General features: G+C 57.9%; 47 protein-coding genes and 1 pseudogene (1 of these 48 running past the window's edge). 28 read left to right on the top strand and 20 right to left on the bottom strand.

Annotation, left to right across the window (positions count from 1 at the left end):
- Nucleotides 1–109 precede the first annotated feature (109 nt).
- Both clpA and clpS read right to left on the bottom strand, forming a co-directional pair.
- Entirely contained in the window at nucleotides 110–2380 is a 2271-nt protein-coding gene (gene clpA, locus FGO67_RS09950) for an ATP-dependent Clp protease ATP-binding subunit ClpA (protein WP_203300553.1), read from the bottom strand.
- Nucleotides 2381–2398: 18 nt separating this feature from the next.
- On the bottom strand, nucleotides 2399–2758 hold the full coding sequence (gene clpS / locus FGO67_RS09945; protein ID WP_138441831.1) for an ATP-dependent Clp protease adapter ClpS: 360 nt from the start codon (nucleotides 2756–2758) through the stop codon (nucleotides 2399–2401).
- A 344-nt stretch (nucleotides 2759–3102) separates the two neighbouring features.
- Here clpS and FGO67_RS17220 point away from each other — a divergent pair, with 344 nt between their 5' ends.
- The 8 genes from FGO67_RS17220 (at nucleotide 3103) to FGO67_RS09905 (ending at nucleotide 10256) form a co-directional block, all read left to right on the top strand.
- Nucleotides 3103–3414, top strand: coding sequence for a cold shock domain-containing protein (locus FGO67_RS17220; protein WP_203300552.1), 312 nt, complete (start codon nucleotides 3103–3105; stop codon nucleotides 3412–3414).
- A 268-nt stretch (nucleotides 3415–3682) separates the two neighbouring features.
- The gene (locus tag FGO67_RS09935; RefSeq protein ID WP_203300551.1) at nucleotides 3683–4327 is read left to right on the top strand and encodes a pseudouridine synthase; all 645 of its coding nucleotides are present in this window, start codon (nucleotides 3683–3685) and stop codon (nucleotides 4325–4327) included.
- Complete coding sequence (locus FGO67_RS09930) at nucleotides 4324–4773, top strand: NUDIX hydrolase (protein ID WP_041338148.1); 450 nt, start codon at nucleotides 4324–4326, stop codon at nucleotides 4771–4773. Before FGO67_RS09935 ends, FGO67_RS09930 begins: the two co-directional genes overlap by 4 nt.
- A 50-nt stretch (nucleotides 4774–4823) precedes the next feature.
- The gene (gene mnmA / locus FGO67_RS09925; RefSeq protein WP_203300550.1) at nucleotides 4824–6002 is read left to right on the top strand and encodes a tRNA 2-thiouridine(34) synthase MnmA; all 1179 of its coding nucleotides are present in this window, start codon (nucleotides 4824–4826) and stop codon (nucleotides 6000–6002) included.
- Nucleotides 5999–6637, top strand: coding sequence for a high frequency lysogenization protein HflD (gene hflD / locus FGO67_RS09920; RefSeq protein WP_203300549.1), 639 nt, complete (start codon nucleotides 5999–6001; stop codon nucleotides 6635–6637). The genes mnmA and hflD overlap by 4 nt, the downstream gene beginning before the upstream one ends.
- 108 nt (nucleotides 6638–6745) lie before the next feature.
- Complete coding sequence (gene purB / locus FGO67_RS09915) at nucleotides 6746–8113, top strand: adenylosuccinate lyase (RefSeq protein ID WP_203300548.1); 1368 nt, start codon at nucleotides 6746–6748, stop codon at nucleotides 8111–8113.
- A 16-nt stretch (nucleotides 8114–8129) separates the two neighbouring features.
- Nucleotides 8130–9281, top strand: a complete 1152-nt coding sequence (locus tag FGO67_RS09910; RefSeq protein ID WP_203300547.1) for a cupin domain-containing protein — start codon at nucleotides 8130–8132, stop codon at nucleotides 9279–9281.
- Between the two features lie 9 nt (nucleotides 9282–9290).
- Nucleotides 9291–10256, top strand: coding sequence for a GNAT family N-acetyltransferase (locus FGO67_RS09905; RefSeq protein ID WP_203300546.1), 966 nt, complete (start codon nucleotides 9291–9293; stop codon nucleotides 10254–10256).
- Here FGO67_RS09905 and FGO67_RS09900 read toward each other — a convergent pair.
- Nucleotides 10245–11255, bottom strand: coding sequence for a LysR family transcriptional regulator (locus tag FGO67_RS09900; RefSeq protein ID WP_203300545.1), 1011 nt, complete (start codon nucleotides 11253–11255; stop codon nucleotides 10245–10247). The genes FGO67_RS09905 and FGO67_RS09900 overlap by 12 nt on opposite strands.
- A 249-nt stretch (nucleotides 11256–11504) precedes the next feature.
- On the opposite strand from FGO67_RS09900, the gene FGO67_RS09895 reads away from it, so the two are divergent.
- Nucleotides 11505–12278 carry a hypothetical protein gene (locus FGO67_RS09895; protein WP_203300544.1) on the top strand — a complete coding sequence of 258 codons (774 nt, stop codon included), beginning with the start codon at nucleotides 11505–11507 and terminating at the stop codon, nucleotides 12276–12278.
- Between the two features lie 55 nt (nucleotides 12279–12333).
- Nucleotides 12334–14670 carry an ATP-binding protein gene (locus tag FGO67_RS09890; protein WP_203300543.1) on the top strand — a complete coding sequence of 779 codons (2337 nt, stop codon included), beginning with the start codon at nucleotides 12334–12336 and terminating at the stop codon, nucleotides 14668–14670.
- Here the strand turns inward: FGO67_RS09890 and FGO67_RS09885 are convergent.
- A complete protein-coding gene (locus tag FGO67_RS09885) occupies nucleotides 14633–15100 on the bottom strand; it encodes a MarR family winged helix-turn-helix transcriptional regulator (RefSeq protein WP_203300542.1) in 468 nt (155 codons plus the stop codon). The genes FGO67_RS09890 and FGO67_RS09885 overlap by 38 nt on opposite strands.
- Nucleotides 15101–15102: 2 nt before the next feature.
- Entirely contained in the window at nucleotides 15103–15588 is a 486-nt protein-coding gene (locus FGO67_RS09880; protein ID WP_420844504.1) for a glutathione peroxidase, read from the bottom strand.
- Nucleotides 15589–15846: 258 nt separating this feature from the next.
- Between FGO67_RS09880 and FGO67_RS09875 the strand changes: the two genes are divergently transcribed.
- The 3 genes from FGO67_RS09875 to htpX all read left to right on the top strand — a co-directional run bounded on the left by FGO67_RS09875 (nucleotide 15847) and on the right by htpX (nucleotide 18514).
- Complete coding sequence (locus FGO67_RS09875) at nucleotides 15847–17061, top strand: pyridoxal phosphate-dependent aminotransferase (RefSeq protein ID WP_041338138.1); 1215 nt, start codon at nucleotides 15847–15849, stop codon at nucleotides 17059–17061.
- Between the two features lie 8 nt (nucleotides 17062–17069).
- Entirely contained in the window at nucleotides 17070–17537 is a 468-nt protein-coding gene (locus tag FGO67_RS09870) for a hypothetical protein (RefSeq protein ID WP_203300540.1), read from the top strand.
- Nucleotides 17538–17632: 95 nt separating this feature from the next.
- Nucleotides 17633–18514, top strand: coding sequence for a protease HtpX (gene htpX / locus FGO67_RS09865; protein ID WP_203300539.1), 882 nt, complete (start codon nucleotides 17633–17635; stop codon nucleotides 18512–18514).
- A gap of 50 nt (nucleotides 18515–18564) precedes the next feature.
- Here the strand turns inward: htpX and pdxB are convergent, their stop codons facing one another.
- The 3 genes from pdxB to FGO67_RS09850 are packed head-to-tail and all read right to left on the bottom strand — an operon-like array spanning nucleotide 18565 to nucleotide 21580.
- Nucleotides 18565–19719, bottom strand: a complete 1155-nt coding sequence (gene pdxB / locus FGO67_RS09860; protein ID WP_203300538.1) for a 4-phosphoerythronate dehydrogenase PdxB — start codon at nucleotides 19717–19719, stop codon at nucleotides 18565–18567.
- A gap of 17 nt (nucleotides 19720–19736) precedes the next feature.
- Nucleotides 19737–21020, bottom strand: a complete 1284-nt coding sequence (locus FGO67_RS09855; protein ID WP_203300537.1) for a DEAD/DEAH box helicase — start codon at nucleotides 21018–21020, stop codon at nucleotides 19737–19739.
- Entirely contained in the window at nucleotides 21017–21580 is a 564-nt protein-coding gene (locus tag FGO67_RS09850) for an elongation factor P hydroxylase (RefSeq protein ID WP_275297935.1), read from the bottom strand. Before FGO67_RS09850 ends, FGO67_RS09855 begins: the two co-directional genes overlap by 4 nt.
- Nucleotides 21581–21788: 208 nt before the next feature.
- Here FGO67_RS09850 and dsbD point away from each other — a divergent pair, with 208 nt between their 5' ends.
- Nucleotides 21789–23717 (top strand): protein-disulfide reductase DsbD, encoded by a 1929-nt coding sequence (gene dsbD / locus FGO67_RS09845; protein WP_203300535.1) that lies wholly within the window; start codon nucleotides 21789–21791, stop codon nucleotides 23715–23717.
- Between the two features lie 5 nt (nucleotides 23718–23722).
- Here the strand turns inward: dsbD and tusA are convergent, their stop codons facing one another.
- Nucleotides 23723–23965 carry a sulfurtransferase TusA gene (gene tusA / locus FGO67_RS09840; protein WP_203300534.1) on the bottom strand — a complete coding sequence of 81 codons (243 nt, stop codon included), beginning with the start codon at nucleotides 23963–23965 and terminating at the stop codon, nucleotides 23723–23725.
- A gap of 85 nt (nucleotides 23966–24050) precedes the next feature.
- On the opposite strand from tusA, the gene FGO67_RS09835 reads away from it, so the two are divergent.
- Complete coding sequence (locus FGO67_RS09835; protein WP_203300533.1) at nucleotides 24051–24341, top strand: antibiotic biosynthesis monooxygenase family protein; 291 nt, start codon at nucleotides 24051–24053, stop codon at nucleotides 24339–24341.
- A 14-nt stretch (nucleotides 24342–24355) separates the two neighbouring features.
- On the opposite strand, the gene rlmM is transcribed toward FGO67_RS09835, so the two are convergent.
- Entirely contained in the window at nucleotides 24356–25432 is a 1077-nt protein-coding gene (gene rlmM / locus FGO67_RS09830; RefSeq protein WP_203300532.1) for a 23S rRNA (cytidine(2498)-2'-O)-methyltransferase RlmM, read from the bottom strand.
- Between rlmM and FGO67_RS09825 the strand changes: the two genes are divergently transcribed.
- Complete coding sequence (locus tag FGO67_RS09825) at nucleotides 25431–25613, top strand: hypothetical protein (RefSeq protein WP_203300531.1); 183 nt, start codon at nucleotides 25431–25433, stop codon at nucleotides 25611–25613. The genes rlmM and FGO67_RS09825 overlap by 2 nt on opposite strands.
- Nucleotides 25614–25805 (top strand): annotated as a pseudogene (locus tag FGO67_RS17095) (7TM-DISM domain-containing protein); the annotation flags it as partial.
- A gap of 187 nt (nucleotides 25806–25992) precedes the next feature.
- On the opposite strand, the gene FGO67_RS09820 reads toward FGO67_RS17095, so the two are convergent.
- Nucleotides 25993–26631, bottom strand: coding sequence for an alpha/beta family hydrolase (locus FGO67_RS09820; RefSeq protein ID WP_203300530.1), 639 nt, complete (start codon nucleotides 26629–26631; stop codon nucleotides 25993–25995).
- A 229-nt stretch (nucleotides 26632–26860) separates the two neighbouring features.
- Between FGO67_RS09820 and ccoN the strand changes: the two genes are divergently transcribed.
- The 9 genes from ccoN (at nucleotide 26861) to FGO67_RS09775 (ending at nucleotide 35585) form a co-directional block, all read left to right on the top strand.
- Nucleotides 26861–28291, top strand: a complete 1431-nt coding sequence (gene ccoN, locus FGO67_RS09815; protein ID WP_203300529.1) for a cytochrome-c oxidase, cbb3-type subunit I — start codon at nucleotides 26861–26863, stop codon at nucleotides 28289–28291.
- Nucleotides 28292–28308: 17 nt separating this feature from the next.
- Complete coding sequence (ccoO, locus tag FGO67_RS09810; protein WP_041338121.1) at nucleotides 28309–28917, top strand: cytochrome-c oxidase, cbb3-type subunit II; 609 nt, start codon at nucleotides 28309–28311, stop codon at nucleotides 28915–28917.
- Between the two features lie 5 nt (nucleotides 28918–28922).
- Entirely contained in the window at nucleotides 28923–29108 is a 186-nt protein-coding gene (locus FGO67_RS09805) for a CcoQ/FixQ family Cbb3-type cytochrome c oxidase assembly chaperone (protein ID WP_041338120.1), read from the top strand.
- Nucleotides 29105–29995 carry a cytochrome-c oxidase, cbb3-type subunit III gene (ccoP, locus tag FGO67_RS09800; RefSeq protein ID WP_203300528.1) on the top strand — a complete coding sequence of 297 codons (891 nt, stop codon included), beginning with the start codon at nucleotides 29105–29107 and terminating at the stop codon, nucleotides 29993–29995. Before FGO67_RS09805 ends, ccoP begins: the two co-directional genes overlap by 4 nt.
- Nucleotides 29996–30128: 133 nt before the next feature.
- On the top strand, nucleotides 30129–31559 hold the full coding sequence (gene ccoG, locus FGO67_RS09795) for a cytochrome c oxidase accessory protein CcoG (protein ID WP_203300527.1): 1431 nt from the start codon (nucleotides 30129–30131) through the stop codon (nucleotides 31557–31559).
- A 49-nt stretch (nucleotides 31560–31608) separates the two neighbouring features.
- On the top strand, nucleotides 31609–32124 hold the full coding sequence (locus tag FGO67_RS09790) for a FixH family protein (protein WP_203300526.1): 516 nt from the start codon (nucleotides 31609–31611) through the stop codon (nucleotides 32122–32124).
- Between the two features lie 7 nt (nucleotides 32125–32131).
- A complete protein-coding gene (locus FGO67_RS09785) occupies nucleotides 32132–34579 on the top strand; it encodes a heavy metal translocating P-type ATPase metal-binding domain-containing protein (protein WP_203300525.1) in 2448 nt (815 codons plus the stop codon).
- A 47-nt stretch (nucleotides 34580–34626) separates the two neighbouring features.
- A complete protein-coding gene (gene ccoS, locus FGO67_RS09780) occupies nucleotides 34627–34899 on the top strand; it encodes a cbb3-type cytochrome oxidase assembly protein CcoS (RefSeq protein WP_238942400.1) in 273 nt (90 codons plus the stop codon).
- Entirely contained in the window at nucleotides 34896–35585 is a 690-nt protein-coding gene (locus tag FGO67_RS09775) for a sulfite exporter TauE/SafE family protein (protein ID WP_203300523.1), read from the top strand. The genes ccoS and FGO67_RS09775 overlap by 4 nt, the downstream gene beginning before the upstream one ends.
- Nucleotides 35586–35646: 61 nt before the next feature.
- Here the strand turns inward: FGO67_RS09775 and ttcA are convergent, their stop codons facing one another.
- A complete protein-coding gene (gene ttcA, locus FGO67_RS09770; RefSeq protein ID WP_203300522.1) occupies nucleotides 35647–36591 on the bottom strand; it encodes a tRNA 2-thiocytidine(32) synthetase TtcA in 945 nt (314 codons plus the stop codon).
- A 122-nt stretch (nucleotides 36592–36713) separates the two neighbouring features.
- On the opposite strand from ttcA, the gene FGO67_RS09765 reads away from it, so the two are divergent.
- Nucleotides 36714–37364, top strand: a complete 651-nt coding sequence (locus tag FGO67_RS09765) for a DNA-J related domain-containing protein (protein ID WP_238942322.1) — start codon at nucleotides 36714–36716, stop codon at nucleotides 37362–37364.
- Nucleotides 37365–37463: 99 nt separating this feature from the next.
- Nucleotides 37464–38486, top strand: a complete 1023-nt coding sequence (locus FGO67_RS09760; protein WP_203300520.1) for a polysaccharide deacetylase family protein — start codon at nucleotides 37464–37466, stop codon at nucleotides 38484–38486.
- 10 nt (nucleotides 38487–38496) lie between these two features.
- Here FGO67_RS09760 and FGO67_RS09755 read toward each other — a convergent pair whose 3' ends face one another.
- From FGO67_RS09755 to FGO67_RS09720, 8 genes are all read right to left on the bottom strand, one after another.
- Nucleotides 38497–39447, bottom strand: coding sequence for a MalM family protein (locus FGO67_RS09755; protein ID WP_203300519.1), 951 nt, complete (start codon nucleotides 39445–39447; stop codon nucleotides 38497–38499).
- A 65-nt stretch (nucleotides 39448–39512) separates the two neighbouring features.
- On the bottom strand, nucleotides 39513–41138 hold the full coding sequence (locus tag FGO67_RS09750; RefSeq protein WP_203300518.1) for an OmpP1/FadL family transporter: 1626 nt from the start codon (nucleotides 41136–41138) through the stop codon (nucleotides 39513–39515).
- Between the two features lie 38 nt (nucleotides 41139–41176).
- Complete coding sequence (locus FGO67_RS09745; RefSeq protein WP_203300517.1) at nucleotides 41177–42187, bottom strand: transporter; 1011 nt, start codon at nucleotides 42185–42187, stop codon at nucleotides 41177–41179.
- Between the two features lie 53 nt (nucleotides 42188–42240).
- A complete protein-coding gene (locus tag FGO67_RS09740; protein ID WP_203300516.1) occupies nucleotides 42241–43041 on the bottom strand; it encodes a C39 family peptidase in 801 nt (266 codons plus the stop codon).
- 250 nt (nucleotides 43042–43291) lie between these two features.
- Nucleotides 43292–43906: a DUF2238 domain-containing protein gene (locus FGO67_RS09735; protein ID WP_203300515.1), complete on the bottom strand. Its 615-nt coding sequence runs from the start codon at nucleotides 43904–43906 to the stop codon at nucleotides 43292–43294.
- 63 nt (nucleotides 43907–43969) lie between these two features.
- A complete protein-coding gene (locus FGO67_RS09730; RefSeq protein WP_203300514.1) occupies nucleotides 43970–45715 on the bottom strand; it encodes an N-acyl-D-amino-acid deacylase family protein in 1746 nt (581 codons plus the stop codon).
- Nucleotides 45716–45815: 100 nt separating this feature from the next.
- Nucleotides 45816–47021, bottom strand: coding sequence for an efflux RND transporter periplasmic adaptor subunit (locus FGO67_RS09725; RefSeq protein WP_203300513.1), 1206 nt, complete (start codon nucleotides 47019–47021; stop codon nucleotides 45816–45818).
- A 38-nt stretch (nucleotides 47022–47059) separates the two neighbouring features.
- A protein-coding gene (locus tag FGO67_RS09720) for an ABC transporter permease (protein ID WP_203300512.1) crosses the window boundary here: on the bottom strand, nucleotides 47060–49260 show its 3' portion. Its footprint extends 175 nt past the window's final position; the window shows 2201 of its 2376 coding nt (coding positions 176–2376); its start codon lies beyond the right edge, outside the window; its stop codon occupies nucleotides 47060–47062.

Below are 49260 nucleotides of genomic sequence, written 5' to 3'. Positions count from 1 at the left end.
CACCAGATCATGGCCCGCACGGCTCTGGTCTTTGCTCTGCTGCACCCGTTTCTTTACCAGGGCACGCCCTCAGGTGGTCTTTTTTTGTTGCTGACACAGGGCCGGTGTCTTACACCGCCTCGGCGGGCTCGTCCTCATAATCGAAGACCAGCTCATCATTGCGCAGATGGATGAACACATCCCCGCCCTTCTCGGAAAGGCGCCCAAATAGGATCTGCTCGGCCAGCGGTCGCTTGATCTTGTCCTGAATCAAGCGGGACATCGGCCGTGCCCCCATGGTGACATCATACCCCTTCTCTGCCAGCCACACCTTGGCGTCCTCATCCACATGCAGGACAACATGCTTCTCATCCAACTGCGCCTGCAGCTCGGTGAGGAACTTGTCGACCACGTGAGTGATGGTCTCCTTCTGCAGATCGGCAAACTGGATGATGCCATCCAAACGGTTGCGGAACTCCGGCGTGAAGGTCTTGCTGATAATCTCCATGCCGTCAGTGCTGTGATCCTGCTCGCTGAAGCCGATGGAACGGCGAGCCATACTTTCTGCCCCCGCGTTCGTTGTCATCACCAGGATCACATGACGGAAGTCCGCCTTGCGGCCGTTGTTGTCAGTCAGGGTGCCGTGGTCCATCACCTGCAACAGCAGGTTGAACACTTCCGGATGGGCCTTTTCGATCTCATCCAGCAGCAGCACGCAGTGCGGATGCTTGTTGACCGATTCGGTCAGCAGACCACCCTGGTCGTAACCTACGTACCCCGGAGGTGCACCAATCAGGCGTGACACTGTATGCCGCTCCATGTATTCGGACATATCGAATCGAACCAGCTCGATACCCAGCACTTTCGCCAGCTGCTTGGTGACTTCGGTTTTACCGACACCAGTCGGACCGGCAAACAGGAACGCCCCTTCCGGCTTCTCCGGCGCTTTCAACCCGGCACGCGCCAGTTTGATGGCCGTGGACAGGGACTCAATGGCCGGATCCTGGCCAAAGACAACCATTTTCAGGTCGCGCTCCAAGTTGCGGAGCAGATCCTTGTCGCTGGTTGATACGTTCTTAGGCGGAATCCGCGCGATATTGGCCACCACATCTTCGATGTCGGTCACATCGATAGCCTTTTTGCGCTTATTCTCCGGCTGCAGACGTTGCCGTGCGCCCGCCTCGTCAATGACGTCAATGGCCTTATCAGGCAGATGACGGTCAGTGATGTAACGGTCGGCCAGCTCAGCCGCAACTCGAAGGGCCTTGTCGGTGTACTTCAGATCGTGGTGCTTTTCGAAGTTGGGCTTCAACCCCTTCAGGATCTGATACGTGTCTTCAACACTTGGCTCGTTCACGTCGATCTTCTGAAAACGACGCGCCAGAGCACTGTCCTTCTCAAAAATTCCACGGAATTCCTGGAAGGTTGTCGAACCGATGCAGCGAATCTCGCCCGAGCTCAACATGGGCTTCAGCAGGTTCGAGGCGTCCATCACGCCACCAGACGCAGAACCGGCCCCGATAATGGTGTGGATCTCATCGATGAACAGGATCGCGTGCTGCTCTTTTTTCAGCTCAGCCAACAGGCCTTTCAGGCGTTTCTCAAAATCGCCCCGGTACTTGGTGCCGGCCAGCAATGCGCCGAGATCCAGTGAGTAGACCACCGCGTCGGAGATGATATCCGGCACCTGGCCATCGACGATGCGCTTAGCCAAACCTTCGGCAATCGCAGTCTTGCCGACCCCGGCCTCACCCACCAGCAGTGGGTTATTTTTCCGGCGCCGAACCAGGATCTGCACTACACGCTCAACCTCGTGCTCTCGCCCGATCAGCGGATCAATCCGCCCCTGGCGAGCTTGCTCATTGAGATTGGTGGCGTAGCTTTCCAGCGGCTTGGAATGCCCGCCTTCTTCACCGGTTTCATCCGGAGCGGCCTGATCATGGCCCTCCTGATCTTCCGCACCCTGCACCCTGGAGATGCCGTGGGACACGAAGTTAACCACATCAATTCGAGCAATGTTCTGCTTCTTCAGAACGTAGACCGCTTGGCTCTCCTGCTCACTAAAGATAGCGACCAACACGTTAGCGCCAGTCACTTCCTTCTTGCCGGAAGACTGGACATGAAATACAGCCCGTTGCAGCACGCGCTGAAATCCGAGGGTAGGCTGGGTTTCGCGCTCACTGTCACTGCTCGGAATGAGCGGTGTTGTTGAGTCAACGAATTCCATAAGTTCTTCCTGAAGCCGCTGGAGATCTGCTCCACACGCTTTCAGAACGCCCACCGCCGATTCGTTATCTAACAAGGCCAGCAATAAGTGCTCGACGGTCATGAATTCATGACGCTTGTCGCGGGCACTCTTGAAAGCCGTATTCAGCGTAATTTCTAGATCTTTACTCAGCATGGGCCACCCCAACGTCTGTCAGTCCGCACGTTCAATCTCGCAAAGCAGCGGATGTTCGCATTCCGAGGAATACTGGTTCACCTGTGCTGCCTTCGTTTCTGCGATGTCTCGGGTATACACCCCACATACGGCCTTTCCTTGCGTATGGACGAGCAGCATCACCTGCGTCGCCTTTTCTTCGTTCATGCCGAAGAACTTCATCAACACGTCCACAACAAAATCCATGGGCGTGTAATCGTCATTCAGAAGCACTACGCGAAATCGCGCCGGGCGCTTCAGGGCAGGTTTTTCGGGCGCAACACTGAGATCGTCTTGGCGTCCCGGTTGTTCGTCCTCCCCCTGATTAAATACTAGTAGAGAATCTTCGATAGTCCGCATCATTCTTTACCGGTTTATCGGTGCCCTTTGCATAATGTGGTTGTCTGACCCCGTGTTTTCAAGCTAAGTCGAGAACCGGGCGCGAGGAATTTAACTATACGCGCATGATACCGGTTCCAGACCGCGTTCAACCACACATTCCGGCAACAGAAACTATTGACTCGACGCGCCGATTGGCCGAAAGTTAACTTGCATTGTTAAATAATGTAAATTTCAACGAAGGTTATGTAACCAACACCGATCAATTTGGGTTATGCAACCAAAATCCGCATCCAGTGACACAGAGCGGAATGTTCACAACAGCAATAATAAAATGTGACAGCACATGAACAGGGGAGTTCATCATGCCAAGAGGCAAGGTTAAATGGTTCAACAATGCCAAAGGGTACGGCTTCATCATTGAGGACGGCTGCAGTGACGATCTGTTTGCCCACTTTTCATCGGTCCAAATGGACGGCTACAAAACACTGAAAGCCGGTCAGCCCGTCACCTTTGACAAAAAACCCAGCGAAAAAGGCGTCCACGCCATCAATATTGTCCCCGATGCACAGCCCCAGAAAGAGACACAAGAGCTTGCTGGCGCATCACCGGGAGTCAAGACGGATGACCCGGACCCAGGTCGGAGCGATTTCCCGCCGCGTGCAGCCAACGCCTGACCCATCGTTGACGAATGGCCCCAGCACGCCTGCCCTGAGGCAGGCGGGTATGTCAGTGCGCGATATCAAAACCGCAAGCGGGCCTGCGCACTCTCTCCCTAACCTGAACTCAATTCAGTCAGCTCTGCCTGTTACCGCCTGAAACCTGCAGTCTTCCTGGCAGACCTCATTGCCTCACAACGACTTTGCCAGCCACCATTGGTAAAGTAACCCTGCTACGGATATTTTCACTGAGCTCCACCCTATCACTGCGGACGCGCTTGAAATAATGGCCAACCTGATTCTCTTCAACAAACCTTTTCGTGTGCTCAGCCAGTTCACTGACGATCGCCAGGACAGCGGGAGACCGGTCAGGGCGACCCTGGCGGACTGGATTCAGATACCCGATGTCTACCCCGCCGGCCGGCTCGACTACGACTCCGAGGGCCTTCTGTTACTGACCAGTGACGGCGCCCTGCAGCACCGCATCGCCTCACCCACGGCCAAAATGCCCAAAACCTACTGGGTTCAGGTGGAAGGCGACATAACCAATGACGCGCTCTCCCAACTTGAGGGCGGCGTCCGCCTCAAGGATGGCAATACGGCATCGGCGAAGGCCCGCTTACTCGACCAGCCCGAGATCTGGCCCAGGACACCGCCGGTCAGGTACCGGGAATCAGTGCCCACCAGCTGGCTGGAGCTGACCATTACCGAAGGCCGAAACCGACAGGTACGACGCATGACCGCGGCGGTCGGCTTCCCAACCCTCCGGCTGATCCGCTACCGTATAGGAGACTGGACCCTGGACGGCTTATTGCCGGGCCAGCACCGCGGCATCACCATCCACGTCCCTACAGCGCCCCCACGTCGCAACCGTCCGGGGCGACGGAAACCGGGCAAACCCCACAGCAGTAGGAGCAGAAAACAGCCATGACCTGGACACCCCACGCCACTGTTGCCGTTATTGTTGAAGATCAGGAAGGTCGGTTTCTGGTGGTTGAAGAAACCAGCGGCGGCCGCGTCGTCTTCAATCAGCCCGCTGGCCATGTCGAGGAAGACGAGGCCATTCTGGATGCGGTCAAGCGTGAAACCCTGGAAGAAACCGGCTGGGTGGTGGAGCCCGAGCATTTCCTCGGCGTTTACACCTACAAGGCGCCTGCCAACGGCGTCACCTACTACCGCTTCTGCTACTCGGCCAAAGCCCTGGAGCAGGTCAGCGAGGAACTCGACACCGGCATCATTGCCGCGCACTGGCTGTTGCTGGAGGACATCCGCGGGCTGAAAGACCAGCTCCGCAGTCCATTGGTCCTCGAATGCATAGAAGATTACCGAAATGGCCGGCGCTACCCGCTCGATGTCATCGTCGATGCGCAGACGTAAAGCCGGACAAATGGTAGACTTGGCAGCTTTTCACCCAGACTGATGTATTCATGACACACGCATCCGAAACACCTCCCGCAGCAAATACCCGAGTGATCGTCGGCATGTCCGGCGGCGTCGATTCCTCTGTCGCCGCCTGGTTGCTGAAAGATCAGGGCTATCAGGTCGAAGGCCTGTTCATGAAGAACTGGGATGAAGACGATGGCACCGAATACTGCACGGCCATGACCGATTTGGCCGACGCCCAGGCGGTTGCGGACAGCATCGGCATCAATCTTCACACTGCCAGTTTTGCCGCCGAGTATTGGGACCGAGTGTTCGAACATTTCCTGTCGGAATACACCGCCGGTCGCACCCCCAACCCGGACATTCTGTGTAACAAGGAAGTAAAGTTCCGGGCATTTCTCGATTACGCCGTCACCCTGGGTGCCGATTATATTGCTACCGGCCACTACACCCGTCAGCGCCCACTGCCCGACAATTCCGGCCGGGCTCAGCTGCTGAAAGGCCTGGATGCCAACAAAGACCAGAGCTACTTCCTGCACGCAGTCTCAGGTGAGCGTATCGCCCGCACCCTGTTTCCGGTCGGTGAACTGGAAAAACCTGAAGTGCGTCGGATCGCCGAAGCCCAGGGTTTTGTCACTCATGACAAAAAAGATTCCACCGGCATCTGCTTTATCGGCGAACGCAAGTTCACCGACTTCCTGAAGCAGTACCTGCCGGCGCAACCGGGTGACATCGAGACACCGGATGGCAAGGTCATCGGTCGTCACCAAGGCCTGATGTACCACACCATCGGCCAACGCCAGGGTCTCGGTATTGGAGGCCTCAGCGACTTTGGCGATGAACCCTGGTACGTTGCCGAGAAAGACCTTACCCGCAACGTTCTTATTGCGGTTCAAGGTAAGCACCACCCGCTGCTGTTCTCGCGCGGACTGGTGTCCGGCCCGATCGACTGGGTGGCCGGCGAACCACCGGCCGCCCAATTCCGTTGCAAGGCCAAGACCCGTTACCGTCAGCCCGATCAGGACTGCGAGGTTCTGGTGCTGGATGCGGGCGTCAAAGTGGTCTTTGATGATGCACAGCGAGCCGTCACTCCGGGTCAATCCGTGGTTTTCTATGATGGCGAGGTCTGCCTGGGGGGTGGCGTGATCGAGGAAACCTGGCGTGATGGTGAAGCACTGCCGGCCCGCCTCTGCGAACAATCCCAGCAGGAATTGGGCGCATGAGTCGATCCCTGAACGATCAGACCCTCGCCCTGGCTGGTGTATGCCAGGCCGCCAACCTGGTCCAGCAAATTGCCCACAACGGTCAATGCTCGGAAACCAGCCTCGAAACCTGCATCCGCTCGCTGTTCGCCACCGATCCAGCCTCAACCCTGGATGTCTATGGCGGCGATCTCGCGGACATTCGCGAGGGACTCGTTACTCTCTCATCGGTGCTGAGCCAGCAAAGCAAGCAGCAGGACATTGAGGTACTACGGTACGTGCTCAACCTGATCCAGCTGGAAGCTAAACTCAATCGCAGCCCGGAAATGCTGGACGTCATTGGCTCCCGCATTGACCAGGCTCGCCACACTGCCAGCCACTTTGGCTATACCCACAGCAATCTGATTAGCAACCTCGCCTCAGTTTACGCCGATACCATAAGCACCTTTCGGTTACGCATTCAGGTGAGCGGCAATCCCAGCGTCCTGCAGCGCGAGGAAAACGCCGCCAAAGTCCGCGCCCTGCTGCTTGCGGGCATCCGGTCCGCGGTTCTGTGGCGCCAAACAGGCGGCCGACGCTGGCAGCTGATTTTTAATCGCAAGAAAGTCATCGAGCACGCCCGGCAGCTGGCCGACAAAGCCAGAAGTCCACTGTAGCTCTGGAACAACAGTTCCCAGACAACTGCGTCCGGCGCGGCGCTGGTGTATCATACGCGCCCCTAATTTTCTTTTGTCCCGATCCGTTAACGATTTGAGAGGTTTTCGATGGAACTCACCGCCCTGACCGCCATTTCCCCGGTCGATGGACGCTACGGCAGCAAAGTCAGCGTCTTCCGAGACATTTTCAGTGAGTATGGCCTGATCAGGAACCGGGTAACCGTCGAGATCCGCTGGCTCCAGAAGCTGGCCACGCACCCGGGCGTTACCGAGGTTCCGGCGTTCTCCGCCGAAGCCAATGCGTTCCTCGACAAGCTGGTCAGCGAGTTCAACCTCGAAGATGCCCAGCGCATCAAGGATATCGAGCGCACCACCAATCACGACGTCAAAGCCGTCGAGTATTTCATCAAGGAACAGATTGCTGAATTCCCTGAACTGCACGCGGTGACAGAGTTTGTTCACTTCGCTTGCACCTCCGAGGACATCAACAACCTGTCCCACGCACTGATGCTGCGCGAAGGCCTTGATCATGGCCTGCTGCCCACCATGGATCGGGTTGTCGACAAACTGGGTGAACTGGCGCAGGAACACGCTGAACAGCCAATGCTCTCCCGCACCCACGGTCAAACAGCCTCGCCGACCACCGTTGGCAAGGAATTCGCGAACGTGGTGCACCGCCTGCGTCGCCAGGTAAAGCAGATTCGCGCCGTCGAACTGCTGGGTAAGATCAACGGTGCTGTCGGCAATTACAACGCCCACCTGTCCGCCTACCCCGAGATTGATTGGGCCGCCAACGCCCGTGAGTTCATTGAAAGCCTGGGCCTGGACTGGAACCCGTACACCACCCAGATCGAACCCCACGATTACATCGCCGAGCTGTACGATGCGGTCGCGCGCTTCAATACCATCGTGATTGATCTGGACCGCGATATCTGGGGCTACATTTCCCTGGGCTACTTCAAGCAGAAGACCGTGGAAGGTGAAGTGGGCTCCTCCACCATGCCTCACAAAGTGAACCCCATTGACTTCGAGAACTCCGAGGGCAACCTGGGCATTGCCAACGCCTTGCTCAACCACCTCTCCGCCAAGCTGCCGATCTCCCGTTGGCAACGAGACCTGACCGACTCCACCGTGCTGCGTAACTTGGGTGTCGGCTTTGCCCACAGCCTGATCGCGTACGAAGCGACACTGAAAGGACTGGGCAAGCTGGAAATCAACCCGGCCCGCCTGGACGAGGACCTTGATCACGCCTGGGAAGTTCTGGCAGAACCGATCCAGACTGTGATGCGCCGGTACAACATTGAAAAGCCGTACGAGAAACTCAAGGCCCTGACCCGCGGCAAGGCCATGACGCCGGAAGTCATCCAGAGCTTTGTTCAGTCCCTGGATATTCCCGACACCGCCAAGCACGAGCTAATGGCGCTGACACCGGGCGGCTATATTGGCAACGCTGTCGATCAGGCACGCAACATCTGAAACTTGGAGTACAGGCATGGATATGCTCGGTGGGCTGACCGCCTCTGAATTTCTGCGGGATTACTGGCAGAAAAAACCGCTGGTCATCCGCCAGGCGTTTCCGGGGCTGACCTCTCCGGTCAGTCCCGAGGAACTGGCCGGACTGGCTTGCGAAGAGGGCGTGGAATCCCGCATTGTCCTGGAAAATGACAATGGCAAACCCTGGCAGTTGCACAATGGCCCGTTCACGCCCGAACGCTTCAGCCAGCTTCCAGAGCAGGATTGGACCCTGCTTGTGCAGGGTCTCGACCACTGGGTTCCCGAGGTGGCAGATCTACTGGAACATTTCCGCTTTGTACCCAACTGGCGCCTTGATGACATCATGGCCAGTTACGCCCCCAAGGGCGGCAGCGTGGGCCCGCACTACGATCAGTACGACGTGTTCCTGCTGCAAGCCCAGGGTGAACGCCGCTGGACTTTCGGTGGACACTGTGACCAGGCATCACCACGGGTAGAAGGCACCCCCCTGCGCATCCTCAGCAGCTGGGATGGTGAGGAAACCGTCACCCTGGCACCGGGCGACATGCTTTACCTGCCCCCGGGCGTTGGCCACCACGGGGTCGCCGTCGACGACTGCATCACCCTGTCCATTGGTTTCCGGGCCCCCACTGTTGATGACGTGCTGACCGGCTTCACCGACTTCCTGTGCAGCCAGGCCGACGCCAGCGAGCACCTGGGCGATCCGGACCTTCAGGTTCAGGACAACCCCGGCACCATCCAACCCGCCGTGATCGACACCCTGGACGACCTGCTGCGTGAGAAACTGGGAGATCGTCGAAAGCTCTCACTCTGGTTCGGCCAGTACGCCACCGCGCCAAAGAGCATGGACATTGTCGTTCCCGCCGAGGAGCCGGCGTCACCCAACGAGCTGGCCACGGCCATTCAGGCCGGAGAACAGCTACGCTGGAACGAAGGCTCCCGCTTTGCTTACTACGATTTTGACGACGATACGGCGCTGTTCGTGGACGGCGAGCAGTATCTGCTGAAAGGTGATGCTCGCCCGATGGCACCCCTGCTCTGCGCCGGTGCCTACATTGATGCCGATCGCCTGGCGCAATTCACCGATGACGAAGCCCTGCTCGGACTGCTGTGCACGCTGTATAATCAGGGATCGGTCTACTTCGAATAGTTGGTCGCCATGAGAGTGAAATTCAGGAAGTACAGCTGGCAACTGGCTCCGGGTCATATCCATGACATCCGCCAACGTGTGTTCATTGACGAACAAAAGGTGCCACCGGAGATGGAGTGGGACGATACCGACGAGATTGCCGACCACTATCTCGCGGTGCTGCCGGATAACACGCCCGTAGGCACAGCGCGGCTATTTTCCACCCTGGGTGAAACTGCGCACATCGGCCGTATGGCGATTCTTCCCGGGTTCAGGGGCCGCGGCATTGGGGAGGCGCTGCTGCGCCACCTGATCACCGAAGCCGCCGGTGACTACCACGAGATCCGGCTCTCGGCGCAGGAATACGCCATCCCCTTCTACCAGCGCTCCGGCTTTCACGTCTGCTCCGACCGCTACGACGACGCCGGCATCAGCCATTTCGATATGCGCTGCCTGGCGCCAGCCTTGCTCTCAGAGGCGCTGGAAGAGCGGACAGCATCGATGATTCTCGGCGAAGACTCCGACACCTGGCTGTTCTCCGTCGAGAATCGCATGCTCGACCTGATCGACTCCGTGGCCGGCCAGGCCCGACAGCGGCTCTGGCTTTACGATCGCGTGCTTGAGCATAACCTCTATGACCGTCATCGTTTTCGCGAACTGATCTCCGCCCTCGCCCGCCGGCACAGGCTTAGCGAAGTGCGATTGCTGATCCACGATGACAGCCCGCTGGTAAAGCGCAGACATAAGCTGGTGGAATTGATGCGGCGACTGCCAAGCCGGATTGAACTGAGACTGGTAAGCCAGGACTATCCGGTGGAAGATCAGCCATTCATGCTGGCCGACCGTGACGGGCTCGTCTATCGGCATGACTTCTTCAAACCGGAGGGCTATGCCAAATTCTCCGACCCCGGCCGGGTCAAACTGCTGGCCGAGAATTTCCAGCGCATGTGGGAGGCAGGTCGAAGCTCACTGGAACTGAGAGAGCTACCGCTCTGAGTGATGGGCCTGGGGGCTTTCGGCAGACTCGAACTGGGCACCAAATGGCGCGAACTCCTGATCCACGTCACTGGCAACTTCCGCAATCAGCTTACGTAACCACTGGTGATCCGAGTTGTGCTGGAGCAGCGGGCTCCAGGCCATTTTTAGCTCAAATGGCGGGATCTCGAAAGGTGGCACTTTTACCACCAGATTCGAATTATCCTTCTGCAGCCATGCCGCCCGGGACGGCAGCGTGGCGATCAAGTCGTGCTGCTCAGCCAGCAGCATCGCCACCTGGTAGTGCCGGGTAAACACGGAGATCTGGCGCTTACGACCCATCCGAGAAAGCGCCTCATCAACCCAACCCAAGCGCTGCACATCCTTGGGATTGACCCCGACACCGACTCCAAACCCGGTTTTGCTGACCCAGATGTGGCTCGCATCCAGATAGGTATCAAGCGTGAACGGCGCCTTCAGAATCGGATTACGGGCGTTCATCAGACAGGCGAAATACTCGGTCCACAGGGTTTTCTGGTGAAATGACTGGGGGATTTTGTCGAACCGGTTGATCGCCATATCAAGCCGGCCCTGCTCCACGTCCAGAAAGCTGACGTCACTGGGTGTCAACACATCCAGGGTGACGTGCGGGGCTTCCTGGCGAATCCGGCGTAACACCCGGGGCATCAGGCAGGACTCGGCGTAATCACTGGCCATAATACGGAAGACCCGCTGGCTTTCCAGCGCTGAAAACGGGGTTTTCTCCTGCACTGCCTGCTCAATATCCGACAGGATGCCACGCACCAGGGGTTGCAGCTCACGGCCTCGCTCGGTGGCCGTCATGCCCTCACTGGTCCTGATCAGCAAAGGATCACCGAACAGATCCCGCAAGCGTCGCAGGCCGTTGCTCATCGCCGGCTGGGTAATACCAAGGTGGTTGGCAGCCTTGGTGACGTTTCGTTCCCGCAACAGAACGTCCAGGTATACAAGCAGGTTCAGGTCAACGCGGGAAATATCCATGGGCAACTCCGGGTAAGTCGTACATCAAAAAACATCGAACAAAAGGCCTTACCCTCCATTCATCGAAGCAATATACAGGAGATCAAAATTCACGTAATCAATGGATGAATTCATCATTCACATTTCGCAACGGATTGACTACGGTATTTCTGCTAGTCTTTGAGACTCTTGCTGAATAATATCGGTAACTTGAGGCGGGGCAATGCGCCAGCTAACTCTCAAACTGAAGCCGGAGCCACCACAGATCTAATGGATACCACCACCATTGTAATAATACTGGCAGCCGTCGTGGCGGTGTCGATCTTCCTGATCGTGTTAAGCCAGATGCGCGAGAAAGCCCGCATTGAACGTGCCCGAAAGATCACCAAACAGCAGGATGCCTACAACCGAGCCAACCGACTGCTGTCGGAAATTCCCGGGCAATACCTGACGTCCGATCTGAAACTGCTGTTGATCAAACGCATGGAAGAAGCATGCACTCAGCTGGCAGGTCTCAAGTCGGATCTTCCGGTCAAAAAATGGCAAGAAGCGGCGCAGCAGCTGAAAGAGCAGATTCAGGCCAAGCAGGACACCCGGTCTCCGGTGAAAATCGATACGCCGGAAAAGGCTACCTACGTAAAGGAACTGCTGCAGAATCTGTTCAAAATGATCGAAGACATGCACAAAAGCGGCAGGCTGGATGCCGCAACCGCTAAGAAGAACCTCAAATTTGTGCTGTTTCTGGTCCACAAGACCCACGCTGACCTGCACATGTTTCAGGCCAGGGATTACGTCCGTCAGAACGAGATCCGAAAAGCCATTCACGCTTACCATCTGGCCAGTACTGAAATGGGCAAGTCCCGAGACAATCCGCTGGCTATGAAAGCCGTCAAAAGTTTCCGGATCCGGATCAAAGAACTGGAAGCCCTGATTGTGGAAGGAAAGGACACCGCACATACCGAGTCTCAGGCGAAGCTGGATCGAGAATGGGACACCTTCCTGCACGACGAGGAATGGAAGAAAAAGGCCGACTACGACAAGTGACGGCTTTGACACTCGGGCAGCGGGCGCTGCCCTGACACAGGGACAGTATGTACTCGTGATCAATGGCTTCAGAAAGCGTCTTTCCTTCCGGCTGACCCGGGATACGGTGTTGATCGCCATGGCGTTGGGACTGGTGCTTAACCTCATCCAGATCACCATCGACTACTTCAACGCCCGTGCCGCCATGGAAGAAGACGTTCACGCACTGATCGACATCAGCGTCAGTCCGGCTTCCCAGATTGCCTACAACATCGACGTCCGCCTCGCTGAAGAGCTGCTGGATGGCCTGCTGCGCCACCCGGCGACCACCGACGCCAGAATCATCGACAACGACAATCAAACCATGGCCGCTGCCAGCCAGAGCAGCCCGGACTCCCCCTACCGCTGGGCCAGCGATCTGCTGTTTGAACCCAACCGGACATTCAGCCAGGAATTGAGGGTGCCACAGCTTGAGGATCTTCCTCTCGGTCGGCTCATTGTCACCATCGACACCTATCACTACGGCCTTCAATTTCTCGAACGGGCCACCTACACGCTGATCAGCGGCCTGCTCAAAAGCCTGGCCCTCACCGCCGCCCTGCTGGGTATTTTCTATTTGGTGCTGACCCGGCCGATGCTGAACGTGATCAATGCCCTTGGCGAGGTGCAGGCCAACTCACCGGAAAAGGCCCGCTTACCCGTTCCGGCGGACCATCAGCAGGACGAAATTGGCACCATGGTGGGCATTATCAACCGACACCTGGAAACCATGGATTCCAGCCTGGCCCAGCTGCGCTCCGCCGAAAGTGCGATGAAGGATTATTCCTCCCAGCTTGAGCGAGAGGTTGACGATCGCACCCGTGAGATATCGGAGAAAAACGACGCCCTCCAGCGCAGCAACCGAGCTCTGATCAAGGCTAAGGAAGATGCCGTGCGCAGGGCCAGAGCCCGGGCCAATTTCCTGGCCAGCATGAGCCACGAGATCCGCACACCACTTAATGGCGTGCTGGGCATGTTGGGGCTCGCCCTGGAAGGCGAGCTTGATTCCAGCCAACGCTACCGCCTTGAGGTTGCCTTCAGTGCCGGCGAAAGTCTACTTAGTCTGCTGAATGACATCCTCGATATTTCCAAGGTGGAAGCCGGCAAACTGAGCCTGGAGAACATCCCCTTCAATCTGCGCAACCTGATTGAAGAAGCATCTACCCTGCACGCCCAACAGGCCCGGCGAAAACGCATTGAATTGGTGAACGAAATCGACCCCAAATTGCCGGAGAGCTTCCTGGGCGATCCAACCCGGACACGCCAGATTCTTAACAACCTGCTCAGCAATGCAATCAAGTTCACCGACAAGGGTTCCGTGTTCATTAAGGCCGCCTATTCCGCTGGCATGCTGAGGCTGGACGTCATTGATACCGGCATTGGCATGTCCACCGAGGGTCTGCACAAGATATTCTCACCGTTTTCCCAGGCTGATGCCGACACTACGAGGCTGTATGGCGGCACCGGGCTCGGGCTGACCCTGTGCCGGCAATTGGTTGAACGCATGCACGGCCGGATCGTGGTGGATTCCACCGAGGGTCGCGGCACCCACTTTACCGTCACCGTGCCGCTTCCCATGCACGAAGACAGTAGCCCGGATCAACTGCCCCAGGCTGCCAAGGGACTCGTGGAAATTGGCGTTACCCTGGCGATTCCGGCCGACAATCCGCACTGGCCTGCCATCGAACGCCAACTTCAGGCCTGGCAAATTCCTGTCTGGGAGACGGGTACAGAACAACAGGGAATCCTGATCACACTGATAGGAAAAGACGGTATCGAAGGTGCGGTGCAGGCCGCAAACTGGCAAGGGGCGGGGCTGATTCTGGCTGATTCACTGGGCATTTCGGCGCAAGGGAAATCCGACCATCCAATCCTTTCCCTGCCCCTGCGCCGGGACGAACTCTATCGCTGTCTGTGCCGGGCTGTTGGTATCCTCGGCAGCGATCCGGCGCTGCAAAGCCCAGACGCACTTGGACCGGAGCAGCCCACTCAACCGCTTCGGATTCTTTTGGTGGAGGACAACCAGGTTAACCAACTGGTGGCCAGTAGCATTCTGAAGAAGCTGGGACACACAGTCGAGAGCGCCGAAAATGGGCAGCGTGCGCTGGATGCCATGATAGCCGGAGAGTTTGATCTGATCCTGATGGATTGCCAAATGCCAATTATGGACGGCTACGAAGCAACCCGGAGAATCCGGCAGCACTCGGACTGGCAAGCGGTTCCGATTATTGCCGTGACCGCTAACGTGATGCAGGGCGATCGGGACGACTGCATCACGGCCGGAATGAACGACTACGTCACCAAGCCTTACAAGCGTGAAGAACTGCGCGCAGCCATCAATCGCTGGACCCCGCCTCGCCTTCGAGAGCCGTAAGCACCGCCCGCAATTCTTGGCGCAGGGCCTGCAACCTTTCCGGCTGGAGCGCCACGCCGCAGAGCAACTTTTGAGGCACGGACCGGGCCTGCTTCTGCAACGCCCAGCCGGCGTCGGTCAGGGCCAGAGTTACCACCCGCTCATCCTGGCTGATGCGCTGACGATTCAGCAGCCCACGCTCTTCAAGCCGCTTCAGCAGCGGTGTCAGGGTGCCCGAATCCAGCCGCAATCGACGACCAAGATCAGACACCCGGGTCAGCGCGCCAACCCGCCCTTCTTCCCAGAGCACCAGCATCACCAGATACTGGGGGTAAGTCAGGTCCAAATCTGCCAGCAGCGGCCGGTATCGGGCAGTTACCGCCCGATTAGCTGCATAGAGGGCAAAACAGACCTGGTTGTCGAGCGACAGTGCGTCGTCCGATTTGTTCATGGCTACAACAGCTTCTCAATGTCTTTGCGGATTTCCTGCGGCTTGGCCGTGGGTGGGTAGCGCCGGATCACCTGACCATCCCGGCCAACCAGGAACTTGGTAAAGTTCCACTTCACCTTTTCCGATCCCATCAGGCCCTTGGCCTCACTCTTCAGGAACTGGTAAAGCGGATGGGTGCCATCGCCATTCACTTCAATCTTCGAGAACATCGGAAAATCCACGCCGTAATTCAGGCTGCAGAATTCACTGATGGCGTCGTCATTGCCCGGATCCTGGTTCAGGAACTGGTTGCAGGGAAAGCCAAGCACTTCCAAACCCCGCTCGCCAAGTTCCGAGTAAAGGCCCTGCAGACCCTCGAGCTGAGGCGTAAACCCGCACTTGCTGGCTGTATTCACGATCAGAAGCACCTTGCCACGGTAATCCGCCAAGCTCTTTTCGTTGCCCTTGATGTCGCGAGCGGTAAAGTCGTAAACGCTAGTTGCTGGCACAACAGTCTCCTTCGCCATTGCTGGTTTTAATTTTTCGAAATTAAATTGTGCACAATTTTTATTGAAAAGCCAAGACATGGATGTGGGTCCGGCCCCAAAACCTGAAACAGAACGTCAGGTTTAACCGCTAAATCTGCCTTAACCCGCCACAATTCATCATAATTTCCCTGTTGCCGCCGCCCCTCGCTCCGCTAGAATGAAGGGCCATTAACTGACTGTTTTATTTTTACGAATTCAGACCAAGGAAACCTGGGCCTTATGCAGAACTACTACAAATCCGCCAAGCTGGATAACGTGTGCTATGAAATTCGTGGCGTAGTTCTGCGGGAAGCGCGTCGGCTGGAAGAGGAAGGTCACCGGGTACTAAAGCTGAACATCGGCAACCCTGCCGCGTTCGAGCTGGACGTTCCCGAGGAAATCCAGCAGGACGTGATCTACAACATGCACCAGGCCCAGGGCTACGTGGAATCCAAGGGCTTGTTCTCGGCGCGCAAGGCGGTCATGCACTACTGCCAGCAGCGCGGCATCGACAAGGTCGACATCGACGATATCTTCCTGGGCAACGGCGTCAGCGAACTGATTGTGATGTCGATGCAGGCGATGCTGAATACCGGTGATGAGGTTCTCATTCCAGCTCCGGACTACCCGCTCTGGACGGCCGCCGTCACCCTGTCGAGTGGCAAACCCGTACACTACCGGTGCGATGAACAGCAAAACTGGTTTCCGGACATCGACGATATTCGGAAAAAGATTACCCGCCGGACCCGCGCCATTGTCCTGATCAACCCGAACAACCCTACCGGGGCCGTTTATACCCGGGAGCTGCTGGAACAGGTGATCGAGCTGGCACGCCAGCACAACCTGATCGTGCTGTCTGACGAAATCTACGACAAAATCCTCTACGACGGCACGGTGCACGTGTCCACCGCCGCATTGGCCGATGACGTGCTGTTTTTCACCTACAACGGCCTGTCGAAAAACTACCGGGCCGCGGGCTATCGCTCGGGCTGGATGATTATCAGTGGCGCCAAGCATCGGGCCACCGACCTGATCGAAGGCATCGAGATGCTCTCCAACATGCGGCTGTGCGCCAACGTGCCGGCGCAACTGGCCATCCAGACCGCATTGGGCGGCTATCAGTCGATCAACGATCTGGTGGCCCCGGGAGGACGGCTGTACGAGCAACGTGAGACCGCATGGCGCATGCTCAATGACATCCCCGGCGTGAGCTGTGTGAAACCACAGGGCGCTCTGTACCTGTTCCCGAAACTGGACCCCAAACATTTCCCGATCGTAAACGACGAGAAGCTGGTGCTGGACCTGCTGTTGCAGGAAAAGATCCTGCTGGTTCAGGGTTCGGCGTTCAACATCGACGACAAGCAGCACCTGCGGGTTGTATTCCTGCCCCGCGAAGACGCCCTCGACGACGCCATGTTGCGCCTGGGTCGCTTCCTCGGTAACTATCAGCAATAAGGTTGTTCATGGCTGACATTCACGTTGAGGAATTCTACAAGGACGTCGCCATTGCGCTGGTCCAGCTTTATGGCGCCTTTCCCCGCCGGGTCAATCTGTTCGTCGAAGACATTGCCGGCCCGGATGAGCCGGACGAGTTCGGACTGCACAGCAAACGCCACATGGCCTGTTTTGGAGCACTGCTGTGGCTACAGGAAGAGGGTTTGTTGCGCTATGTGGACACCATCCGGCAAGAGGCCCTGGACCAGGCAGTGCTCAGCCATGCCGCGTTCGTTCGGCTGAGTGCTCCCGCGCCGGCGTCATTGAACCAGTTGGTGGCGCCGTCGCCCCAGCCGACCGAAGGGCACCTGCCCGCGTCGGTCCAGCAGGACCTGTCGACCTACATCCATCTGATTCGCAGGGCACTTAAATCCGGCCATTCCGGGCGCATCAGTCAAATCGTTCAAGCCACCTTTTTTGCTGACCGCAACGGTTAAATCCAGCGGCAGGCATTGAAGCCGTGAACTGAGACCCTATATTCCGGTCTTAGGCACGGCTTCAAAGTGTTCGATAGATAACTCAGGGAATTAATATGCGGATTCTGTTGTTTCTGGCCACCAACCTTGCGGTCATTCTGGTCGCGAGTTTTACGCTAAGACTGCTTGGCGTCGACAGCTACCTTTCCCAGTACGGCATTCAGTACGGACCGCTGCTGGCGTTTGCCGCAGTCTTCGGCTTTGCCGGCGCCATCATTTCGCTGCTGATCTCAAAGCCCATGGCGAAATGGAGCACCAAGGCCAAGATCATCGAGTCTCCGCGCACGCCGGCAGAACGCTGGCTGATGGAGACGGTGGCAGATCTGGCCAAGAATGCCGGCATCGGCATGCCGGATGTAGCCATTTTCCCGGCCTCACAGTCGAACGCCTTCGCCACCGGGTGGAACAAGAACGATGCACTGGTTGCAGTCAGCGAGGGGCTTTTGCACCGATTTAACAAAGACGAGATCCGCGCAGTCCTGGGGCATGAAATTGGCCACGTGGCCAACGGTGACATGGTTACCCTCGCACTGATCCAGGGGGTGGTGAACACCTTCGTGATCTTCGCATCCCGGGTCATCGGCTCGTTCGTCGACCGGGTCATTTTCAAGAACGAGAATGGCCACGGCATCGGCTTCTTCGTGGTCAGCATTGCCGCCGAAATCGTTCTGGGCATTCTGGCCAGCACCATTGTGTTCTGGTTCTCCCGGCGGCGGGAATACCGGGCGGACATTGCTGGCGCACAGCTGGCCGGGCGATCGGCCATGATCAGCGCACTCGCCCGACTGAAACAGGAAAGCGAGATACCGGATCAAATGCCGGACACGCTGCAGGCCTTCGGCATTAACCGGGGCGCCAGGGGTGGACTGAGCGCCCTGTTCATGACCCACCCACCCTTGGAGGACCGGATTCAGGCCCTTAAGCAGGCGCAACTCTAAACGAAAAAGCCGGGGCATTTGCCCCGGCTTTTTTACGGGTCATTGATCAATCAGATTTTCAGTTTAAAACCGATGGCCCGAAAGCTGTCTTGCAGCGATTTACTGGTGCCCTTCAACTGTACTTTCAAGCTGGAGCACTCCCGGCGCACCGGATAATCCCGGCGCAACTGGTCGAACGCAGCAGCCCGCTCCTGGTCTGAGCCCTGCATCGCTATCCGCAACCGGGCGTCGTCCTGGCGCGGGTCGTAACAAGCCCGCAATGCGATTTTAATCGCGTCGTCTTCGTCCGCGGCACTGGTGAAGGACACCTTGCTCAATGCCGGCTCAGGCAAAAATTGCCCTGCCTGCTTGCGAACCGGAAAGCCCAGGTAACGGCTCAGGGCGCGGTAAATCATCTCAGTGCCCTGCACTTTACCTTCAAGGCTGTACCCGGCGATGTGCGGAGTCGCCAGCCAGACTCGCTCTACCAACTCCGGATCTATCGCGGGCTCACCTTCCCAGACATCAAGCGCCACCGCCGGTGCGTTGGCTTGAGATAATCGGGTCTTCAGGGCCTGGCTATCGATTACCTCGCCCCGTCCGGCATTGATCAGCAGTTGGTCGGCCGACAGGCCTTCCAGCTCATCGGAACCCACCAAGTGATGGGTAGCATGAGGCTGATTTCGGGTCAGCGGGGTATGCAACGTAACAACATCGCAAGTCAGAGCTTCTTCCAGGGATACGAACTGGGAATCAGATTCATCCTCAAGTTCGGCGCGGGGCGGGTCACACAGGCGCACATCGAAGCCAAGCCGCTCAAGTTTGCGGGCCAGCTCGCTGCCAACATTGCCAACGCCGACAATGCCAACACTCAGCCGGGTCCAGTCCGTCAGTCCGCGCCGCTCGGCGTGCACTGACAGCACCGACAACACGTACTCCGCCACACTGTTGGCATTGCAACCGGGCGCGGCAGAAAAACGAATGCCGTTGCGCGCCAGCCACTCCTCGTCGACATGATCAGTGCCAATGGTCGCCGTGCCTACAAAGCGGACCTTACTGCCTTCCAGCAGCTCAGGCCCAACGCGAGTCACCGAGCGGACCAGCAGTACCTCGGCGTCCCGGACATCGCTGGCCGTCATGGTGCGGCCCGAGACCCTGCGGATTTCACCGATTTCTCCGAAGAAGGAATCCAGTAATGGGATGTTTTCGTCAGCTACGATCAACATGATGTCGTCCGGTCCTGTCAGTTCCTTCGCTGGCGCTGATTTCTTCCACCGGGACCACCCCGACCGCCGCTCTGGGGACGCCGACCCCGCTTCCGGGTAATCGGCGGGTTCTCCATGGGCGTCATCAATGCCTCGTCCGGCACGGTGGTATTCAGTTTCTGGCTGATATAGGTTTCGATCGCTGGCAGGGCAAAGGAATCGTCCTCCCCGGCAAAACTGACCGACACCCCGTGCTTACCCGCGCGCCCGGTACGACCAATGCGGTGCACATAATCTTCAGCATTGTCGGGAAGATTGTAGTTGAAAACGTGGGTCACACCGTTGACGTGGATACCACGACCGGCCACATCCGTGGCCACCAAGACCTGAATACTGCCCTTCTTGAACTGATCCAGGGTCTTCAATCGCTTGTTCTGAGCGATTTCACCTGACATCAACGATACTTTTACGCCCTGGTTCCGCAGGTCTTCTTCCAGATCCCGGCACTGATCCCGTCTGTTGGCGAAGACAATGGCCTTTTCCACTTCCGGGCGCTTGAGGTAATTCACCAGCACCGGCAGCTTCTCATCCTCACCCACCAGATAAACCGATTGCTCCACACGCTCGGCGGTTTTCTGCTCCGGCTCAATTTCCACAAACTCAGCGTTCTGGGTCCACATGGAAGCAAGGTTCAACACATCCTGGTTAAAGGTTGCGCTGAACAGCAGGGTTTGCCGGTTTTCCTTCGCTGTGCACTTGCGGATGATCCGCTTGACGTCCGGGATGAAACCCATGTCCAGCATGCGATCGGCTTCGTCCAGGATCAGGATATCGAGCTGATCCAGGAACACGTCCTGGGAGCCGAGGAAATCGATCAGACGGCCCGGTGTCGCCACCAGGATATCCACTACTTTGTTCTGCAACTGATCCCGCTGCTTGTCGTAGTTCATGCCGCCGACAACCGTAACCACATTGTGGCCGGTGTGCTGGCACAACTGTTCGGCATCCTTGGCAATCTGCATGGCCAGCTCGCGGGTGGGCGCCAGGGCCAGTACCCTGGGCTCGGAAGCGAACCGGTCGGTTTTCGGAATCGGGGTTTCGAGCAGCGCCTGGATAGCGGTAATCAGAAAGGCGGCGGTCTTACCGGTGCCGGTTTGGGCCTGACCGATAAGATCTTCGCAAGCCAGGGTCCATGGCAGGGTTTCTGCCTGGATCGGTGTGCAGTATTCAAAGCCAATCGCCGAGATGGCGTCCTGAAGCTTCTGGTCCAGATTGAGGTCCTGGAACCGGAGGTCGCCAGTGTGCTTGGGTTCAGATGTCATACAGTCTCAGTTTTCCTTGAGGAGTTCTTAGCGGACGTTGACGGTGCGATGCGCTCGGCATCGCGATGCCAGTTAATGGCATGCGTGTCGGTAGTTCCGTAAAAGGTTTTCAGTGCGTCCAACAATAAGCCAGCGCGGTGTGGCAGACCGTGTGTCAGGTAATGGCTTGCCTGAGCTCTTACACCCTGCCTGAACGCCTGCTCGTTGGCTGCGCCATCGCCAGACAAGTTATCCACACTGATGTGAAACCGGGTACCCGCCGCTATCGAAAATAACCACTCCAGCGCCTGGGGCTTAATCTCAACCTGCTCGAACGCGCGTTGTTGTTCTGCTGTGCGGCCATCCGGACAGTACCAATAACCATAGTCGTGAAGTGTGCGCCGATACTCACCTGCGATACACCAATGACTGATTTCGTGCAGAGCACTGGCATAATAGCCGTGTGCGAAAATAATCTGCGCCAGGCCATTGTCGCCGTCGGCTGGCCTGTACTCGGGTTCATCGCCGCCCCTGACCAGAATTGTCCGGTGACTTTCCCGGAACAGGTCATTGAACAGCATGATAAGCTCTCTTGGACTGTGATTCATTGGCTCGCTATTGTGCGACTTTACAGCGTTCAATACCAGAGGGAACTTTGAGACGGAAAGGGCGGAACTTTGAGAACCAGCTTCTGTCCACTGGCATCGGATGCGGAACAGAATGTCGAACCAAGTCGGCTTCAACGCAGCCAACTAACTTTTAGAGCGAAACCAGGAACCAACATTTACTATGACAGCACCTGCCGCAGTGCCCCCCACCGGTCGACAGGGCCTCACCCTGACCCTGATACTGGCTCTCTGTGCCCTTCTCACGGTAACCAGCCCGGCCTTCGCTCTGGGTTCAGGCGGCAATTCCCTGTTCGGTGGTAGTAACAATGGTTTCCTGCCAGTCGATGAAGCACTGCCATTCCTTTACAGCACCGATAACGGCGCGGTGATTCTGGCCTGGGACGTCACCCCCGGTCACTATCTGTATAAGGGCAGGCTGAGTGTCACCCCGATCACCGAGGGCGTTGAAACCGGTAAACCGCAGTTTTCACTCGCCGGGAAAACCACCCACGACGAATTTTTTGGCGAAGTGACCGTTTTCTATGACCCGGTCGAGGTGCGCATTCCGGTCACCCTGCCTGAGGGCGTCCGGGAAGCCGAACTGAAAGTGACCTATCAAGGCTGCGCCGAGGCCGGCCTGTGCTATCCGCCGCAAACTCGCGATGTCCTATACTTCCCGGGCAGTGATACCAGCGCGAGCCCTGCCGTTGCCACAACCCCTGACAACGCATCTGGCGGTATCAATACGGGCGCCAACACTCCTGCCACGGCCGACATGAACACTTCCACGGCCACAGGCCTGGCAGGCTTTCTGTCGCAGCAGTCGACGCTGGTCATCGCCGGCGTTTTCTTCCTGCTCGGACTCGGACTGACCTTCACCCCCTGTGTGCTGCCCATGGTGCCAATAATTTCCACCCTGGTGTCGGGCCGAAACACCCGCAGCTCAGGCCAGGCGTTAATGCTGTCCAGTAGCTACGTGCTGGGCATGGCACTGACCTATGCCGCCGCAGGCGTCCTGACTGGCCTGCTTGGGGCCAGTTTCAATCTGCAGGCGCAATTGCAATCGCCCTGGGTGCTAGGTGGGTTTGCTGCCCTGTTTGTCCTGTTCGCGCTGTCGATGTTTGATCTGTTTGAAATCCAGTTACCGCGGGCTATTCGCGAACCGCTGGACAATGCCAGCCATCGTCTGACCGGTGGCCGGATGATCAGTATCTTCGGCATTGGCGCGCTCTCGGCACTGATAGTCTCACCCTGCGTATCCGCACCACTGGCCGGAAGCCTGCTGTATATCTCAACCACTCAAGACGCCCTGATTGGCGGTGCCGCCCTGTTCGCACTCGGCCTCGGCATGGGTGTTCCGCTCATCCTGGTTGCCGTTGGCGGCCGCAAGCTGCTTCCCAGCACCGGACGCTGGATGACAACGGTGAAGCACTTTTACGGGGTGATGCTGCTGGCTGTCGCAATCTGGCTGGTCGAGCGCCTGGTGCCGGCCTGGCTGGCACTGACGTTGTGGGGCCTGCTCGTGGCCATCACCGGTGTTCAGCTTGGCGCTTTCGATGCCGCCAAAGCCGGCTGGGAACGAACCCGGAAAGGCTTTGGCCTGGTCCTCTTTGCCTACGGTCTGGCGTTATTGGCCGGCGCCGTGGGCGGAGCCCAAGATCCACTGAACCCTCTGACGCCCTTTACGGCTGACTCGAGCCTTTCAGTACCTTCCAGTGGGCTGACCATAGGTACCAGCCACGCGCCGTTTCAGCGCGTGGAGTCCCCCGCTGAAATCCGCGCCATGCTTACCGAGGCACGCCGCCAAAGTCGCCCGGTGGTGCTCGATTTCTATGCCGACTGGTGCATCTCCTGCAAGGTCATGGAGCGAAATGTGTTCAGTGACCCTCAGGTCGTGCAGGCGTTAACACCCTACACCCTGCTGCAGATTGACCTAACCGACAACACACCCGCTCAACAGGCCCTGCTCAATGAGCTTGGTCTGTTCGGACCGCCCGCCATCCTGTTCTACAGCCGCAACGGACAGGAATTGCCGAATCAACGCATCCTGGGAGAAATGGATCGAGAGGAATTCATGCGCCACCTGGGCGGTCTGGCCACTGGGGTGTAATTTTCTCAGGCCTCTCCGCGCCGGATCAGAAATACAAACTCTCCGCCCCGCTCTTCCTCATTGACCAGCTCGTGGCCGAGAAATTGACAGAATCGAGGAATATCCCGGGTGGTTGACGGGTCCGTCGCGAGCACCCGAAGCAAGTGCCCGGGCTCCACATCGTTGATGCGGTTGTGCAGCATCATCACCGGCTCCGGGCAAAACAGCCCCCGCGCATCCAGCTCTGCATCGAACTCTGGTACTGTCAAAAAAACGTCTCCTATGCCTTACCTGATTTTTCAGGGAAACCTGCTAAATTATTGTTTATAGATACTAAAACAATAGAGGTGAGTCATGATCCGAGTATTGATTGAACGCCATATCGCCGAATCCTTGGAGGACGCTTACGAACAACGGGCCCGCAAGGTTCTCCAGCAAGCGGTCAGTGCGCCGGGTTTTATTTCCGGCGAGACCCTGTGTGACCGTCACGACCCCAATCATCGTATTACCATGGCGAACTGGCGCTCCGAGGCCGATTGGGCTCGTTGGTTCCATTCCGAGGAACGTCGGGAACTGATGTCAGAACTGGTACCCATGATGGATCGCGAGGAAACCATCACGGTGCTGGCACAGAGTGCGGTCTAGTACCGCAACTCTGCCTAGCCGATCCGCTCGATAAAACAGGTGATTTCTTCGCGGTCGTGGTAGAGGTGGCGTGCTCGTAATCGAAAACCAAGGCCCGCCTCTTTCAGCCCCTGATGAATAATATCACGGCAAATCAGCCACTCGTCATAGCGCTTTTTCATCGGTAATTTCAGATTGAACACCGTGTACCGGCAATGCCCTCCGGCCAACCAATCGACCGCCAGTTTGGCGGTTTTCCTCGGCTGATCGACAATGTCGCATACCATCCAATCGATGCCCCGCTTGGGGCGCCAGCTGTAACCATCCGCTTCAACATGCTCAACCTGACCGGAGGCCATCAGCTCTTCGTTCATTGGGCCGTTATCGACCGCTGTCACGAACATGCCCTGGCGCACCAGCTGCCAGGTCCAGCCACCCGGTGCCGCGCCCAGGTCTGCGGCCTTCTTACCGCCGCCCAGATAATCCAGTTCCTGGTCAGCTGGCAGGAATACCTTCCAGGCTTCCTCAAGCTTCAGCGCGGATCGGCTCGGTGCCGAGGCAGGCAGGCGCAATCGTGGAATTCCGCTGACAAAACGGGCACGGTTTTCTTCCAGGCTGAACCCAACGACCGCCTCCGCGAACTCTGACAGCAGCACTTCAAAGCGGGCTGGCGCCGGCGCGTTCTGGTCCGCCTTCAGAAGTCCTGCTCCACGCATACCCCGGGATAGGGGTGACACCCATTTGCGGGCGAACTTGCCAAGATCACCGTCGGCATTGGTTTCCGGCAACCTGACTTCCAGTCGGGCGCATCCCGGATAACCCCGCTCCACGCTTCTCAGGCCTTCGATCACGGCCCCCACTCGATCATGGTCTGGCAGCCGGATCCGCGCCAGCACCACAAACCAGTCGCGAACAAAGACCATCGTCGACAGCTCCAGCCGCGACAGCAGATCGTCAGCGGTCTCTGGCCCACCAAGGGAGAACCAAACCAGTCCGGAGTCTTTCCGCGGCTCAAAGAAGCCAAAGATGCCAGACTCCGCGGCCCGGTCTGTCAGCTCGCGACCGGCCTCGGTTTCAAAACCCGGACGGCAAAATACAACAACCTGTTCCATGCAGTACCTTTTTTTTGGGGCCGGCGACACGGCCCATGACGCAGAAACTTCCGACGAGCTGCCAGCGCAACTGAACTGGCGCCTCGTCGGTGGCCAGGACCTGGTCTTCAGCCATACCCCATTGGCGTACTGGATACGGCTGAAAGTCACCAATCCGGACGATTATCGAAGCCTTTGGTAATTGATCCTGAACTACCCACTCATTAATGAGGTGACATTTTGGCAGTCGGGTAGCAGCGCAAATCGCCTGATCGAAACCGGCGACCAACGTACCTTTGACTTTCGGGGCACAGACTACCGGTATTTCCTGCTTCCCGTCACGCTCGCCAACGCCGAAAACAAGGCCATCACGCTGCGGATAAGGAGCAGCGGCGCGCTTATCTTTTTTGGCGCATTCAACCTGCTGCTGTTTTTGAGTTCGGGAACCATTTATTACTTCTACAACGCGTTCTATCTGGCCGCCATGGGGCGGTCGGTGCCGGTGTCGCGGCCCTGTATCGGGCCAAGGCAGAAGGACGGAACCGAATTGTCGTGTTCGATCATACTTCGGTCAACGAGGCCTAAGCCTGGCCCAGCCTGTCTACAAAGGCTCGGGCCTGCCGGGCGGCATCATCAATCAGGGCCGACTGGCTACTCTGTTGACGGGCCAGCGGTTGGAAATCGTGATTACCACCCTCTAGCCACTCAATCTGAACCCGGCTCCAGGTTTCGGGAAACTCGTCCAGCTCCTCAAACTTCCCAAAAGGGTCCCGCGTGCCCTGCACAACCAGCATAGGGCAATGCAGCGAAGCAAAGTGATCCGTTCGCCACTTATCCAGGCGACCGGGCGGGTGGAAGGGATAACCGAACCCCACCACCCCAGCAAGATCCGAACGTTCACTGGCCAACACGCTTGCCATGCGGCCACCCATGGATTTGCCCCCGACCAGCATCAGGCAGTCATCATTCAATTCCCGCCGAACCTGGTCAACCACCTCAGAAAAATATTCGAGCAACCGGGGCTGACGGTCGGGCGGTCGCTTACGGCCATCCTCGCGCCGTTTCTGCATGTACGGGAATTCGAAGCGCACCGTCGAAATACCTTTAACTTCAAGCGCCTGAGCAAGCTCTTCCATAAACGGTGAGTCCGCCGGCGCACCAGCACCGTGAGCCAGAACCAAAACCGCACGGGATTCGGCCCAAAAACTTTTCGTTTTCATCAAATTCACTTAATTCACCTTCCGGTTTGAAGCAACTATCATTGCAACTCAGGTAGAGGTATCTACGCCAATCAAACTGACCTCTGCGGTGGACCACCGAGGGGTGCCATGTTGCTGATTCCGGCGCCTTTCAGAGGGTTTTGGAGTTGACCTGAGTCATTGCAAAGCGCTCATGCTTTCTCCATACTTGCGCCCGCATATTTTTCACTTGAAACCCATTGGTAAGGCTATGAGCACAGTAAATGCAAACCTGACTTACAACTACAAGGTGGTGAGACAGTTCGCCATCATGACGTTGGTCTGGGGTATTGCAGGCATGGGCATGGGCGTTCTGATCGCGTCCCAACTTGTCTGGCCGGCAATGAACCTGGACATGCCCTGGACGCACTTCGGTCGTCTCCGCCCACTTCACACGAATCTGGTCATCTTCGGATTCGGTGGTTCGGCGTTGTTTGCCACTTCCTACTATGTCGTCCAGAGGACTTGTCAGGCAAGGCTGATTTCAGACAGCCTGGCCGCATTTACCTTCTGGGGATGGCAGGCGATTATGGTCGCTGCAATCATCACCCTGCCCCAAGGCCTTACCTCCTCGAAAGAATACGCCGAGCTTGAATGGCCGATCGATATCGCCATTGCAGTAGTCTGGGTTTCCTACGCGCTGGTCTTCTTCGGCACTGTTATGAAGCGCAGCAGCCAGCACATCTATGTGGCCAACTGGTTCTACGGTGGCTTCATCATCACCGTTGCCATCCTGCACATCGGTAACAACCTGGCGCTTCCGGCTGGAGCATTCAAGTCCTACTCCGCCTACGCCGGCGTAACCGACGCCATGATGCAATGGTGGTGGGGCCACAACGCGGTTGGCTTCTTCCTGACCGCAGGCTTCCTGGGCATGATGTACTACTTCGTACCCAAGCAGGCCAATCGTCCGATTTACTCCTATCGCCTGTCGATCGTGCACTTCTGGGCTCTGATCGCCACTTACGTGTGGGCTGGTGGTCACCACCTGCACTACTCGGCACTGCCCGACTGGGCCCAGACCGCAGGCATGGTTATGTCCCTGATTCTGCTGGCTCCGTCCTGGGGCGGCATGATCAACGGCATGATGACCCTGTCCGGCGCTTGGCACAAACTGCGCACCGACCCAATCCTGCGCTTCCTGGTGGTGTCCCTGTCGTTTTACGGTATGTCCACCTTCGAAGGCCCGATGATGGCAATCAAGACGGTGAATGCGCTGTCTCACAACACTGACTGGACCATCGGCCACGTGCACTCCGGTGCCCTCGGTTGGGTAGCCATGATCAGTATCGGCGCCATTTATCACCTGGTTCCGAAGCTCTGGGGCCTGCCATCCATGTACAGCGTTGGCCTGATCAACGTGCACTTCTGGCTCGCAACCATCGGTACCGTTCTGTACATCGTCGCGATGTGGGTCAACGGCATCATGCAAGGCCTGATGTGGCGCGCGGTCAACGAAGACGGCACCCTGACTTACAGCTTTGTTGAATCACTGGAAGCTTCCTATCCGGGTTACTTCGTTCGGTTCATCGGTGGCGCCATCTTCCTCACCGGTATGCTAGTGATGGCTTACAACACCTACATGACCGTTCGCCAGAAAGACGCGGTTGCCCAGGATAATGCTGTGGCTCAGGCGGCGTAAGGGAAGAGAGAGACCAGATGAAACACGAAATAGTTGAAAAGAACCTTGGTCTGATGATCGTGCTGATCATCCTGACCATCAGTGGCGGCTTTCTGGTTGAGGTGGTCCCCCTGTTTTTCCTTAAGGAGACCAACGAGCCGATAGAAGGCCTTGAGCCCTACTCCGCTCTGGAACTGGAAGGCCGGGACATCTACATCCGCGAAGGTTGTCACGTTTGCCATACCCAGCAGATTCGTCCGTTCCGGGCGGAAACCGAGCGCTATGGCCACTACTCCGTGGCTGGTGAGTTCGTGTATGACCGCCCGTTCCTGTGGGGCTCCAAGCGCACCGGCCCTGACCTGGCCCGTGTTGGCGGCCGTTATTCAGATGCTTGGCAGCGCCAGCACCTGTATAACCCTCGCAGCGTTGTTCCTGAGTCCAACATGCCTGCCTTCCCGTGGCTGTTCGAAGATCGGGTAGATCACACCAAAACCGCAGACAAGATGGAAACTCTGCAGACTCTGGGTGTGCCCTACACCGACGAACAGATTGCGAACGCTGAGTCGCAAGTGGAAGGTAAATTTGAAATCGAGGCTCTGGTCGCGTACCTGCAACAACTGGGTACTGTGATTTCAGACAAGCGGTGATCCCGATGGATATGAACGAGTTACGCGGTATCCAAACAATTCTGGTCATGATCGCATTCTTGGGCATTGTCTGGTGGGCCTACAGCGCCCACCGCAAAAAAGCCAACGATGAGGCAGCGCATCTGCCGTTCGATGACGACGATGTGGAAAAGCGTACTCTCGAACAGGAAAAAACGGAGAAAAAACAATGAGTACCTTTTGGAGCCTCTGGATCAGCGTGATCGTGCTCGGTACGATTTTCGGCTGTGCATGGCTGCTATTGGCAGTTCGCAAGGGCCAAACTACCGATACAGAGACTGACCGCACCACGGGCCATTCCTTTGATGGCATTGAGGAATTGGACAACCCGCTGCCGAAGTGGTGGTTCTATCTGTTCCTCGCGACTTGTGTGTTCTCGCTTGGCTACCTGGTCCTCTACCCGGGCCTTGGTAACTTCCAGGGAATCCTAGGCTGGACCTCGACGAACCAGTGGGAAGCAGAAGTCGCCGAAGCAGAAGAAAAGTACGGCGAGATCTATGCCCAGTTTGGCAACACCCCGGTTGTAGAGCTGGCCAACAACGACGACGCCCTCAAGATTGGTCAGCGCCTGTATGCCAACAACTGTCAGGTCTGCCACGGCTCAGCGGCCCGCGGCCAGGTTGGCTTCCCTAACCTGACCGATGACGACTGGCTCTACGGCGGCACACCGGAAGCGATTCTGGAAACTCTGCACAACGGACGTATGGGCGCCATGCCGGCAAAAGGTGTTATGCCCAACATGACCGGCGAGCAGGTTGATCAGGTCGTCAACTACGTGCTCAGCTTCAGCGGCCGCGAAAAGGACGCCGAAGCCGCCAAAGCCGGCGAAGCCGTCTTTGCGCAGGGCTGTGCTGCCTGCCATGGCGCCGATGGCAAGGGTAATCAGGCGGTCGGTGCACCCAACCTGACGGACAACATCTGGCTGTACGGCTCCACCTACGAGTGGATCAAGGAAACAGTAGTCTATGGTCGCCAGAATCAGATGCCCGCCCAAAGCGGCCGTCTGACTGAAGACCAGATTCAGATACTCGCCGCCTACGTATACAGCTTGTCCAACTGAGTTAACCGGCCGGAGCGCCAGCTCCGGCCTGGTCTTTTCCAGTCTGCGTCCTGCTTGTCCGGGCCCAGCCTAGAACAGATCAGATAGCCCTCCGGGGCCATTTCGGGCTTTGCCCTTTCATCGGGAGGTTTCGATGAGCAGTGAGATTCCGGTCAAGCAAATCGACCCATCTTCTGACCCCTCCGATAACAACAATAAACCCGGAAGCGTTGAACTTTACGCCAGTCGAAAGAAGATTTACGTCAAAGAGGTCAAAGGCTTCTTTCAGCGCATCAGGAACGTCAGCCTGCTGCTGCTCATGGGCATGTACTTCCTGTTCGTGTGGATCACCCAGGACGGCCAACCGCTGATCCTGTTTGATCTCCCTGCCCGGGAATTCCACCTCTTCGGGATCACCTTCTACCCCAAGGATTTCATACTGCTGTCGGGGATGCTGATCATCTCGGCCTTTGGCCTGTTTTTTATCACCACCCTGTTCGGCCGGGTCTGGTGCGGTTACACCTGCCCACAAACCGTGTGGACGTTCATTTTCATGTGGGTAGAAGAACGCATCGAGGGCAGCCGTAACAAGCGCATGAAACTGGACCAGGCGCCTGGGTCCGGTAGCAAATTGTTCAAGAAATCCACCAAGCACACGGTCTGGATGCTGATCGCCCTGGCCACTGGCCTGACCTTTGTTGGCTATTTCTACCCCATCCGCGAGCTGATTGCCGACATCTTCACTCTGCAGGCCAATGGCTGGGCCTATTTCTGGGTTGCCTTCTTTACCGCCGCCACCTACCTCAACGCCGGCTGGATGCGCGAACAGGTCTGCCTGTACATGTGCCCTTACGCCCGCTTCCAATCGGTCATGTTTGATCCCGACACCCGGGTCGTATCCTACGACCCCAACCGGGGCGAGCCCCGCGGCGGACGTAAGAAAGGTGTGGACCCAGCCGAGGCTGGCCTGGGTGACTGCATTGACTGCGGTCAGTGTGTCCAGGTTTGCCCCACCGGCATCGACATTCGCGACGGCCTGCAGTACGAATGCATCGGCTGTGCGCTGTGCATCGACGCCTGCGATGAGATCATGGATAAGATGGACTATCCGAGAGGCCTGATCCGTTACACCACGGAAAATGAGCTTGAGGGCAAACCGTCCAAGTTGCTGCGCCCGCGGACGTTCGGCTACGGTGCGGCCTTACTGCTCATGATTGGCGCGATCGCATTCACCATCGCAACCCGTGTTCCGGGCCAGATGGATGCGCTCCGTGACCGCGGCGCACTCTACAGCTTCAACGGCCAGGGCCGGATTGAGAATTCCTACACCCTGAAGATCGCCAACATGACCGAAGTGCCCCAGACCTTCGTACTGTCTGTCCAGGGCCTGGAAGACATTCAGATTCTGACGCAGACCTCGATCACTGTGCAGAGCGGCGAGAACAGATCGCTGCCAACTGTTGTCGACGTGCCGCCGGAAGCGATCAGTCAGTCCAATAACGAGATCTTCTTCCGTGCGCAATCCGAAACGGATGAAACGCTGTTGCTGGAAACTGAGAGCCGATTTGTCGGTCCAACGCGCTGATCAATGGAATGCGCAGCGACCACCCCCTGTTTTTATGAGAACGAATGATATGACTGAACAAGCCCCAATTGCGCCATGGTATCGTCAGCCCTGGTTCTGGTTTCTGACCATCTTTCCAATTGCTGCCATTATCTGGTGTATCTGTATGATCATCGTGGCAACCAACCTCGACGACACCATGGTCACCGACGACTATTCCAAGGAAGGCCGTGGCATCAACCAGCAGATTGCACGGGATCAAAAAGCGGCCGATCTGGGCATGGTTGCCGAAATGGCCTTCGAGCAGCGCACCATTGCCCTTGATCTAACCACGGCCCAAGGCCCGGCTGAGTTTCCCTATCTGATCCTGAACCTGTTCCACCCAACGTTGGCTGATCGCGACCGAACCGTGCAATTCCAGAAAATCGGTACCGGGCAATACCGTGGCAACATGCTTGAAGACATCGATGGGCGCTGGTACTACGATTTGCGGGGGCCGGACAACGATTGGCGCCTGAAAGGCGAGGCCTGGCTGCCGGCTGAGAACGGCCTGACCGTGAGCTCAAAAGGTACTGTTCAAGAGTGACCCGAGAGTGATCCGAGAGTGCTTTCACTGCGGCGAGCCGGCACCCGGCGACCCGGCCATTACCCTGGAGCTCCGGGGCGAGGTCCGGCACTTCTGCTGCCAGGGTTGCAAGGCGGTTTGTGAAACCATCCATCGCGAGGGACTGACCGGATTCTATGACATCCGCACTGAACCCGCAGTTACCCCCCGCGAGCTGGCCCGCACCGAACTGGAACGGATCCGGGAACTGGACCACCCGCTGATTCAAAACACCTTTGTGACACCGGTGAAAGCGGGCCAGGAAGCCCAGCTTTTGATCGGTGGAATCACCTGTGCGGCGTGTATCTGGTTACTTGAAAACCACATGAAGCAGCAGCCCGGTGTGCTTACCTTCACCGTCAACCACACTACGCAACGCGCGCGACTGGTGTGGGCTTCGGACCAGACCCGGCTCAGCGACCTGCTGATTGCCATTCACCAGCTCGGCTATACCGCCCGCCCCTACCAACCCGATGAAGCCGAGCAACTGCTGAGAGCCGAACATCGCTCCATGCTGATCCGGTTGGTGCTGGCGGGTATAGGCTCGTTCCAGAGCATGATGCTGGCGTTCCCGCTGTACTTTGAAATGGTGAACGACCTCTCCCCCGACTTTGTCAGTTTCTTTCGCTGGTTCAGCCTTCTGATCGCCACGCCGGTGGTGCTTTACAGTGCGCGGCCATTCTTCAGTAACGCTCTACGAGACCTGAAGACACGGCATCTCACCATGGACGTGCCGGTCGCGATTGCCATTGGCCTTGCCTATCTGGCCAGCGCCTGGGTAACGGCGTTTGGTGGCGAGGAAGTCTATTTCGAGTCGGTGTGCATGTTCACCTTCTTCCTGTTGCTGGGCCGCTATATCGAGGTTCAAGCCCGATTCCGGGCCGGCCTGACCGGTAACGCCCTGGCCGGTTTCCAGCCCGGTGTCGCGACCCGGGTGTGCGGCGAAGACGTGGACGTGGTGCCAACTCGAACCATAGCGCCGGGAGACATCATCCGGGTACGTCCCGGAGAAACCCTGCCGGTGGACGGTGAAATCGTCACTGGCCAATCCACGCTCAACGAAGCGGCGTTGACCGGGGAGTATCTGCCGGAACCCCGAAATCCAGGCGATCAGGTGCATGCTGGCAGCATCAACGGCGAACACCCCCTGGACATCCGGGTAACCAAGGCCGGCTCCCAGACACGCTTGTCCAGCATCATGCGGGTACTTGACCGGGTGCAGTCTGAAAAACCGCCGGTGTCACTGATGGCCGACCGGATGGCCGGCAAATTTGTTGCCCGGGTGCTGATTCTGGCACCCATTGTCTGGCTTGGCTGGTGGCTAGCCGGTGCCGATAATGCCTTCGACATCACCCTGTCAGTGCTGGTGGTCACCTGCCCCTGCGCACTGTCGCTGGCGACACCGACCGCCATTACCGCCGCCACCGTAAAGCTGCGACGCCTCGGGTTTCTGCCAACCCGCGGACACACTCTGGAATCCATGAATACCGTGGATACCGTTGTTTTTGATAAGACCGGCACCCTGACCCGCGGCGAATTGAATCTGGTCAATACCACCCTCCTGGGCAGCCTGGATGAGACCACCTGCCTGAGATTGGCGGCCGGGCTGGAAAAACACTCAGAACATCCGGTTGCCCGGGTTTTCCACGATCGCTCATCATCGGCGGTGGAACAGGTGCGCAACCATCTGGGGGGCGGACTGTCCGGAAAACTCGGCGACCAGAACCTGTTCATCGGTCACCAGGACTTTGTTCAGGGTTTTGTCAGTACGCCCGCGCCGGAATCACCGGGCGCCCCCGGCATGGAAATCTGGCTGGCCTCAGACAACGAATGGCTGGCATGCTTCGCACTGGATGACCAGCCCCGACCAGATGCCGCCCAGGCTATTCGTGAGTTTCAGAACCTCGGCATTCGCACCCTGTTGCTCAGTGGTGACCGCTCAGGGCATGTCGAGCAAGTAGCGCGAACTTTGGGCATTACGGAGGCTATCGGCCAGGCATCGCCAGAGCAGAAGCTCGAGGTTCTGGAACGACTCAAAGGAGAAGGCCGGCAGATCATGATGGTGGGAGACGGACTCAATGACCTGCCCTCCATGGCCGGCGCTGGCATTTCCGTTGCCATGGGATCGGCTGCGGATCTGACCCAGTTACACGCCGATGCCGTACTGCTGAACGGGCAGCTGGTGCAGCTGATCGAGGCTCTCAAGACCAGCCGCAAAACTCGCAGAGTGATCCGTCAGAACCTGGTGTGGGCGCTGGCATACAACGTTTGCGCCCTGCCGTTGGCCGCCGCTGGCATGGTGCCACCCTGGCTCGCCGCGATTGGCATGTCGATCAGCTCCCTGATCGTCGTCCTGAACGCCCTGCGGCTTGGCCAGGCCTCCACCCAACCCCAGCATCCGCATAATCCAGCGGTTGGCGCTCAGGTTGCGTCCTGATACCGTGCTGTAAACAGTTCTCACGAGGTCTTGCCGTGCAAATCGTTATGATTCTGGTCCCACTGGTCCTGATTGTCGTTGCCCTGGGTATTGTCCTGTTTTCCTGGGCAGTCAAGAACGGCCAGTACGATGACCTGGAAGGCCCAGCCCACCGGATTTTGTACGACGACGACAAGGACATGATCCCGGACGAAGCTCGCACCGATCTGCCGACCGACAACAGCGACGTGCAATCGAGTAATCCCGAATCCGAGCTGGATCCAAAGTCAAAAGAAGAGCCCGATCCCGACACTGGCCAGGATTCACCGAAACACCCATGAGTCCGGAACTCTACCTCAGTTATCCCAGTGCCTTTCTGATTGGCTTGCTCGGCAGTACCCACTGCCTGGGCATGTGCGGTGGCATTAGCGCATCCCTGTCCATGGCTCTGCCCGTCGGCTCCGGCTTCAGGTTCCGGCAATCACTGATGCTGCTGGCCTTCAATTTCGGGCGCATTACCAGCTATGCGGTCATCGCAGCCGGCGTGGCCCTGTTGAGCACGTCCGCCGCCGAGCAATGGGCCGAACTTGGCGCACTGCTGCGAACCATCGCCGGACTGCTGTTGATTCTGATGGGATTGTCGATGGCGCAGTGGTGGCAGGGCATCCGATATGTGGAGCGTATTGGCGCTCCGGTGTGGGCCAAACTGTCGCCGCTGACCCGCAGGTTACTGCCGGTCCGGCATCCTGGCCAGGCACTGGCACTGGGCGTGTTGTGGGGCTGGCTGCCCTGCGGCCTGATATACAGCACCCTTGGCTGGGCCGCACTGCAACCCACCGTTGGCTCGGCCGCCCTGACCATGGTGTTCTTTGGGCTTGGCACACTGCCATCGATGCTGGCAACCGGCTACGCCGCAGGCTGGATCAAGGGATTGCAGGGTAACCGGTTATTCAGGAAGGGAACCGCGGTCATGCTGATCGTATTCGGGCTGTGGACGCTTCCGCTGACTGGCTTTATGAGCCATTGACCGGATTACGCCAACCTAACGCGCACCCGGCCTTAACCATGGCCAGTCAAAGCCACTACCGCTAGATGTTCAGCACGTCCAAACGACCGAAACTGGCCATGTCTTCGGGCTCCGCGGCCTGAACGTCCTGACCCTTGGCACTCCCATCCTTGGTACTCCTATCCTTGGTACCCCGACGCTCCCCTTCGCGGAAATCGTACAGCTTGTTATCGGCAAGGTGCGACGGCTCTACGTTACACAAAGCGCGGAACATGGTTTCCAGACGGCCCGGGTGCTGTTTGTCCCAGCTCTGAAACATATCCTTAATGACCTGACGCTGCAGATTCTCCTGCGAGCCACACAGGTTGCAGGGGATGATCGGAAATTCCCTGAGTTCCGCGTAGCGGGCAATGTCTTTCTCCCGGCTGTACGCCAGCGGACGAATGACCGTGTTGCGCCCGTCATCACTGTGCAGAACCGGGGGCATCGACTTCATCTTGCCACCGTAGAACATATTCAGGAACAGGGTTTCCAGCAGGTCATCACGGTGGTGACCCAGCGCGATCTTGGTCACGCCGTGTTCTTCGGCAAAATTGTAGAGAATGCCGCGACGCAGCCGGGAACAGAGACCACAGGTGGTTTTCCCCTCTGGAACCTTTTCCTTAACAATGCTGTAGGTATCTTTTTCGATGATGTGGTACTCGATACCAAGCGCATTCAGGTATTCCGGCAGTACTTCCTCTGGAAATCCTGGCTGCTTCTGGTCGAGATTGACGGCGATCAGGTCAAAGGAAACCGGAGCGCTCTTCTGCAAGGCCAGCAGAATATCCAGCATGGCGTAGGAATCCTTGCCACCAGACAGGCAGCACATCACCTTGTCGCCAGCCTCAATCATGGAAAAATCGGCTATCGCCTGTCCCACGTCATGGCGCAGGCGTTTTTGCAGCTTGTTGAGTTCCAGTTTCTGGTGGCGCTCAGACTCAGCGCTCTGGCCTTGTTCGGAACGGGCGATCATAGCTTCGGACATACCAACAACATTCATCAAATTAGTGAACGCAGAATTATACGCATCAGAAGGATCGAGTGACAGCGGCGCTTCCCTGAGAGCCTCGACTCCCCTACCATTGAATAATGACAGATTCGACTTCAATGACTGCCCAGGCGGACAGTGACGGCTACTATGATGACGGCTTTCTGGATCAACACATTCAACACCTGTTGGTAGCCGTAGAGCATGAGTTGCGCCGCGCCCCCGACGGCATCAGTGAACTGGCGTTGATCAAAGCCTTGCAGCGCCGGCCCTGGCAACTGATCGGTGAAGTCAGTTACCACGATCCGGAGAAGCTGTATCCGGTTCATTTTCTGCTGTTCCATACCCTGTATCGGCTCCGGGATCAGTTGGTGGAATCCGGTGAAAGCCTGAGGATATCGCCGCTGGGAATCCGCCTAACTCTGGAAGATGTTGTCGGCGGCCACGGTTTGCCGGACGAACCGGACCAGCTCCGGGCGTTTTATCTCGACCTGTCCCAGTACCGAATGCCAGAAGATGCGATTCAGCAGATGATGGATGATTTCTGGTCAGGTCGACCGATCTCCGGGCCGGACTCGGATGAGGTTATGGCGGCAGCGCAGGAGCTTGGGTTTGATGAAGTGCCCAGAGATTTTCCGGAGGTAAAACAACGCTTCCGGCGTGCGGTCATGCAGGCACACCCTGACCGCGGCGGAGATACCCAGGGCATTCAGGTGCTGAACGAAGCGTTCTCCGTGCTCAAGGCCCATTTTAGCAGCCCTGGACAGTAGCCCGGGCTGACGGCATTCCACTGCTTCCGCACTCACGATTCAAAAGTCACGATTCAAACGTCACGATTCAACAGTCACAATCGAAAGGATGGATAGTTCATGGTAAGACGAACACTGCTGACCTTTGCATTGAGCTCCATTGCATTTCCGGCCCTCGCCGATCTGGTGGTGCTGCAGTATCACCACGTTAGCGATTCCACGCCGTCTTCGACCAGTACCTCGGTGTCGCTGTTCGAGGCCCAGATGGAGATGATTGCGGACCTGAAGCTGGAAGTGGTGCCATTGCAAGCGGGGACCCAGCAGGCACTGGCCGGGGCAGGACAAAACGAGCAGAATCAGTTGGCCATTACCTTTGACGACGCCTACGACTCGGTCTATTCCACGGCCGCACCCATGCTTTCGTCCATGGACTACCCGTATACTATTTTCGTCAACACCGAAGCCGTTGGGCGCCACGGTTACATGACCTGGGAACAGCTGGCCGAGCTGGAACAACGGGACGGCGTTACCATTGCCAACCACAGTGCCGATCATGCCCACCTGGCCCGAAAGCCTGGCGAGACCGCAGAGCAGTGGAATAGCAGAATAGACCACAGCCTCGACGCCGCCCAAGCCACGCTTAAAGAAAAACTTGGAACCGAGGCACCGTTGTTTGCCTACCCCTATGGTGAGTTTGATACCGCGCTGGAAGAAAAACTGGCTGACCGGGATTGGTACGGCTACGGGCAGCAATCCGGCCCTATCGGTGAGAGCTCCGGTGCAACCCGGTTGCCCCGGTTCCCGATGGCCAATGCCTACGGCCAGCTCAATAGCCTGCCCGATAAACTCCAGAGCAAGGCCTTTCCGGTAGCCTCGGACGAACTGCCTGATGGCGTGATGACCGACAATCCGCCCATGCTGAGCTTTACCCTGCCCCCGTCCATGGAGGCGTCCAGGCTGACCTGCTTTGCATCTGGCCAGGGCCGTATCGACATCAACGTGGAGGATGGTGAAGTTCGGGTGCAGGCACCGGATGCTTTTAACAGCCGGCGTCTGCGCTATAACTGCACCTATCCCGCCGGCGGCGGCAAGTTTTATTGGCTGTCACACCAGTGGCTTGATCCCGAGCAGCCTGAAGACTGACCCGCAGGGGTCAGTCCTGCTCCACCATCTTGAGCCCCACCTCGCCTTTGGCGACGTGGGGAATGACCTTCGGTTTTTTCCCGGCACCGGGCTCGATCACGGTTTGACCGGCAAGGTCTGAGCTGCGGGTGTAGAGGACAAGCCAACGCTCACCCTGACCGGGAAAAACCGGCACCCAGGCCTGCAGAAAGCCCCGGCGGCTCCAGGTTTCTGGCTCATAGGGGGTAACGAGATCGGTAACCAGCCGAACGGGTTCAAAGTTCCGGTCCAAAAACGCCAACGAAGGTACGAAAACGCCGTTCTGGGCGTAAGACCGTATTCGCATGATGAAATCCGGCCCCTGCGCCACACTGTCCAGGTCAATGAGCTGAAAGGGGCTCATTCCGGTCAGAAAATTGTGGGTTGGCGACAGCTCGGTCACATTGACCCCAAACTCCCGCCCCTGCTGCCATTCCACCGCGTCCCGGGCCTCCAGGCCCAGACAGCAGAACTCGCGGAATCGTTCGAAATAATCACCACCGCCTTCAATACCGAGGACAGCGTATGCGTCGAGCCCTCCCTGATTTTCGGTTTGCACGGGATCAAGATCGGGTCCGCTGTGGTACACGCTGGCCGGAGTGAGTTCAATTGGCGGAGCGGTGAAGCCCTTTTCGACATCACTTCGGGTATCCGGTTGAAAGTAACTCACCCGGACATTGCCCTGGGCATCCCGCCAGGTGAAATAGGGTTGGCGTTCGCCCGGGCGGACATACCCGTCTTTCGCCAGTTCATTGGCGTCTGGATAATTCTCCAGGGTGAACTCGGTTTCCTTAGCCGGTGTTTGGTCGGAGGTGGCAACAATCGGCGAATAGCGCACTCGCCCCTGCTCGTCCACCCAGGTGTAATAGCCTTCCCGTTCGGACACGGTGGACCCACCCAGCTGGCAACCGCCAAGCACGGTCGCCAAGAAGCCCCAAATCATTAGGTTCGTTGCCAGCGCGGGCCTGCTCATTGTGAAGGGGTACCCCGGTGTTACTCGTCAGCCGATCAGAATTTGGTGCGAAAACTCAGGCCGGCCATTACAACCCGAAGCGAGGTTTTCACGTCGAGCCCGGCATAGGGGTTGTAGATGATGTTGGTGATATTGTCACAGTTTAGATTACAACTGGTGTTCGCAGGAACGGTTTCGATCGACTGCAAATAGCTCAGGTTCATGTCGATCTCGGTGTCTTTATCCCAGCGATACCCCATCCCGATGCTGTAGAGGTTGGCACCACCAAACGGAGCCATGATGGAGCGCTGATCGTCAGGGATGACCGAATCCCGTATTTCCACCCCTGCCCTCAGATCCAGCCGCGAAGACGCATGGAACTCGGCGCCAAAGGCCCAGTTCCACTGGCTTTTAAAGCCCAGGGGCAGGCGCAGGGTATTTGATGTGGCGTTATCCGGAGAGAGAATCTTGGCGGCGTTCAGGAATTCCAAATTGCGGTCGAAGCGGAACACAAACGCATCCCACTGGGCGTAGTCGGTCCAGCCAATGTCCGCATTGAGTGTCAGTTTCGGGTGTACATCCACACTGATGCCAGTCTGGAAATGCTGGGGGTACACCAGGTCCATGCTGACATTACCGGCTTCCCGGGGGGCGCCGGATGGCAAGCTGAGAATGGCCGAGGTGATGGCACCCAGCACCGAGCCATTGAGTCCCTGCCAGAAACCCGACCAGTCGTCGGTGTACTCGATCTCAAAGGATCCCTTGAGGTTCATGTCGGCTTCGGAGGTGTAACTGGCGCCCCAGCGGAACCAGTCCGTGGGTTCCCACATCACGCCCAGGGCATAGGTGGGCGACAGGGTTTCCTGGACATTGATACTCAAGGCTCCGATGTCATCCCAGGGGCCGATGTTACCGCCACACAGGGCCAGCCACGGCTGCAGTGGCTCATCACCGCTTTCGCAGTTGAAGGCGTCCTGAAGTATCTCAGCCACCCCCAGCAACATGTTGGGGGCCCGCATGTACTGGTCAGCGGCAATGCCCATGTGGGACAGGTGGATACCCGCGCCCACGGACCAGTGATCGTTGATTTCATAGCCGATCGTGGGCGACAGGTAGGTAGTGCGCTGCAGCGCAGTCGCCTGCGGCTGGTACCGGCCCGGATCGTCCTTGTCGCGGTAAAAGCCTGCCGCCAGGGGCAGATAGAAGGCATTACCAAAGGTCAGCTTGGAGCCGGGCGGGTTGATACTGATACCGGCCGACGGCGCAACCGCAGGCCCGGGTGGCGCCCGCAGAATTCCATAGCCGGGCACATACAGGGCAACGTTATTGGTGTGACTGTGGGTATTGGCGACCGGATCTCTTTGCCTGCCCGTCAGGGGATCCGTTTCCAGACCATCAATACCGAAAATCTCATAGCCATCTGGCGCGTGGAAATCGGCATCGATATCTAGATACACGTTCATCAGGGTGACTTCAAGCTGGCGACCGTCCAGCTTGGTGAGTCCCGCCGGGTTGTAATGGATCGCCATGATGCCAGGCGGATCCGCCGTCACCGCGTTACCCAACGCCAATGCCTTAGGGTGAATGGTGAGGTTCTGCGCGAGCTGGGCCTCGGCACCACACGCGATGGTCGAGGCAATCAGGGCCGCAAGAATCTGCCTTTTGTGGCTATTGTGTCCCATGGATTTCGTCCCTTCCCGTAAAACGTCGACGGCACCAATCACTCTTTGAGGCCGGAGAAATTAATGGGCAGGGATACGCCCAGGGAGAAGTCCGGGGCATCCTCGGTCAAACCGATACCAAGGCTGGTATTCACAATGGTGGTGTCACTGATCCGGGTGCCCAGCGACATGCTCAGGAAGCCGGTCATCTGGTCCTGGGCCACCGCCTCGTCACCGTTACTGAAGGTCAGGATCGTTTCGTCGTTGTAGCTGAGCTGGGCAGATATGCTGAGCGAAATGTCGTAGGACAGGGAGTAGGCAAAACCGGCCGACCCCGACAGGCCGAAACCCGGATCTACCTTGACCAGCCGCCGGGCGCCACGAACCTGGTCCAAACCGTCGACTTCAAAGTTGTAGGTCAGGCTTGTAGAACCGAACACCACCACCGGATCCAGGACCTTGGAGAGACTCAGACCACCAGACAGGGAGTAATAACCACTACCGGTGGACAGCTGCTCCTTAATATCAATTTCATAGGGGCTTACGCCGGTCTTGGAAGTGAAGGTGCTGAACAGCGTGGTGGACATCTTACCCGGCACATAGGCAAACGGCTGCCAGCGCCCGGTAAAGGAGATATCACCGAAGTCGTACACGGTGAGCTCATCCTGGGAGTCGTATTTCACCACCAGCGGGACACGGGTACCAACGGTCAGGTTGTCCAGAAGGCCGTAGTCGTAGGAAAAGGCATTGGTGAAGTTGTGAGTGGCCGAGGGAACCACATCAAGATTCTCCACCGAGTTGTCCGAAATGCTCAAATCAATACGCTGATCAGCGGTATAGGAGTAATCAAACGAATAGGTCAGGGAGTGAGTCCCTTTCTTCTGCAGCGAGTAATTCTTCTCGGCAGCCTGGAACACCTCCTCCAACTGGCGGGATGAATCCTCATCGCCCTCCTGCTTGGCCAGGGCTTCCCGCGCCTGGTCCACATTTCCTTCCTGCGCCAGGGCCATGCCCGGAAGCAGTCCTGCCGTGGAAACAAGGATAACGCCTCGCGCAAACCAACGATTCATCCTGACTCCCTTATTTTATTTTTAGTTTCCTGGCCCGGGTATGAACCCGGAAATTAGTTGCGACGGTAGTGCAGCTGTTTTCTTGTGTTCTCGACACTGCCATCGGGATTGTTTTTCTGGCGTTCCAGCAAGTTCTGGATTCGTCTTTCGGTTGCCTCGTGGAATGCTGGAATTCGTTCCAGTGCCAGCAGGGTCATGGTCTGGTCATCAACGAAACGCAGGTCTTCCTCTTTCAGTTCGAGGTTATCCAGTGGCTTGTCACTGCCCGGGAAGACAATGAACAGCACGTTGTCGTCCCACTTGTCCTCAAACTCCGCCAGCAGAAAGGAGATGTTCCCCACCGACGGATCGGCCAGGTACACCCGGCCATCCCGAATGGTTCGCAGCACCACAAAATGCTTGAAACCGGCATGATTGATCGGAACGATGGCGGGATGGTCCAGATCCTTCAGGTCTTCGATTGATGCCCGGAAGCCACCAGAGGGATAACCCAGAGCCGTTACGAGACGCTTCATATCCAGCATCGAAAAGGCACGGCGCTCAACAATGCGCTCGCTTTCTCCGTAATGCAGCAGCCCCTCCATCACCTGTCGCTCTGACAGGCTTCGCCCGAGGTAGAAATTGAGCACCGTGGTGAGTGCAGCACTGCCGCAGCTGTAGTCGTAGGCCTGGCGAACGATGTTCCGGTACTTCTGCTCAACCAATGGTTCTACCCGGGTATCGAAACGCAACAACACCGGCCCTGAGTCCACATCCTGCTCGATAACAACGCTGCCCTTTTCAAACGGCTCCACCACGGTGGCTTCCTGCACCATGGTGAAAGTAAGAATGGATCCGGCGAGCACCAGCAGCATGTCAGACGAAGTTCCTGTTTTTATTGGCCATAACATTTATCGGGTTACACGTTGTTACGGTAAGATACCGAAAAGCCTCGGCCCTGAAAGATAACTGTGCCTCAAATCTGTCGCCGCAGGCGCTCCCTAAGAAACGGGATGTGAGAACTGGTTCAAGGCATGATGAGTGGGGAGGGCCAACCCTGATCCGCTTGCCGCGTTGAATGGCACAGGGTCGTTTTCGTCTTGAGGAGGGGCGTGGAACGGGCGGTCAGCGGTCGAGCGCCGCCAGCTGACGGTCGTGATACCGTCCGAGCAATCCCAGGGCCAGAATGGCGCCGGACAGAGCCCAGGCCATGTCGGACTGGGTATCCCATACATAACCCTGGGTACCGAGAAACGATTCCGCTGCCTGCTCGCTCGCCAGGGCCACCCACCATTCGATCAACTCGTAAAAGGCACTGAACGCGAGGCAGAAACAGACAATGAAAAATGAAGGCCAGCCACGCTGGGCAAAGACCTGAAACCGGATAACCACTTCCCGTGCCACCAGGGCCGGGACAAAGCCCTGAACAAAATGTCCAAGCTTGTCGTAGTTGTTGCGCTCCCAGCCGAAATGGTCCCCGAGCCAGTCGAACAGGGGAACCTCGGCGTAGGTATAGTGCCCTCCCACCATCAGGACGATGGCATGCGCCAGGATCAGCCAATACACCAGGGGCGTTAGCGGAAACCGCACAAAACACCAGGCTACCAACGCAAAACCGATAACAGCAGGCAGCACCTCAAGCACCCAGGTGGCCCGGTCTTTTGGGGCAATGGCAGACCAAATGAATACCGCGAAAAAGACCAACGCCCAGATCAGGGCGGACCAGAACCTGCCTGTCATGCTGTCATTCCTGTTAGGCGCCTTCGTGGGCGTGGGTCGTAGAGGTTTGCGATAGAACGGGTCTCAGGCTCCTGCGGCTGGCAGGAAACGGCCGAAGCCCATTTCCTTTCCAAGCTCAGGTGTAAATGCTTCATCCGTCACTGCCGCCCGGCCATTGATCAGCACGTGTTTCACACACCCGGGCACCCGGTTAACCATGCGTTCCAGATCGAAGTTTTCCATCTCGGCCCAAGTCACCTGTTCCAGATCCTGGCCCAGACCCTGCGGGTCGATGATGGTGATATCAGCCCGATCCCCTTCCCTGATATGGCCAGCATCAATGCCCAACCAGTCCGCCTGCTCACCGGTGAGACGATGCACCGCGCGCTCCAGTGACATCACTGGACTGCCCTGCTGGTGACTGTCCCGTACCAGCTTAAGGAATCTCAGCGGCAGGTTGTAAAAGGCCATGTTACGAATGTGGGCACCGGCGTCAGAGAACGTGATCAATGCATGGGGGTTCTTGACCATTTCCTTGAGCCGGTCCTGACGATGGTTACCGATCACCGTGAACCAGCGCAAGTCACGACCATGAACCACCACCGTATCCAGAAAAAAGTCCACCACGTGAACACCGCGCTCGGCGGCCAGTTCTGCAAAGTTGCGTCCAACCAGGCTCTGATCTGGGCAACCAAGAATGGTGGCGTCGCCAAAATCCCGCTGCCAGACCCGGGGCGACAGCTTGTTCCGGTAGAATTTCCGGAAGGTGCGGCGATAGCTCTCGTCTTGCAGCAATTCATTGCGTTCGAGCTGATCGCGCACATCCAGTGCCATCTCACCGGCCCCAAACTCCTCAAACAGCACGACATCCATGCCATCGGCATAGATGGCGAAGGGCGTTGGCAAAAGCTGCCAACGGAAGTTGCCCCGAAGTGCGTTGGCGATCCAGGCGACCAGGTTGGCCATGGGCCGAACCGTGGGGTTGCCCTTTAAGTCAATCATCGCAATCAGCGTGGTTTTCAGCGGCTTGCGAAACCAGCCCAGGGTCTCCCGCAGATACTGGGTGACCTGAAGCGGATTGGCAGCATTGGGCGCGCCCTGATGCACCCGGCCATAACGACGCAGCAGCCGGTTCAGCCGGCTGACCTCACGCCAACGGGCGTAGGTACTGGGCAAACTCTTGGACCATTCCCGGTCACCATCCACCTTGTCCCATTTCAGGCACATGGTCGACAAGCCCAGAAAGCCCAGCTGCAAAGCTTCCTCCAGCAGCTGCTCCATCCGCCCCATTTCTTCCGACGTTGGGGTTACCTTGCGATCCGTGGCGCGGTTGAGTCCCATCACCCCTACTCGCAGATCGCTGTGGCCGAGGAAGCTGATGACGTTGGGTCCGAGCGGCTGTTGCCGGATGAAGCTCAACCAGCCCGAGGGCGTGCGCCAGTTCTTATGCTGTTGGAGAATAGGCAATACTTTCTCCCTCGGCACGGTCTCCACCCGGGTAAAGATGTCCGAAGCGTCTTCCGCGTCTGAACAGACCATGCTCAGGGAGCAGCTGCCAATCAACACGGTGGTAACTCCGTGCCGCACCGACTCGGACAGCGAGGGCGAAACGATCAGTTCGGCGTCGTAATGGGTATGGGTATCCAGAAACCCTGGCATCACCCAACAGCCCTCCGCATCAATCACACGGTCTGCCAGGCTGAGATCGGGCTCTGAATTGAATACCCGCTCGACCCGGCCTTCACGAATGGCAATGTGGGCAATACTGGAAGGCCCGCCGGTACCGTCAAAATAGCGTCCGCCGAGGATGAGCGTGTCGTAACGCGTCATGGAGCTGAACTCCCGTTTTGTTGTTTTGCTCTTGTTATTTTTCTTGGACACCAAGTCTAGTCAGCGACGCGGGGTTTTTCCCAGTTTTTTCGGGTCATCGTCAGCGTTCCTGAATTCTGACTCCATCCTTCAGCTGGCTGTCCGGGTGGCGCACGATCTGATCACCCTCGGCCAGTCCCTCCAGGATAACCGTATCCAGGCCGTTGCTCCGGCCCGTCGCTACCGCCGTGCGCTCGGCCCGGCCCTCAATCGCCCGAAAAACCTGATCCTGCCCGGCCTCCTGGAATATCGCCGAAGCTGGCACCCGCAGCAGATCCTCTGCCTCCCACAGCACAAAGGTGGCGTCCACCCGATAGCCATCACCCAGTGTCTGCCAGTCCTCAGGAGGACTGACAATATCCGCCACCACTTGCACCCGCTGTTCTTCAACACCCAGGGCCGAAATGTCCTCAAAACCTACCGGTTCCACGCGCCTCACCGTCGCCTCAAGGGTCGGCCCACCCCACCCGCTGAGGTGAACCCGGATTCCAGGCGCCAGTTTCACAGCGTCAAAACTCAACACGTCCACCACCACCTCCAACGCGCCGGGATCACCCACCTCCAGAATGGCTTCACCCGCCTGGATCACGCCTTCACTCTCGCGAACCAGACCAAGAACGGCTCCAGCGACCGGAGATTTCACCGGTACCCGCTCCACCTCGCCATTACCCGACGATCGAGCAGCCGACACCTCCAGCCGGGTACGCGCCGCCTTCAGCTCATGGACCATAACCTCCTCATCGAAACGGGCCGACCGCAGTATCGCCTGTGCCCGGGCATCGGCCGCCTCCGCCTGTTGCAATCGATCATCCGAAACAAATCGACTGTCACTCAGGGCCCGAAGACGCACCAGCTCTCTGGCAGCCAAGGTTGCCTCGGCCTCGGTCGCCGTCACTTTCTGACGAACCGAATTCAAGGCTGAGCTGGCGGCGCCAATCCGGGCTTCGGCTTCAGCCCGGCTGCGGGCATCCAGAACACTGGCGGGCATGGGATCAACCTCGGTCAGCAACTGACCCGGTGCAACCGGATCGCCCACCTCAAGCGAGAGCCTGTGGAGGTACCCCGACACCGGGGAGGAAACCAGGTAACGGTCCTTGACCCGAGTTTTGCCCTCCTCCGTGATCGATACAACCAAGCCGCCCCGGGTCGCCGGCGCCAGATCCACCCAGACCGGATCCGGGCGCAAAGTCACATACAAGGCACCCAGGGCCAAGGCAACGAACACCGCCCAGAACACCCACTTCGCCGAAAAACGTTCAACCGCCATAGCCAATCCCTGGTCCGTTCATTCTTGCTCTCACTTTTTCACTCTCTGGTTTTCAGCACGGCCACCAGATCCAGATGCCTGAGACGCCACCAAGCAACACCACCGGACACCGTGGCCGACACAAACACCACCGTCGCCGAGATGCCCAGCGTATGTGCGGTAATCGTCAGCGGCACCCGGTACAGTTCCGTTTGCATGGCGGTGATGATCATCCAGGCCAGGCCCTGGCCAAACAGCCAGCCGCTAACAATGCCAAACACCAGCAGCACAGCCATATCTCCAAATAAAATGTGGGCGATCTCGTTATGGGTGTAACCCATTACCCGCAGACTGGCCAGTTCCCGGCCCTTTTCGGCGAGTGCGATACGAATGGTGTTATAGATCACGCCGAAGGCGATGATTGCCCCGAGCAGACTGTTGAAAAAGGTGAACGTCAAAAAGGTGCGTGCCAGGGTGTCGTAAAAACTGTCCAGCATGGCCTGCCGGATGCCGATACCAAGCACGCCCGGCGCCTCCCGCAGACTTTGATAAACTTCGTCTTTTCTGGCTGGATCCACCGACAACAGGATCTGGTTGATAACAGGGCCTTCCCCCAGAGCCCTGTTCAGGGCCGGCAGGCGCATGTACGCACCCACACCGAGAAACTCGCTGGTCACGCCAGCCACCGGCACAGAGAGGGTTCGCCGATCCCCCTCCAACATCTCGACCCGCAGGTATTCTCCGGGACCGACGCCGAGCTCCGATGCCAGAAAATCAGTCAGCAGAAGCCCCTCTGCCGGTAGGTCCACGGCTTGCAGGTCCTTGTCCACCACGAACTGCAGGCGGGCCCCCGCCGGCATACCATGCAGCACACTTCTTCGGTCGCGGTGGCCGTTCACCAACCTTACCGCCACCGATCGTCGGCCTTCGGCGTAACGAATACCCGGCTGGCGCTGCAGGCCGAACAGCGCTGCGGCGTTCACCGGCTCAACCAGGGTCGCGGTCAGATCCTGCTGCTGAACCCGGGCGAATTCGGTCTGGACCATGAGCGAAACGGAATCGAACTGGAAATTACCAACCATGACGATCGCCGTGGCCATGGCTATGCCAACCATCGACAGCAATGCCCGCAAGGGCCGGCGGGCCATTTGCCGGATAATCATGCGCGAGGGCTGGCTCAGACGGATACCCGAGAACCAGCGTTCAGCTCCGGCCATTCGAAACCGCGCCGGGCCCTCCGGGCGCATGGCTTCAGCAGGGGGCAAGGCCGCCGCCTGGCGTATGGCCCGCCAACCACCGAGCCAGGCCACAAAGCCGGTGATCAGGATCAGCAACGCAAGCCAGGCCGGGTTCAGGCGGAACAGCAAGCCCGGCAGACGATAGAACTCCATGTACAGCTCGCCTAGCCCGCCGCCCAACCAGACACCGGCGAGCAGCCCCAGTACAAGCCCAATGGCCGCAATGGCCAGCACCAACTGACTGTAGTGCCAGGCAATCTGCCGATTGCTGTAACCAAAGGCCTTCAGCACCGCAATGATGTCGCGCTGGGTATTCACCAACCGACTGATCACCACATGCAGCAGGAACATGGCAACGCCCATGAAAATTAGGGGGAATACCGTCGCCATGATCTTGAGCTGATCCAGGTCATCGCTGAGGAAGCGGTGGGAAAACTGATCCCTGCGGGAGAATGCGCCGGTGGCACCGTATCGATCCAGCACCCGGTCCAGATCATGAATGACCGAGGCCAGTGGGTAACCCGGCTGCACTCGGACAACGACGCTGTTAAACGCGCCTCGCATATCCATGGCTGCCGACAGCGAGTCCTGGCTGAGCCAGAGTACGCCGAAGCGCTTGAAATCCGGCAGCATGCCACCGGGCGGAAGCACATAGATAAATTCAGGGGATTCTACGATGCCAGTGACCACCAGAGTCTGCTTGCGGCCGTTGATGATCACCGAAAACCGGTCACCCGGCAGTAATCCATGGGACTCGGCAAAAGCACCAACTATAGCGGCCTCGGCGTTGCGTCCGGGCGCGGGTAATCGCCCCTGCCTGACAAACAGCCGGTTGACCTCAGGTTGACCGCTCGGCGGCACCGACAGCACCCTGGCCGAGACAGGTTCGGTGAAGCCTGGAAGTTCCAGTTTTGCCGCCGCCTCCACCCGCGCGCTCAGGCGAACCACGCCGGGAATCTCCGACACCCGGTGCAATGACTGCATTGGGGCGCGTTTGAGCGGCGCGAACACCTCCGCAAACT

The organism is Marinobacter sediminum, assembly GCF_016820575.1.
In the GTDB taxonomy this organism is placed as follows: Bacteria; Pseudomonadota; Gammaproteobacteria; order Pseudomonadales; family Oleiphilaceae; genus Marinobacter; species Marinobacter sediminum.
This window is presented reverse-complemented; position numbering and strand designations above follow the sequence as displayed.

What these genes read in the sequence shown, in the direction of transcription:
- FGO67_RS09820 (WP_203300530.1), bottom strand. Translation starts at nt 26,631, where the DNA reads ATGAAAACGAAAAGTTTTTGGGCCGAATCCCGTGCGGTTTTGGTTCTG.
- FGO67_RS09735 (WP_203300515.1), bottom strand. Translation starts at nt 43,906, where the DNA reads ATGACAGGCAGGTTCTGGTCCGCCCTGATCTGGGCGTTGGTCTTTTTC.
- FGO67_RS09875 (WP_041338138.1), top strand. Translation starts at nt 15,847, where the DNA reads ATGCAGAACTACTACAAATCCGCCAAGCTGGATAACGTGTGCTATGAA.
- FGO67_RS09790 (WP_203300526.1), top strand. Translation starts at nt 31,609, where the DNA reads ATGACTGAACAAGCCCCAATTGCGCCATGGTATCGTCAGCCCTGGTTC.
- FGO67_RS09765 (WP_238942322.1), top strand. Translation starts at nt 36,714, where the DNA reads ATGACTGCCCAGGCGGACAGTGACGGCTACTATGATGACGGCTTTCTG.
- FGO67_RS09745 (WP_203300517.1), bottom strand. Translation starts at nt 42,187, where the DNA reads ATGAATCGTTGGTTTGCGCGAGGCGTTATCCTTGTTTCCACGGCAGGA.
- pdxB (WP_203300538.1), bottom strand. Translation starts at nt 19,719, where the DNA reads ATGTTGATCGTAGCTGACGAAAACATCCCATTACTGGATTCCTTCTTC.
- FGO67_RS09855 (WP_203300537.1), bottom strand. Translation starts at nt 21,020, where the DNA reads ATGACATCTGAACCCAAGCACACTGGCGACCTCCGGTTCCAGGACCTC.
- FGO67_RS09850 (WP_275297935.1), bottom strand. Translation starts at nt 21,580, where the DNA reads ATGCTGTTCAATGACCTGTTCCGGGAAAGTCACCGGACAATTCTGGTC.
- mnmA (WP_203300550.1), top strand. Translation starts at nt 4,824, where the DNA reads ATGACACACGCATCCGAAACACCTCCCGCAGCAAATACCCGAGTGATC.
- FGO67_RS09835 (WP_203300533.1), top strand. Translation starts at nt 24,051, where the DNA reads ATGATCCGAGTATTGATTGAACGCCATATCGCCGAATCCTTGGAGGAC.
- FGO67_RS09775 (WP_203300523.1), top strand. Translation starts at nt 34,896, where the DNA reads ATGAGTCCGGAACTCTACCTCAGTTATCCCAGTGCCTTTCTGATTGGC.
- FGO67_RS09805 (WP_041338120.1), top strand. Translation starts at nt 28,923, where the DNA reads ATGGATATGAACGAGTTACGCGGTATCCAAACAATTCTGGTCATGATC.
- FGO67_RS09905 (WP_203300546.1), top strand. Translation starts at nt 9,291, where the DNA reads ATGAGAGTGAAATTCAGGAAGTACAGCTGGCAACTGGCTCCGGGTCAT.
- FGO67_RS09900 (WP_203300545.1), bottom strand. Translation starts at nt 11,255, where the DNA reads ATGGATATTTCCCGCGTTGACCTGAACCTGCTTGTATACCTGGACGTT.
- rlmM (WP_203300532.1), bottom strand. Translation starts at nt 25,432, where the DNA reads ATGGAACAGGTTGTTGTATTTTGCCGTCCGGGTTTTGAAACCGAGGCC.
- purB (WP_203300548.1), top strand. Translation starts at nt 6,746, where the DNA reads ATGGAACTCACCGCCCTGACCGCCATTTCCCCGGTCGATGGACGCTAC.
- FGO67_RS09755 (WP_203300519.1), bottom strand. Translation starts at nt 39,447, where the DNA reads ATGATTTGGGGCTTCTTGGCGACCGTGCTTGGCGGTTGCCAGCTGGGT.
- ccoP (WP_203300528.1), top strand. Translation starts at nt 29,105, where the DNA reads ATGAGTACCTTTTGGAGCCTCTGGATCAGCGTGATCGTGCTCGGTACG.
- ccoS (WP_238942400.1), top strand. Translation starts at nt 34,627, where the DNA reads ATGATTCTGGTCCCACTGGTCCTGATTGTCGTTGCCCTGGGTATTGTC.
- FGO67_RS09895 (WP_203300544.1), top strand. Translation starts at nt 11,505, where the DNA reads ATGGATACCACCACCATTGTAATAATACTGGCAGCCGTCGTGGCGGTG.
- ccoO (WP_041338121.1), top strand. Translation starts at nt 28,309, where the DNA reads ATGAAACACGAAATAGTTGAAAAGAACCTTGGTCTGATGATCGTGCTG.
- FGO67_RS09870 (WP_203300540.1), top strand. Translation starts at nt 17,070, where the DNA reads ATGGCTGACATTCACGTTGAGGAATTCTACAAGGACGTCGCCATTGCG.
- htpX (WP_203300539.1), top strand. Translation starts at nt 17,633, where the DNA reads ATGCGGATTCTGTTGTTTCTGGCCACCAACCTTGCGGTCATTCTGGTC.
- FGO67_RS09825 (WP_203300531.1), top strand. Translation starts at nt 25,431, where the DNA reads ATGCAGTACCTTTTTTTTGGGGCCGGCGACACGGCCCATGACGCAGAA.
- hflD (WP_203300549.1), top strand. Translation starts at nt 5,999, where the DNA reads ATGAGTCGATCCCTGAACGATCAGACCCTCGCCCTGGCTGGTGTATGC.
- FGO67_RS09760 (WP_203300520.1), top strand. Translation starts at nt 37,464, where the DNA reads ATGGTAAGACGAACACTGCTGACCTTTGCATTGAGCTCCATTGCATTT.
- FGO67_RS09750 (WP_203300518.1), bottom strand. Translation starts at nt 41,138, where the DNA reads ATGGGACACAATAGCCACAAAAGGCAGATTCTTGCGGCCCTGATTGCC.
- FGO67_RS09935 (WP_203300551.1), top strand. Translation starts at nt 3,683, where the DNA reads ATGGCCAACCTGATTCTCTTCAACAAACCTTTTCGTGTGCTCAGCCAG.
- FGO67_RS09930 (WP_041338148.1), top strand. Translation starts at nt 4,324, where the DNA reads ATGACCTGGACACCCCACGCCACTGTTGCCGTTATTGTTGAAGATCAG.
- FGO67_RS17220 (WP_203300552.1), top strand. Translation starts at nt 3,103, where the DNA reads ATGCCAAGAGGCAAGGTTAAATGGTTCAACAATGCCAAAGGGTACGGC.
- dsbD (WP_203300535.1), top strand. Translation starts at nt 21,789, where the DNA reads ATGACAGCACCTGCCGCAGTGCCCCCCACCGGTCGACAGGGCCTCACC.
- FGO67_RS09885 (WP_203300542.1), bottom strand. Translation starts at nt 15,100, where the DNA reads ATGAACAAATCGGACGACGCACTGTCGCTCGACAACCAGGTCTGTTTT.
- FGO67_RS09725 (WP_203300513.1), bottom strand. Translation starts at nt 47,021, where the DNA reads ATGGCGGTTGAACGTTTTTCGGCGAAGTGGGTGTTCTGGGCGGTGTTC.
- FGO67_RS09740 (WP_203300516.1), bottom strand. Translation starts at nt 43,041, where the DNA reads ATGCTGCTGGTGCTCGCCGGATCCATTCTTACTTTCACCATGGTGCAG.
- clpS (WP_138441831.1), bottom strand. Translation starts at nt 2,758, where the DNA reads ATGCGGACTATCGAAGATTCTCTACTAGTATTTAATCAGGGGGAGGAC.
- ccoG (WP_203300527.1), top strand. Translation starts at nt 30,129, where the DNA reads ATGAGCAGTGAGATTCCGGTCAAGCAAATCGACCCATCTTCTGACCCC.
- FGO67_RS09730 (WP_203300514.1), bottom strand. Translation starts at nt 45,715, where the DNA reads ATGACGCGTTACGACACGCTCATCCTCGGCGGACGCTATTTTGACGGT.
- ccoN (WP_203300529.1), top strand. Translation starts at nt 26,861, where the DNA reads ATGAGCACAGTAAATGCAAACCTGACTTACAACTACAAGGTGGTGAGA.
- clpA (WP_203300553.1), bottom strand. Translation starts at nt 2,380, where the DNA reads ATGCTGAGTAAAGATCTAGAAATTACGCTGAATACGGCTTTCAAGAGT.
- FGO67_RS09910 (WP_203300547.1), top strand. Translation starts at nt 8,130, where the DNA reads ATGGATATGCTCGGTGGGCTGACCGCCTCTGAATTTCTGCGGGATTAC.
- ttcA (WP_203300522.1), bottom strand. Translation starts at nt 36,591, where the DNA reads ATGTCCGAAGCTATGATCGCCCGTTCCGAACAAGGCCAGAGCGCTGAG.